Origin of the sequence: Pollutibacter soli (assembly GCA_029269725.1) — a bacterium.
Classification (GTDB): Bacteria; Bacteroidota; Bacteroidia; order Chitinophagales; family Chitinophagaceae; genus Pollutibacter; species Pollutibacter soli.
Genome location: JARJHS010000001.1, coordinates 1 through 57,671, shown reverse-complemented (window position 1 = coordinate 57,671; position 57,671 = coordinate 1). Strand labels below are relative to the sequence as shown.

Below are 57,671 nucleotides of genomic sequence, written 5' to 3'. Positions count from 1 at the left end.
AAAATTTCACCAGGTATCCGATACTTGCAAGTATCGGATACCTGGGCGATTTATTTTGGAAAACTTCCCGAAAGTGAATTTTAAGAGCAAAAGCTATCCGTAGTCTTTATCAATTATTGTCATTACTTCAAAAATGCTTCTCGTTCTATCGTATTCAGCTTTTTTCTTTGGATCTTTTGACAATAGAAACTCGATAGTATTGGGATGCCAACAAATAGTAAATGCTTCGCCTCCCTCTTTGGCAATACGATAGCAGTCTTCTGCTTTACGGAAAATATCAGTAAAAGAATCGCGCGGATCAAGTTCAACCACTGCACAATGAAAAGAAAGATACACGTGTTCTCCTAAAATCTGAACAGTCTTCTTTGAAAGTTCCTGGAACTGATATACCAGTCTGTTTGTAAAACCAAGAGCATCAGCCTGGTCACCTTCAATAATAAACACAAACTCATCTCCACCTGGATAGACACGATAAAAATTCTCAGATTGAATTTTATCACCGATGGAATATTTATACATATCCTCATTTCTCCGCATTCGCTTATAAATGGTTTGTGCAATCGCACGCAGTAAATCATTTGTTTTATTAAATCCAAATCTGCTATTCACTTTTCTGAAATCCTTCAGATCAATAAAGATGAACTGCATTTTTTTTGCGGACCTGTTGGCTGAGAAAAAATCATTGATATCTTTTTCCAGGCTCCGGCTATTGGGAATACCGGTGATCACATTGGTGAGGCGCTCATTTTCAGAAATCTTTAACGCGTCTCTTAAATTGTCGCGGTCTTTTTTAAGATGAAGAAAACAAAACCCCAGTTGAGCAATACACCATCAGGAGCAAACAATGTATAAAATTCAGCCCATTTTGCAAAAATGCCGATAACAGCAGTTGAAACTACTATCAGCCCGATGATCAGGCCAAATTTAAGCTCTATGCCAATTGGTTTTGGACCTGGCATGTTCAACCGATTTTTCTTCCGCAAATTGCAGATAAAATAAATCCCCCTTCATCGGGTACAACAAATCTGTTGAGATTGACATCCGAAGAAAATACGCGAGCTTATTGAAAAAGCAATGTTTCAAACATTCAAGGCCATGAACCTATTCTTCTTCGATACTTGCTTTCAAAAACTGCCTGTTCAAACGCGCGATATTCATCACTGAAATTTCTTTCGGGCATTCAGCTTCACATGCATAAGTATTTGTACATCCGCCGAAACCTTCTTTGTCCATCTGCGTTATCATCTGAAGCGCGCGTTGTTTCTCTTCCGGTTTTCCCTGTGGCAAAAGCGCGAGGTGGGAAACCTTTGCAGATACAAACAACATGGCGGAAGAATTTTTACAAGCCGCAACGCATGCACCGCAACCGATACAGGCCGCAGCAGCGAATGCTTTGTCTGCATCATCTTTGTCAATCGGAATGGCATTACCGTCTACAGCATTACCTGTATTCACGGAAATAAACCCACCAGCCTGGATGATCCTGTCAAAGGCAGATCTATCCACCATGAGATCCTTGATCACCGGAAAAGCATTTGCACGGAACGGCTCCACAACAATTGTGTCACCATTCTTGAACGCACGCATATGCAGCTGGCAGGTGGTAGTACCACCCCATGGACCATGTGCGCGACCATCGATAACCATTGAACATGCACCGCAAATGCCTTCGCGGCAATCATGATCAAAAGTCACCGGTTCTTTTCCTTCTGAAATGAGTCGTTCATTGAGCACGTCAAACATTTCAAGAAAAGACATCTCTGAAGAAACATCGTTGACGTTGTAGGTCTCGAAATTCCCTGGGGTCTGACTGTTTTTCTGGCGCCACACTTTGAGTGTGAGGTTCATGTGATAATGCTCCATATTCGCTTATGCCGGTTTTTTCTTTTTTAGATAATCGAGATAATCGCGGTGCCGGATTCTTCGTTTGCCCTCCACCGGTAAATTGTACCAGTACACCCAGGCTTCCACTTCTTTCCCATCTTCCAGCTTCACCTGCTCTTTCTCTCTTAAATATTCTGATGTTTTTGCCTTCTTTGGATTGTAACCCTCATACTCGTCCAGCAACGCCATCACTTTTCTAGGGTTATTGATTTTAATCACTTCGCCCTTAATCACGCTCCTACCTGTTTCTGTTTTCTGTTTTCCCAGGACAACGCGTGTGTTGTCTCTACCATCTGTTTCCGTTTTCTGTTTCTCTTTTTCTTTTACTGCTCCCGGGTAGTCCCCTATATCATATAACTTTCCCGTGATCTGCGACTTCCCCACAAACTCCATCTCTTCTTCAATCTTCTTTTTAAAAGGAACTGATACTCCCTGTCGAAGGGTTCCATATACGAAAAGATAGTATGGATTAGCTTTTTTTGACACTGTTGAACGACTTATACAAGAGTTTTTCCAGGTTCCTGAATTCGTACACCTGCAGGTAGTTCATACACACTTCCGAACTCCTGATCCTGGTGAGATAATAGGAAAATAAATCCTGTATCTCCATTACACTCAGCTGCTTCATTTTTTCCAGCGTAGCGATGAACTCAAAGAAATTCAGAAAATCACTCAGCTTCTCTTCTTTTTCGTGACTGCCATCATGCTTCAATTCGCTGGAAAGCGTATCAAAATCAATCCATCGCCTCACGGATTTGTACTGATCATTTTCATAGAACTTTTCGTACAAACTCTTCAGCCACTCTGCACGCCTGATTTTTCGGTTAGCGTTGAACGTTTGCCAGGTCAGCCAAACTCCCAGGGCTGTTACCGCCCAGAATGTGATTTGTATGATCTGAAACGTTTCCATAGTGCGTTTTCCGTTTTGCGTTGAACGTTCAACGTTGGCTGTTCTCTCCCGCCTCCAAACTCCTGCCTCGTCCCTATTTATAACTCCTCTGGCTCGGTTTCACCACCTCATAATTCAAGGGTTCCATATGCAGCTTCCAGTCGCTGTCGCCCAGCAGTTCCCATGCAGCCACATACATGTACCTGTCATCATGCCTCAGTGCTTCGCCATCCGGTGTCTGCGATTCTTCACGGAAATGACCTCCGCAGCTTTCATTTCTTTCCAAAGCATCAAGACACATCAATTCGCCCAGTTCAATAAAGTCAGCCACACGACCTGCTTTATCCAGTTCAGTGTTCATTTCTTTAATTGAACCCGGAATTTTTACGTCGCTCCAGAATTCTTTTTTCAGCGCGCGAATTTCCTGTATCGCCTGGCGCAAGCCTTCCGCATTGCGAGCCATTCCGCATTTATCCCACATGATCTTTCCGAGACGCTTATGAAAACTCTCAACAGTCTGTTTTCCTTTGACATTCATCAACCTGTTGATCCTGTCTTCCACCTCCTTTTCTGCCTGCACAAAAGCAGGATCAGTTGTCGGAATGGGTTTGGTACTGATCTCATCAGCCAGATAATTTCCAAGCGTGTACGGAATTACAAAATACCCGTCAGCAAGACCTTGCATGAGCGCAGATGCCCCCAGGCGGTTTGCACCATGATCACTGAAGTTTGCTTCTCCCAGCGCGTACAACCCTTTTACTGATGTCATCAATTCATAATCTACCCATAGCCCTCCCATGGTGTAATGCACCGCCGGATAGATACGCATCGGCACTTCATACGGATTCTCTCCCGTGATCTTGCCATACATATCAAAAAGGTTCCCGTATTTTTCTTTAACGACATCCTTACCGAGGTTAGTAATATCTTCTGCGGATGCGTTGCTGAGATTTCTTTTATTGACTTCGGCCTTGCCATACCGTTGGATAGCTGCGGCATAATCAAGATATACCGCCTGTTTCGAAGTACCTACGCCATAACCCGCATCACATCGTTCTTTTGCTGCTCTCGATGCCACATCCCGCGGAACGAGATTACCAAAAGCGGGATATCTTCTTTCGAGATAATAATCCCTTTCTTCTTCAGGTATCTGTGCCGGCGGACGATTATCATTTTGCTTTTTCGGAACCCAGATACGACCATCATTCCTCAAAGATTCTGACATCAGCGTAAGCTTACTCTGATGATCACCACTTACCGGGATACAGGTAGGATGTATCTGCGTGAAACAAGGGTTCCCAAAATAGGCACCTTTTTTATGCGCTTTCCAGGCTGCAGTTACATTAGAGCCCATGGCATTGGTAGAAAGATAAAATACGTTGCCGTACCCGCCGGTACATAGCAATACCGCGTGACCGAAATGGCGTTCGAGTTCGCCGGTCACCAGATTGCGGGCGATGATACCACGCGCCTTGCCTTCAACCATTACGATTTCCAGCATCTCGTGCCGGGAATACATTTCAACCATCCCGAGTGCCACCTGGCGCTCCAGGGCCTGGTAGGCGCCTATCAGTAATTGCTGCCCTGTTTGCCCGGCAGCATAAAAAGTTCTTTGTACCTGTGTTCCACCGAATGAACGGTTGGATAGTAATCCGCCATATTCGCGGGCAAAAGGAACACCCTGTGCTACACACTGATCGATGATATTTGCACTGACTTCAGCGAGACGATATACATTTCCTTCACGCGCGCGGTAATCCCCTCCTTTTAAGGTATCATAAAATAAACGGAATACAGAGTCACCGTCATTCTGATAGTTTTTTGCAGCATTGATCCCCCCCTGTGCAGCGATCGAGTGTGCACGCCTCGGCGAATCCTGGAAGCAAAAAGCTTTCACCTTATATCCCAGCTCTCCAAGACTTGCTGCAGCAGAAGCGCCGGCAAGACCGGTGCCAACGATAATAACCTCCAGTTTTCGTTTATTCGCGGGGTTTACCAAACGCACATGTGCCTTATAGTCTTCCCATTTATTTTCAAGCGGACCCGCAGGAATTTTTGCGTCAAGCATATTGCAAATTGTATAATGGTTCGCGAACCTTTTTTAGAATAAGAATGTCAGACCTCCGGAAGGAATTTCCCATCCGAAATACATAAATAACGGCATCAGTGCAAAGATCAGTGGTACAATCACTGAGAACCAGGCACCTACCTGTCTGATTACCGGGAAATATTTTTTATCGTTCCATCCCATGGTCTGGAATGCGCTCTGGAAACCATGCAGCAAGTGCCAGGCCAGTGAGAAACAACCTAACAGATAAAGAGCGATTACCCATTCCTGTGAGAAAACGGCTTTCATTCTTGCGTACAGGTTGTGGTATAAGTTTCCATCGTAAGTTACTTCTTCCAATCCACCAAAGCGGGAAGGGACCCAGAACTGGGCGATATGTACAATCAGGAATAACAGAATCAATGTACCCAGCAGGGCCATGGAGCGGGAATACCATGTACTCGTGGCATTTCCTGCTTTTACAGCATATTTGTTTGCACGCTTTCCGCGATTGGAAATTTCAAACATATAGCCTTGTACAACATGTAAAATGATACCGGCAAAAAGCCCGATCTCAGCTATCCGAATAATGATGTTGGAGCCCATAAAATGAGCGGCCCGGTTAAAATTCTCTTCACCATTGGTAAAGAGTACATTGGCATTAACGTAAGCATGAACAACGAGAAAGGTGATCAGAAAAAGACCGGTAAGCGCCATTATGATCTTCTTACCGATTGAAGAGGCAAATACCTGTTTCCACTTCATAGCTGGGTTGCGTTTTGGAACTAATATGCAAAATTAAATCACAATGGCCGAAAATAGTAGTTTTTTTTAGACGGTAGACGGCAGAAAGCAGACAGTTGACGAACGTTGTTTCCAATAAAAACTGCGAAAAGACGCAATGCGATTAGTTTTATGGAGTCAACAGAAGTCGATATACCGGAGTTTTAAAATCTGTTCTGAATTTATTGAAGATGGATTCTCAGAATATTCTAATGCTATTTAGCACGCTATCATCTTGTCGCCAATATTATCACAGATGATGTTGATGATTTTTTCTGAGAGAGGATAGCGATTTCAGCAGGTCTGCAAAAAAATCCGCTGGTTGGATTAATTAAACCTATATTTAACCAGGCAATTACACTTCAACTTTCAGACTGACCAGTAAAATTTTTACTCCTGGTGCCGGTAACATTTTCTTCTTCTCTGTTCTAATCGCTGCGGGTTTTTGTCTGATTCTCATCACTTCAATTTTTATAACATGAATTTGTATGTATCAAATCTGGGTTACCAGACAAGCGAATCTGAATTAAGGAAATTATTTGAACCCTTCGGACCTGTGACATCCGTAAAAATTATAATGGATAGAGATACCGGGTCCAGCCGCGGCTTTGGATTTGTTGATATGGAGTCGAAAGCAGACGCTGAAACTGCAATTAAAAGTATCGATGGTCAGGAATTAAGTGGCAGGCAAATTTCTGTAGCGGAAGCCAGGGAAAAGCCAAAATCTAATTTCAAAAGTCGTTTCTGAAAAATTGCACATTACATAAATCCGGAAGTCAGCGATACCCGTCGGCTTCCGGTTTTTTTATGGATGCATGTATTATATACGATAACACAACGCATTGATGTTCATTCCAGCTCCAACAGATGCGAATAAAACCGCATCGCCTTCATGTAATTTGTGTTCCGGTATTTCACCACGGCTTACCAGGTCATAAAGGGTAGGAATTGTGGCAACCGAACTATTGCCCAGCCAATGAATACTCATGGGCATAACATTATATGCCGGTTCCCTGATGCCATATAATTCGTAAAATCTTCTCAGAATTTCTTCATCCATTTTTTCATTTGCCTGGTGGAGGAAAATCTTCCTGATTTCGGAGATATCGACTCTGCTTATTTCAAGGCACTTTTTCATTGCCTGCGGGACATGCCGGATGGCAAATTCATAGACCTTGCGCCCTTTCATCTTCAGGAAAAGCTTTTCCGCACCATTCTCCGGACCATAAGATTTTCCCATGCTGATTGAATCAAATATTTCGCCTGAATGCGACTGAGAACAAAATCCGAGAACACCGCTTCCACTTAAATTTTCTTTATATTCAAGAATACAGGCACCTGCTCCGTCAGCAAATATCATACTGTCACGATCAGTTCGATCAATTACACGTGAAAGGGACTCTGCACCGATCAATAAAATACGCTTTGCCATTCCGGAAGATAAAAATGAATGCGCCTGTATAAACCCCTGCAGCCAACCAGGGCAACCAAATATAATGTCGTAGGCTACGCAATCGGGATTACGAATTCCGAGAAGATGTTTTACTCTTGATGCTAAGGAAGGTACGATCCTGGATTGATTTGATTCAGGAGATATGTCGCCGAAATTATGCGCCAATATAATCTGATCCAAAGATTCCGGATCACAGCTGGCATTTTCAATTGCTTTCCTGGCAGCTTCTGCTGCCATGTCGGATGTACAAATATCGGCTGTAAGATACCTGCGCTCACGAATGCCGGTAACTTTATGAAATTTGGTGATAGTGACGGCAGTGGTATTTAAAATTGGAGAACCGTTCGCTTCGTAAAAAACATCTTTCAGGAAATCTGTATTGAATTGTACGGTTTCAGGAATAAAAGCGCCGGTGCCCGTAATAACGGTATTGAGCATATTCTTAGTTCTTCCTTTTTCGGCAAGGTTCATGGCGAATGCGGAAAAACGCTATGTGCTTTAGAAGAGTGTCAACAATCTACGATTTAATTTCAAGTCTGAAAAGTTAAAAGCCGTAACAAATACTTTCATCTCAGCTTTGCAAACGCCGAAGCATTTTATTATCGATAGCAGAAAAAAGATGCATGGGTTGCATTGTTCTCCATTGTTGCACAGAAAGAAATTCGACATACCGGTCAATATGCGCCCGGTGAAAATCATACTGACTTTGTTCCGGCATATCGATCATCACGATCCAGCCCCCTTCATCTTTGATATCATCAATCCATTCTTCATAATAACTCGAATCCGAGCTATGAAAATTCATCACGTTCTCGCAGATCAGGATATATTTATAAATTCCCTCGGAAATGAGTTTATCAATGATCTCACGCTTGAGTGTCATGATATCATTTTCAATAGCATCGTTCCACTCTCCTATCAGCTCGATGATCGCAAATCCCTGTTCGTAGTCGACAAAAAGTAATTTCAGGTAAAGTGTGCGTGATCCAAATTCATCCCACTGAGGATGGATAAAATAATTATAAACGGTCTGAGTAAATTCAAATTCACTATACTCGCGACCATAGAACGGCGATCGCTCGTCTTCTTCCGACATATATAAATGCCGCCAGTTGTAATATGGTTCGATGTCGTGCATTTGCTAGTTCATAGTTCATTGTTCATTGTAGTTGTCAGAAACAGCCAGTTGTTCGTTGTTCGTTGTTCGTTGTTCGTTGTTCGTTGTTCGTTCAAACAGCCGGTTCAAAGTTCAAAGGAAGTTACTGTTCTGTTTTTCCAGTTTTCAGTTTTCGAAATTTACCTATATCCCGATTCTGAATTATGTATTCTGTATTCTTCCTATTGCCTTCTCACTATTGCCCCAAAATTACCTCTTTCTTCTTCAAACGCCTGCCTCGATGGCTCTCTTAACACTTCCATGCAGAAGCAATAATTCTTTTGCCTTTGCATAATCTGCATTGGTCAGTTTTTCCATTACCATCCGCACACCCCGGTCAATTAATTTCTCATTACTCAGCAACATATGTACCATCTTATTGTCCTGCACACGACCCAGCATGATCATTACTGAAGTGGAAATCATATTCAGCACGAGCTTCTGCGCGGTGCCACTTTTCATTCTTGTGCTGCCGGTAATGAACTCGGGACCAACAACTACTTCCACCGGAAATTCAGCAACCGCTGATACCGGCGCATTCGGATTGCAGGTGATGGATCCTGTGATGATGTCGCGTTTCCTGCATTGTTCAAGTGCTCCGATTACATAGGGTGTGGTTCCGCTCGCAGCGATTCCGATAACAACATCCTTTGAGCTGATACCATGAGCTTCGAGATCCTTCCAACCATCTTCTATACTGTCCTCTGCAAATTCAACAGCTTTGAACATTGCATTTTCACCACCGGCAATTATACCCAAAACCAATCCATGAGGCACGCCAAATGTTGGTGGACATTCACTCGCGTCAACAACTGCAAGTCTTCCGCTGGTACCCGCGCCGATATAAAAAAGTCTTCCGCCAGCAAGCACTTTATCCCCAACTGCACTCACCAGTTTTTCAATCTGCGGAATAGCTCTCTCCACCGCCAGCGGTACCTCCTTATCTTCCTTATTAATATTCGTCAGCAATTCATATACACTCATCTTTTCCAGGTGATGATATTTTGAATCCTGCTCCGTCACCTTTATAAACGCTGAGTCTCCGTTTAATGCCATGTTATTATTAGTTTGGTCTAACGTTCAACGCTCAACGCTCAACGTTTAACGTTGAACGTTGAACGTTGAACATCATTCTCTTCCATATTTAATATGATAATCTACCAACCCATCCATCGGGTTGCGTGAAATCTTTCCCAGTTTGAATTCATAATTACTGCACAATGTCTCCACCACATCAGCAAAACCAAAAGCGATGCTTCCTACAAAATGAATCGGTGAAGTCCAGCTCTCCCTGTACTTACAGATGTGATGAAAGAAGAAGTCATTAATTCCATCTTCTATAATATTCTCGATCATATAATGTCCGCGGTTTTCTGCGAGAAACATTGCATAGGAAGCCAGGTAGCGGTTGGCCAGCGGTTGTTTATATACATGATCAAGAATTTCTGATTGTGTCGTCACATATTTCGCATCGAAAAGAGCGCGCAGTTCATCATCAAAAGTGTTATACAGATAATATTGCAATACTTTTTTCCCGAGATAGGCGCCACTACCCTCGTCTCCGAGCACATACCCGAGGCCCGGACTATTTTTCACAATCTTATTGCCATTATAATAACAGGAATTCGACCCGGTGCCGAGGATACATGCAACTCCTTTTCCTTTTCCGCAAACCGAAATAGCCGCACCAGCCAGGTCATGATTTACGCGGATATAAGCAGCGGGAAAAACAGCTTTTAAAGCCGACTTCACCATTGCCGCATTTGTTTTACTTAAACAACCTGTACCATAGTAAAAAACTTCATCCACCTTATCTTTTTCGATCGACGGTAACACCTCTTCACTGATCAGTCGTATGATCTGATCCTTATTGAGAAAATAGGGACTGATCCCATGAGATAATATGGTCTTTCTGGATTTTCCTTTGACCAGGCACCATTCTGCTTTAGTAGAACCGCTATCCGCTATCAATTTTACCACCGGCATAAAATATTCAACTTAATTCAGCAATTTCGTGTTTATCATTAGAGTACAAGGTAAGCAATGAAGAATAAAAAATTACAGATCCTACTACCCCTGCTGTTTGCGTTTGCTGTTATTGTCGGAATATTCCTGGGTTATCGGTTGCATTCCAATATGCCGATTGCGGGGAATATGTTTCGCAATGTGAGCCGTGGTTCACTGAGTGAAGTTCTTGATCTTATCCGCGCGCGCTATGTTGATAATGTGAGTGTTGATTCGCTTGGAAATACGGCCATCGAGGAAATGCTGACCAAACTGGATCCTCATTCCATCTATATTCCGGCAGAAGATTTACGTGGTGTCAATGAAGATCTGGCCGGAAGGTTTGAAGGCATCGGTGTTGAGTTTAATATTTTTAAGGATACGGTACATGTCCTTACGGTTCTGAAAGGTGGGCCCAGTGACCAGGCCGGACTTTCTCCGGGCGATAGAATAATTACGGTAGGTGATTCAGTGGTTGCCGGAAATAATATTACCTCCGACAGAATCCGTGGCTTGTTACGTGGACCTCGTGGCACAAAGGTTTCGGTTAACATTCTCCGTGGTGCCCGGAAAATGCCATTTACTATCACCCGTGGTTTCATACCCTTGTATTCCCTCGATGCAGCATACATGCTGAACAATACAACAGGCTATATCCGTTTGAACAAATTTGCTGAAAGCACTTATGAGGAATTCATGGCATCCCTGGAGAAGCTCCAGAAAGAAGGGATGAAAGAACTCGTGCTTGATCTAAGAGATAATGGTGGTGGTATCATGGATGAAGCTGTAGAAATTGCCGATGAATTTTTACCCGGAGATAAACTGATTGTTTATACCGAAGGAAAACATAGTCCGAGAAGAGAGTATAAAGGAAGAAGGCCCGGTTTATTTGAAGAAGGCAAGCTGGTGCTGTTGATGAATGAAGGATCAGCTTCTGCAAGTGAAGTACTCGCGGGTGCGCTGCAGGATTGGGATCGTGCAACCATTGTGGGTCGCCGCAGTTTTGGGAAAGGTTTGGTACAGGAACAATATGGTTTGAAAGATGGCGCAGCTTTGCGATTGACTGTTGCCCGTTATTATACTCCATTGGGAAGAAGTATCCAGAAACCTTATGAAGACGGAATTGACAAGTATCATGATGAAATCCTCGAACGCTACCAGCATGGCGCATTTGTAAATGCCGACAGTAATGTATATGCGAATGGGAAAGCTTTTAAAACAGCAGCAGGCAAATCAGTATATGGCGGTGGTGGAATTTCACCGGATGTTTTTGTTGCATTTGATACATTGAACATTGATACTACCGTTAGTTTGTTCTACCGGAAAAATTCAATTGGAAATTTTGCGTATTGGTATTATATCGCGAACAAAACGCAATTCACGAAGTATGCCACTCCTGTTCAGTTCAATAAGGAATATGAAGTGAGTGATGATGCGATCAATCAGTTGATTGATTTTGCAAGGAAAGACAGTCTGGTCATTCCAAACCTGAATGAAAAGGAAACAGTGATGCTGAAAAAACGATTCAAGAGCATGCTGGCACGTCAGCAATGGCGTAATGAAGGATATTATGTGGTGAATAATGAAGGCGATCCGGCGATAAGGAAAGCGGAGGCAATATTAGGCAATAATAAATAGGCATCAGGCACCAGGAACAGCCTGATGATGAGCGTGTAGAATACAGAATACGGGAGTCAGGAGCCAGCAAAGGATGCCAAGCAGACATCACAACTTAAAACTTCTTTGTATTCCCGTTGCGTGCCTTCTTCTAGGCCTTTGTGGTTGGACCTTTATCAGGCAGGAGTACGCAGGCAGAAGGCTGCAGGAAAAAGCAGTAACAGGATTACGTTGTGTTTTTGAGGTAACAACGAAGTAGCCGAATGTTTCACCTGCAACCAGTGACTTAAAACCCGACAACCTAAAACTTATAACTGCTAGCTTAAATGCAGTTTGGTTTTCCGTTCACAAACATAAATCTGCGAACTGCAGGTATTCTTATTGGAGAAAGCATTGATATTCGATCTCAGACCGGAGAGGATCGCGCGGGGGATCTGGTATTTTGATTTTTTGTACTTCTCGCTCAGCATACTCACATAAAAACTGTCGAACCACATCGGCAAAGTATCCACCACTTTAAAGTCATGCGCATCCATTAATGTTTCAATCGACTTCGGTGAGAAATGGTACAGATGCCGCGGTACATCCCAGGCAGCCCAGAACTCTTTATAGATTTCTGCATCACGACTCTTATAATTCGGAACAGCAATAAAAATTTTCCCGCTCGGATTGGAAATACGTGTGAGATGTTTTACTGTTTCGTGCAAATCGTACACGTGCTCGAGGACGTGCCAGAGCGTGATCGCATCGAAATATTTATCCTTCTGTAATGCAAGATCAGTTTCGGGAGTGATCACCAGGTTGTACAATTGTTTCGCTTTCTTTCTTGCGCCTTCGTCAGGTTCAAGACCTGTTACCGTCCAGCCGTAGGTGCGCATTTCATTTAAAAACGCGCCGGTGCCACAACCATAATCAAGTAAGGTTCCGGCTTGCTTATGTACAAAATCGGTAATGATTTTTCTTTTGGTCTCCAGCGTGAGTTTACGCACTCGATGGTACATCCTGTTGATAAATCCTTCGTGTGTATCCGAGTGTGAGATATAATCCTGCGAAGCATAATATCTTCCGATATATGCAGGATCCGGAACAGTTTGTGTAAAGATCAATTCGCAGGCGGCACATTTACAGATCGGGAAAATTTCACCTGTTACAGAATAGTCGGTTATATTTCCTTCAGTAGAAATTTCGGTAGAAGAGCAAACAGGGCAGCGCTCATATCGGATCATGATCAATGACTAGGGAAGATTTGAATATGTGGAATGACTGTCTTCCGGGCGAATCTGTTGTTTGCGACCGGTGGCGAATCCTCCATCCGAAGTGAACAAACGTATTGCAATCAGTATTACAGCAATCGCAGTAATGATGGCGGCATAGATCCACCAGCTTTCCCGATCTCTTATTTCTTTTGTTTCATGCGCCAGCAGGTGTTGCATTTCCTCTTTGCTCAGCTGCCGATCACCCACCATCACCTGGTGATTCTCTTCTCTGCGGATCACTCTTCTCGCGCCGACATGCGGAATGAATTCATAAGACAGGCGATGAGGTTCAAAAACGATATCACCGCTCAATCCCGATTTGAATAACCCGATTCCCTCCCACTCTACTTCTTCTCCGTTCTTCAAAGAATTTTTCAGATCAAAGGCGAAATCATTCACCATCTTGATCGCTTCCCATTCGGGAATATTCTTCTTCCTGGAAACATAATCGAACAGATCCTTATTGGGAGAATCCTGGTTGGTATTGTAGCTGATGCTGAATGTTGGCGGAATGATTTTCTTATTGGCGAAATCCGTTTGTGCAGAAATCCGGAACATATCAAACGTCCCGATCCCTGGCAAACTCAACGAGGAGTTCTGGATAAAAAAATGATGCAGGAGGTCAGCCAGCTCTTTTGCCTTCATAATCTACCGATGTGAATCAAAGATATAGGATTCAGCAGCGGAAAATTACATAAAAATTATACACGGGATGTGGATAGTGATGCCCTGTGGGTGATAAGTTTTAGGTTATAGGTTGTAAGTAAACTTATCAATTTTAAGATACGATTCGCATTTGCACTGAGTAACAGAAATGATTCTTTAAAAACAAATCTGTTTTTCAGATCAAATATGTATTGTACACTCAAAAGCTAACTTATCACCTAGAACTTAGAACCTAAAACGTAAAAGTGACGCCACCCAGCATATTAAACCCATACACATCATACTGACTCCAGCGCTGGTATTTTGAGTTGGTGATATTATTGAACTGTGCCCAGAGCATGAGGTTTTTCATCACCCTGAATTCAAGACCAGCATTGAGATCAAAAGCCCCGGGGAGCCTGTCTGCTGAATTATCCTGTTTCTGGTATACCGCGCCTTCCCACATAAACAGATCTGTTTTGAACCAGAGATCTTTTATGATTTTCCAGCGCACGTGCGTGTAAAATTCCGTTGGGATTATACCCCATGGTCTTGGTTGATAAACCTGTTTTCCAAAATTGTAGAGGGTCAAACCAGCGAGTACCGAAACGTTCTCTCCAAGCGTATATCCTAACTCTGCCTGGAACTTGAATGCCCGAAGTTTTTCTTCAAATAAAATGTCGAACGACTTGCCACTCACTTTATCATTGACGAACAAGGGGAGATTTCTGAACTCAACGCCACCAACTTTCAGGTTATAGGAAAGTTTACTAAACAGTACACCTTTGAATCCTCCAAATACTTCGGTGATCCTTGTATTGCGCAATGAATCCGGGGCATTGAGGTAAGGATTCAGACTTGCAAAACGTTTGTAGTTCCCCTTATCAAAGTAACTGATCCATCCAGCCTGTATGATCCATTTTTCATCTGCAACAGGAAATTCAGCCATGAAATCCGGTAGCAGAGTAAACTTGCCCTGGTCCCATGCAGGAGCTGCACCCGCCTGTAAACGCAAATTTGGTTTGCTGTAAATAAATGATACAGGAACGCTGAATAAATTGTTTGTGATCGATTTCAATTGTGCAGGCTGGTATCTTGTGATATCTGCCCTCAATCCCAACATGATGGCCATGTTATCACCTACCGATTTATTTAAAGGAGCATCAAGTATCGCATTGAATTCGTTGTTGTCTTTATTATCGCGGAAGCCATTTATTTTTAACACCGGTGCAAAACTTAATCCGAATTCCGTCGGAGAAAGATTTCTCAGACCCGCTTCACCGGAAGTTGTCGTGAAACGTTGCCTCAGGTCTTCCTTCGCAAAGGAATGCGCGCTTTGATCAAATCCATATTGGTAATACTGATCCTGGTTAAATCCTGCTTTCGCATGAAACTCCAGGTTGTTTCCTACATGCGAAAAGAAATGCCCGGAGAAACCGGTGCGTGAATAATCCTGGTAATCGATTTTTCCGCGGGATGAAATATGATCAGCAAAAACATTAAACCTGGTATCCTGCGTTCCTAAACTCAGGCCTGCTTTCACATAAGGTGTTGTAAGATTACCAAAACCAACCTTCACATAATTACTGTTCACCCATGAACTGTTGCTGTCGATTTCCATCGCCAGCGGTTTCAATGCAATAGGTTGCAGGCCCGGCATTACCGGTTGTACCGGGATCTGGTATTGCAATCTCGGTCGGCTGGTATCAGCAGGCGGCGTTGATGAATTGAAATTCAACTTTGCAGCATTGCGCAATACCGGTTTGAATGACGAGGTGATATCGATCGTTTGTTTTTTACCATCCTGTGCGCTTACGCCAATTACAGATGCAAGCGAGGCGATAATCAAAACCGATTTTCTGAAATATTTTATTCTGATGGACATGTGCCGATGGGAATTAATTGGTTTTAACATTGCTTGATTTACGCTCATCTTCTGTAACCAGCTCCAGTTTCACATTCGCCTCTTCTTTCAGTTCCGTAATCTTGCTGTTTTCGACTACACTCTGCAGCGTAGCTTTTGCATTGAAATAATCTTTCTGCTTCCAGTACACCTCGCCCAGTAAAATATATGCTTTGGTTATCCAGAAGTCGTAAGACCCGGATTTATTGATTGTTTCGAGCGCTGCTTTTTCTGCATTCTTCAGATCATTCAACAGCAGATAAGAAGATGCAATTTCATACCTGGCTTCAGCTGCATATGAACCTGAATTTGCTGCGGTAACGGTTCGGAATTGCTGAATTGCCTCACTGAATTTCTGATCGTTCTGTAAAGCTTTCGCCTGTACCATTCCCGCCAGCACTTTATCATCTGCGCTGATGGATTTTTCTTTCATCAGTTCACGCGCATTTTCCGATGCATCTGACCATTTTTTCTGCTGGTACTGACTCCTCAATAATCCGCGCATCGCATCCAGCCTGATCTCACGATCACTGCTAACCGATTTAGTCAGTGCGAAATACTTTTCTGACTGCGGGTAATTCTGTAATTCGAAATAATTTATGCGCGCTGCCTGGTAGGCAGCTTTCTCAACGTGCCTGGATGTGCCCCGGTCAGCAACTTTCTGATATCCTTCAACCGCATTTTTCCAGTCTTTCTTTGTATTGTATATTTCACTTCTGTAAAACCAGGCATCATTGGCAAATTCTCCTTCCGGAAACTGCTGGAGATACTGATTGAAACCATTCAGTGCTGCAGCCTGGTCGTTTCCTGCATACTTCGCTTCTGCCGCTGCAAAAGAAAGTGAATCTTCCTGGTTACGCGTAATCGAACGGCCGGTAGAACGAAGGAAAGCTACATAGTCACCGGTTTTTCCTTCTTCAACATAAATTGCTTTTGCACTTTCCAATGCAGATTCCGTTTCCGGTGCATCAGGATATTGAGAGACGAGCTTTTTATAGCTTTCAAGTGCCTCTTTATTATTATCCAGATTATAATATGCGATACCCAAACGAAGCAATGCTTTTGGTTTTACGTTTTCCGGATTTCCTGAAGCTTTGATCACCTGGTTGAGATAAGGAATCGCGTCTTTGTATTTTTCTTCAGACAAATATGTGTTAGCAATTTCCATCTGCACAGCAGGCGTTAATTCAGATGCGGGATATCTACGTTCAAAAGTCTTCAGCAGATTAACTTTTTCAGAAGGGCTTTTTATTCCGGCGATCATTGCGTTCTGATAGACTGCATAATCGGCAGCCGGCCAGGAGTAATCAATTGCCTGCGTATACATCGATCCTGCTCTGGAAAAATTCTTTGTCATGAAATGGCAATCTGCTGCGCGAAGCCATGCATCCTGTTCCATCGGAGAAGAATTCAACTTAACGGAACGCGCTACCTGCTCGAAAAATCCAAGCGCAACACCATAATTCTCTTTGCGGAGATAGCCATACCCCAGATCATATTTTGCGTGTGTCGGATTCGCTTCACCCATCGACACCATTTCACCAGACAAATAACTATGTAAAGATTTTATTGATTCGTCGGTTTTTCCCAGCCTGTACCCGATCTCACCTTTCCAGAACAAAGCGGGTGAAGCCAGACTTCCTGCATTGGGATCTTTGATTACTTTATCCAGCAGCGTTTCAGCACCACGGAGATTCTGATCTTCCATCAGCTCCATTGCACGGCCGTACGCTACTTTGTGATACAATTTTTTCGCTGCTTCAGATGGCTCTTTTAAAGATTCAAGAAGCGTCATTGCTTCGCGGTAATTATTCGTCCCGGCAAGCAATCCCACCATCAGCTCTCTTGCCTCTTTCGCATACACTGAATTGGGATACTTCGTCAAAAATGATTTGAATTCAGTGATCGCGATATCCTGGAAACCGAGCTCGTAGGAAAGCTTTGCATAGTTAAAGGATGAAATTTCTTTCTGCTGCGGATTAGCGCTGTTAGATGCACAGAATGAAAACGCGTTTCTTGCATTTGACTTCTGCCCCAACTTCAGATAGGTATCCCCCAATAGGTACATTGCACTCTGACTCAGCGAATCCTTTCCTTCTGTCAGTTGTTTGAATCCATCTACGGCTTTCGCATACTGCTTCGCTTCATAATAACTATAACTGAGTTCGTATGTCGTTTCACGATTAAGCTTTGCACCGCTTTTCTTTACTGACTCCAGGTAGGGTAATGCCTTTGTATAATCTTTTTTCTCAAAGTACACATGGCCCAACATCAATTGCATTTCTGATTCATAAAGTGATGAGGTCTGACGTACATTTGCTTCGGCATATCGCATAGCCTCATCCTTCTTTCCCTGGAAATATAGAATATTCATAATATAGAAAGGAACCACCTTTCCATACTGCGGATGTTTTTCAACTTTCCGGAAAGCATCCATTGCTTCTCCGAAATTTTTATCATAGTAAGAAATGAAACCATAGTAATAATTGGCATCTTCCTTACCGGGATAATCATCCAGCCTGCGAATACTGTTAAATAATGGTTTTGCTTTATCGAATTGCTTGTTCGTAAAATAAGCATAAGCCTGGTGGAATTTCATGTCAGCAATCTGATCATTTGTCAGCTGACTGATATCCGTCATCTCATAGAAAACCTGCGCATTCTTTAAATCCTCGTGACGGAAATAGTATTCAGCGAGGTGAAAAGCCATTTTCTGATTCAGTGCATCGTTGCGGTCCATTGCAATGAATGAACGTGCAGCCTCGGCTGCTGTGGCTTCGTTTTGTTTAAGTCCGCAGGCGATCGTATAAAAATCAATCTCTGCAGAAACTGCTCTTTCAGTAGCGTGATTGATGTTTCGCAGATCCTGCCGGAGTTCTTTAAAAATCGGGTATGCGAGACTGTATTGCTCTTTCTGAAAGTATTCTTTTGCTTCCCAGAATTTCTGTTGCGGATCGTCGTAGATCTTTGTTTCCTGGGCATTCGCTGTAAGCGAAAAGGAAAGGAGAATGATTGAAAATGTTCTTTTCATGATAAGACCATGTTGCAGGAGTAACGACATCGTACAGATCGTATTTTAATAAAAATGATAGTATTGTGTTAAAACCAACGTCGAAAGTACTTTATGACTATGGCACCCAGCAAAAACTATACTAACAGTGCTGTGGATAAATTGACGGCAAAGTAAATGGATGGATTAATGGAGGCGGATAATGTTTTGTTAAAGAGTTGTTAGTTGTTAGTTGTTAGTTGTTAGTTGTTAGTTGTTAGTTGTTAGTTGTTAGTTGTTAGTTGTTAGTTGTTAGGAGGCAGCGGTAAGCAGGCAGCAGATAAATTCAAATCACCAAACTGATATCGGCGTTGACACTAATCAAATGATTTTATTAAAGGCAGCAGCAACACGCAGTAAATACTATACAGTTAACCTGGCAAGGCTCTGACAGTTTTCGGTTTTCAGTTTTCAGTTTTCTTCCTGTATCCTGTATTCCGTATTCCGTATTCTCTTCTAAAACGTTGATCGCGGTGATCTGCTGCCTGTTGCCCGCTGCCTTATACGATCACTGAATTATCTTGCACGGGCTGTTAATACTTACTACTTACTACTTACTACTTACTACTTACTTCTTACTACCTTTGCCTGCCAAAACAAAACATTACTACTATGAAAAAATTAATGAATATCGGATACAAGGATTGGGCTTTTAATTTATCCATGTTCATTTTGCGTATTGGTCTTGGTGCACTGATGATACCACATGGATATGATAAGCTGGTTCATTTCGCACAATACAAGAAAAACTTTATCAACTTTCTCGGAATGGGTTCTTCCATTTCATTAGGACTTGTTGTATTCTCTGAATTCTTCTGCGCTGCATTTCTCATTATGGGCTTATTCACTCGTTTTGCGGTGATTCCATTAATTATCTCCACTTCTGTTGCAGTTATCCAGGCACATGGCGGTGCTATCTTTGGCGATGGCGAACATGGAAGTTTATTTATCGTGGGATTTATTGTGATCCTTCTTTGCGGTCCCGGGAAGGCGAGCCTGGATGGAATTGCCGGGAAGTAGGTGGCAGATTTTTCGACCTGATAATTTTCGGACTAATCCTATGTGCCTATTGTTAACTATGTGGTTCAACAATGACTCCTTTCTTTTTGAACCACATAGCAATCATAGTAAACAAAGGCACATAGAAATGCTGACTTATTTGAAATTATTCCGGGTAATTATCAATCCAGACCAGACTTACTCAACTGATCCAACAACTGAAATATACTTGCAGTAACAGTTGCAAAACTCTTATCGTAATTATTGACAATCAGTGAAAAACAATATTCTTTTCCAGTTTTACTTTTAATAAATCCTGTGTACGACCTTGTTCCCTCTATATAACCACTTTTCATTTTGAGTCCGTTGATCACCGGCAAAGCATCATAAAAACTACTAAACCAGGGTCTCGATCCTGCATAAAGTAAAACTTTAACAAGGGCGTCTGTTGTTATTCTGTTCCCGGGAGATAACCCACTTCCATCCTCGATTTGCATCGCCGATTTGTCAATTCCCTTCTTCTCCCAGAATTCCTGCACAAATGAAATCAGATCACCTGAAGCATCACTTGAATTGTTCTTTGTATTGATCAGATGAAGAAACGATTCTCCATAAAGATTTATACTCTTTTGAAGAAATGGTTTGGTGAGTTCAGCCAGCGTTGGCGATCGATGAGTGTAAAATGATGTAACTGCAGTTAATGGTAAGTTTTCTTTTTTATTATTGCCGGTACCGACACAGGTTGATAACCGCATGATCATCTGACGTGCAGGATCGGGCATCGCGGCATCGATATCAAAACTATCAATACAACAGGGAACGGTTCCGCGATAAATCATGCTGTCCGTTCCAGGCTTGAAATACACATAAGCATTATCTCCGCTACCCTTTTTTCCCGTTGTGATTTCACTGCGGACGGGAAAATTATTCTGCGGCCGTTTTTCAACGATAACCACCGGATCTCCTACTTTCTTTCCCGGCTTCATGAAAATGCGATAACTGTTTTCATGCCAGTTGAAAACGGAAAAACCCGCACCATAATAATTACCGATATCATCCCATATCCATCCTCCTGGGATTTCAACATCCGTTGTCTGCCGGGGATCCGTCTGCCAGACTCCTCTCACCGATTCAATACCGCGATTGTTTAGCTGCAGCTGAAGTTCACCGCAGATATTATCGGGATGCGTCTCTTTAAACCTCTCCGAACCCAGGCTTGGGTCACCGGAGCCGGTGATGATAATATTTCCATCCAGGATGCCATCTGATACCGTACCCGTATAACCGAACTTTGTCTGGTACCGGAAATCTTCTCCAAAAAGATCCAATGCCGTTGCTGCTGTTAAGATTTTAAGACAGCTGGCAGGTGCAAGTCCTGATTGACTGTTTTTCTCATACACAATCTTACCCCCTGAAGTTTCTGCAATAGATATGGAAACGATTGCATGTTTAAACTGCCTGCTTTTTTCAAATGCAGACACGAGCGTATTAACCCGGCTTCGCATATCCTGCGCCCGGATACTATATATACTAATTAAACTACAGATAACAAAAGTCAGTTTTAGCATAAGCTTTGTAGATTGCACTAAAATAACCCAATATCAAAATTCTGGACATGACCACCAGAAATATAAATGCCACAATTATCACCATTGGAGATGAGCTCCTGATTGGTCAGACCATTGATACAAACAGTGCATGGATTGCCCAGGAGTTAAATAAAATCGGGATATGGGTACATCGTCGGTTAGCCGTCGGCGATGTATGGAAAGATATATGGCAATCGCTGGAAGAAGAAAGCAGGCTTTCTGATGTAATTTTAATAACCGGCGGTCTCGGTCCTACTGCTGATGATATCACCAAACCACTGCTGTGTCAGTACTTTGATGGGAAGCTGGTAGTAAATGCAGAAGCGCTGCAGAATGTAAAACACATTTTTGAAGTTTATCTTAAAAAACCACTGCTGGAACGCAATCTGAAACAGGCAGAAGTTCCCGACACCTGTACTGTGATCCAGAATAAACGAGGCACGGCACCTGGCATGTGGTTCGAAAAAAACAACCGGATCTTTATGAGTATGCCGGGCGTGCCACACGAGATGAAGGGAATGATGATCCATTCGGTTCTTCCAAAACTTGCGGAAAAGTTTCAGCTTCCGCCCATTGTCCATCGTACATTATTGACTGCTGGTATCGGCGAATCATTTCTTGCGGAACGCATTAAGGAATTTGAATCTACATTACCATCAAATATCAAGTTGGCCTATCTACCCAATTATGGAATGGTCAAGCTTCGCCTTACTGCACATGGCAATGACCCGAAAACTGCAGCCAAACTCGAAGCCGAATTCGATATGCTGAAACAGCAGATCGCTGATGTACTCGTTGCGGATAGGGATACGACGATGCAGGAAGTGGTGGGCGATCTTCTTAAACAAAAAAAGCAGACACTCTCCATAGCGGAAAGCTGCACAGGCGGTTATATCGCTCACACATTAACACAATTCCCCGGTAGCAGCCAGTTTTTTTTAGGTGGCGTCGTTAGCTATTCCAATAACCTTAAAGAGAAATTCATCGATGTTCGTCCGCAAACGCTGGCAGGTTATGGAGCAGTCAGTCGCGAAACTGTTATAGAAATGGCCGAAGGCGTACTCCGCCACACCGGCAGCGACTTTTCCATTGCTACTTCCGGAATTATGGGGCCTGATGGTGGAACTCCGGAAAAAGCTGTAGGTACCGTCTGGATTGCTGTTGCCTCCAGAAAAACTTCTGAAGCGCACAGTTATTATTTCCGGTTTGACCGTCAACGCAATATCGAAATGACGGCCATGTATGGCCTGAATATACTCCGGAAATTTATCCTCGACCAGTAGCCCTGAAAGCACATATCTTCGAAATCTTTTACCTTTACCGCCGATTAAAACGGGAGGAAAGGTTTCTCCTGTATTGTTCATATGTAAAAATGCAGAACGCTATGGCCATGGTTGACCTGGTTATGCCAAAAATGGGTGAGAGTATTATGGAAGCGACGGTGTTGAAATGGCACAAAAAGCCCGGCGATTTTGTAAAACAGGATGAATCCGTTTTGGAAATTGCTACTGATAAAGTGGATAGCGAAGTACCCTCAACAGCGGAAGGTGTTATACAGGAATTGCTTTATAATGAAAATGATGTAGTTCCTGTTGGTGCGGTCATAGCGCGGATTAAAGTTGGTGTTGGTGAAGAAAGAGAAGCAGAAGCAGAGAGAGTACAGGTTCCTGCGCAATCAGCTCATATTGAATTTCATCCGACAAGGAAAGCAGTTGTTGCGGAAGATGATGTAAGTGCCGAAGAAATTCCTTACGTTCCATCCCATATTCCCCATACAGTAAAATCAGAAGGTGCAAGATTTTACTCTCCGTTGGTTTTAAATATTGCAGCCAACGAAAAAATTCCAATGACGGAACTGGAACATATTTCAGGTACAGGAAATGAGGGTCGGGTTACCAAAAGAGATATACTGGAATATGTAGCCCATCGCAGAAATGGCGCGCCGCCAGTTGCGGTTCCTAAAGCTGAACCCAGGCCGGAACCACAACCACAGTACATCGAAAAACCAGCTGCTGCTGCGCCAAAACCCGTTGAAAGAAAAGAAACACCGGCACCCCAACCGATCCAGCCTATCGCAACAATTTCCGGCGGAAATGTGGAGATCATTGAAATGGATCGTATGCGTCGTTTGATTTCTGAACATATGGTTCGAAGTAAAGCGACCAGTGCACATGTGACCAGTTTCTCTGAAGCAGACGTTACCAATCTTGTACTATGGAGAGAAAAAAATAAGAAAGAGTTTGAAAAAAGAGAAGGTGAGAAAATCACATTTACTCCTCTTTTTATTGAAGCAATTGTTCACTGCCTGAAGAAATTCCCCTGGTTAAATTCCAGTGTTGAAGGCGACAAGATCATCATTAAAAAAGATATACATATCGGAATGGCAACAGCATTGCCTTCCGGGAACCTGATTGTTCCTGTTATTAAAAATGCTGATCAGCTGAGCCTGATGGGCCTGACGAAACAGGTTAATGGATTGGCCAACAGTGCACGTACTAACAAACTTCGCCCGGATGATACTTCCGGAGGAACATTTACATTCACTAACGTAGGAACTTTTGGAAGTTTGATGGGAACTCCGGTGATTAACCAACCCCAGGTAGCTATACTCGCCACCGGTGCGATTAAAAAACGTCCGGTTGTTGTTGAAACAGAAATGGGTGACAGCATCGCCATCCGTCACATGATGTATGTATCGATGTCATATGATCACAGGATCATCGATGGATCGATGGGTGCTAGTTTTGTCACCGCGGTGGTAAAAGAACTGGAGAGTTTTGATATCAACAGAACATTTTAGATTTTAATAATAAACAGAACTACGATGCATTTAGAACCGGTGGACAGGGTTGACTCCATCTCCGAGAAAGATTTTACTCAGAATTATTACCTCCCGAAAAAGCCTGTGGTTATCCGTAACCTGTCGAACGGATGGCCTGCAATGAACAAATGGAACTGGAACTACTTTAAGGAATTGGTGGGCGACCAGGAAGTTGGAATTTACAATAACATAAAAAGCAACAGTACTACTCCTATAAACACAGCCGACGAGTACACAACTTTTGGTAAGTATATTGATATGATCAGCAGTGGCCCTGCTGAATGGCGCATTTTTCTCTTCAATATTTTTGACCACGCACCAAAGCTGACGGAAGATTTTACATGGCCCGAACACCTGATGAAGGGTTTTGTAAAGAAGTTCCCGATGTTGTTTGTTGGAGGTGCGGGAAGTATCACACATATGCATTTTGATATCGACATGAGTCATATCATGCATACGCAGTTTGCGGGTCGCAAACGCGTATTGCTTTTTCCTTATTCGGAGCAGCATAAACTCTATCGCAAGCCATGGGAAGTACTCAGCCTCGTGGATTTCAGTTATTATCACGATCCGTCAAAAAGTAAAATTGATCACTCCAGTTATCCTGCGGTTAGTAAAGCGAAAGGATATGAGGTTGTGCTGGAACATGGTGAAACACTTTTCATGCCTGCCAGTTATTTCCATCACATGGAATATATTGAAGCTGGTTTTGCGATGAGCCTGCGTGCATTACAGGCTTCCCTCCCCGGTAAATTACATGGTGCATGGAATCTCTTCGGAATGCGCAATGTAGATACGCTGCTGAAAAAGACTGCGCCGGAATGGTGGTTTAATTATAAGAAAGAGAAGATTTTCCATCACGCAGAGAAATATATTTGAATAAATAAGTCCTGGATTTGAAAAAATTTCCCGCAGATCAGCGCTGATTTACGCGGATCGATCATTTTATTTGTAACCTCCCCCCTCAAGTCTGTGCCCTTCTGTAAAATCCGCAGGCAAAAATTTCCCGCAGATCAGCGCTGATTTACGCAGATCGATCATTTTATTTGTAACCTTCCCCCTCAAGTCTGTGCCCTTCTGTAAAATCCGCAGGCAAAAATTTCCCGCAGATCAGACGTGATTTATGCAGATGTTTCTGCAATCATCCAGTCCGGTTACTTTATAAATTGAACTTCACTCCGCGCACTCCGAGGGCTGTTTCTCTGCGTAGTCCGCGTGATGGCTGTTTCATCGCCGCAGGCGATCCATGGGCACGCCGAAGGCGTTTTGATGCAATACATTATCATCTCCAATCATGCATCACTTCAGCTCATCATTCTTAACCGGAATTCCATATTTTAGTAATTCCTGATCTCAACTGCAGTTATTGCCACCGGCTACCGGAATACCGCTCACTATTAAAAACAAAAAATACATGCGCCTGCTTTGGTTAACGCTTATTTTTTTTATTGGATCAGAAATTTCCGCTCAACCCCTGTCCTACTATCTTCCAAAGGAATTCAGTTACGATTCATCAATACCGGTACCATCCAAAATTATCGGTCACGAAGTTGGTGAATGGCATGTAACGCATGACCGTCTCGTGCAGTACATGCGTGCGATCGACCAGGCATCAGATCGTGCGATACTCATCGAAACAGGAAAAACCTATGAAGGACGTCCTCAATTGTTATTAATCTTCACATCTCCGGAGAATCACAAGAACCTGGAAAAAATCCGGCAGGAACATGTCAAACTTTCTGACCCTTCTCAATCAGCAACGCTGAATACTTCAGACATGCCAGCAGTACTCTGGATCGGTTGCAGCATTCATGGCAATGAACCCAGCGGCGCAAATGCATCGATGCTCGGAGCTTATCATCTCGCAGCAGCAAAAGGACCACAGATGGATAGTCTTCTCCGCAACACTGTTATACTGCTGGATCCCTCATTTAATCCGGATGGCCTTAACCGCTTTGCCAGCTGGGTAAATACAAACAAAAGTTTCACATCTGTTACAGATCCGAATGCGAGAGAGTTTAACGAAATGTGGCCCGGCGGAAGAACAAATCATTACTGGTTTGATCTCAACCGCGACTGGATGCCGGCACAACACAACGAAAGTCAGAACAGGCTGGTGTATTATCATCAATGGAAGCCCAACGTACTGACTGATCATCACGAAATGGGTACAAACGCAAGTTTCTTTTTTCAACCCGGGGTTCCATCACGTGTAAATCCGAATACACCAGTAAAGAACCAGGAACTCACCGGAAAGATCGCGAATTACCATGCCCGTTATCTTGATAAAATCGGATCGCTATATTTTACAAAAGAAGGTTATGATGATTTTTATTACGGCAAAGGTTCAACATATCCGGATATCAATGGTTCAATCGGGATTCTTTTTGAACAGGCAAGTTCCCGTGGACACGCGCAGGAAAGCATTAATGGTTTGCTGACTTTCCCTTTCACTATTCGCAACCAGTTTACTACGATGTTATCTACGCTGGAAGCCGTTCGTAACATGCGGAAAGACCTGCTGGATTATCAGCGGGAGTTCTATGTTAACGCGAAAAAAGAAGCTCAGGCATCCGGTGTTAAAGCATATGTTTTTGGCGATTCTTATGATGCTTCCCGAAACCAGGAGCTTATTAAAATTTTACTGCGTCACCAGATTGAAGTCTACCCTTTAAAAAATGCGATTTCAGCAAATGGAATCGGGTTTAATCCGGGAAGCGCCTATGCTATTCCGTTAGATCAACCCCAGTACAAACTGATCAAGGGAATTTTCGAAAAGTCCCTGATGTTTAAGGACAGCCTGTTTTATGATATTTCTGCCTGGGCATTGCCATCAGCATTTAACCTGCCTTTCGCAGAACTGAGCAGCTGGAACTCCTCCAATGCGGGAGAAAAAATAAGCGCGGTCAGTACTCAGAAAAATTCTCTTGCACAGAGTGATTATGCTTATGCAATCGAATGGGATGATTATTATGCACCGGCATTGTTATACCAGGTACAACAAAAAGGAATCAAAACAAAAGTGGCTACTGTTCCATTTGAGTCATCCACCACAGACGGATCGCGGAAGTTTACCTATGGCACCATCCTTATCCCATTGCAATCGCAAACCATTTCACCTGCAGAGCTATATTCGGCACTAAGTGAACTTCAGAGTTCTTCACCTTCGAAAATGTATGCACTTCGTTCCGGGTTGTCTGAATCCGGTGTTGATTTAGGAAGCAGCAGTTTTTCTCTCATTAAAAAACCATCGGTAATGCTTTTTTCAGGACCAGGGACATCGGCAAATGACGTTGGCGAAGTATGGCATTTGCTCGATCAACGATATAAAATTCCTGCGAGCCTGGTGGATGTATCCTCTTTCGGACAACTGGATGTATCGAGGTATTCGGTGATTATTATGTCTTCCGGTGGATATCCTTCACTCAATAAAGAATCCCAGGATAAACTTCGTGATTGGGTAAGCAATGGAGGCACATTGATCGGAATTGAAGATGCAGTGAATTATTTATCCAATCATGGGTTTACAAAAGTTGGATACAAAAAGGACAGTACAAAAATGGATACGGTTAGCGTTCTGCCGTATGCGTCACGCACAGATGCCCGCAGAGCTGAGGAAATTCCGGGAACTATATTCGATGCGGAGCTGGAACTCACTCACCCTATCTGTTATGGATACCACAATCAGAAAATCAGCATTTTCAAGAGCAATGCGATTTTCATGGATAAAAACAACTCACCTTACAATACACCGGTGAAATTCACTGCAAAGCCTTTGCAAAGCGGATACCTGCATAAAAAGTATTCTGCAATGGCTGGTAATGCTGCGGTAATAAATATTGATGCTATTGGAAAGGGCCGGGTGATTTCGATGAGTGATAATCCCAATTTCAGGGCATTCTGGTTCGGCACAAATAGATTGATGATGAATGCCATTTTCTTTGGAGAGGTAATTAGTGCAAGGTGAGGTAGCAGGCGGAATAAAACGTTCCTATTTGTTGGTGTTCCGCTTCATTTTCTTTTATACTTAATAAATTACGGAACATCGGGAAATAGGCATCAGGCCCGGTTTTCAGTTTTTCAGTGGTGAATTTTGCCTAAATTTTGGCACTTCGCCGGGGAAATTATTTTTGGATATCAATCAGAAAAGCAAGCATCAACAAAATTCCTGAATTATACTAAAACGTCTTCGTACGTGGGATTTTTTTTACACAAAGTTTTGTGTAGAATCAAACATTTTCTTCAAAGAAAATTGATAAATCTGCCACGCAACGAAAACTCCTGCCAGAGATGCAAAAATGTCCAACCAGTCAAATACTCTGCCGGTTTGATACACATCCCTGATTTCATTTAAAACCATTAGCAAAAAAGAAATAACACAAGCGATAGTAAAATGCTTCAGTTGTTTACGTTGACGCAAACGATTGCTAACGTAAATAAATGGTATCACCATCGACAGGCCCAGGTTCGGCAGGAATCCCAGAACAAATAATACGGCCTGATTTCCTGCGAAATAAACGCGTAAGAATTTTGACAGGTATAATAATATCCCGATTAGTATCGTGATACTCGCGATACCCTTTGCTTTTTTTAGTATGATTTCGTTCATCGATTTGCTAACAGCTTGACGTCGCGAATAAATTTTGCAGTTCGTATAACCAATATTTTTTTCTGTGGTGCGCAAGGTGATTATAAATCTCCGTGGCAAATTGTTGTTGGTACTTCGTAAAATCGATTAATTCCAAATTATCGCGGGTATTCCGGGTAAACACAAACGTAACGTTTTTCATTTGTTGGTGTTTCGTCGGGCATTGTAAACCTCTTTTTTAAATTCAGTTAAACAGGCGAGCACCAACAAACTTCGAAATTCGATCGCAATATTGGCGTTATATTCACTATGCATGTTTCCTGCTTCTATTTTCTGTTACCTGTTATTTACAGAGACAAGGCATGCCTTGTCTCTGCAAATAACTTTCAAATGGATGTTCCCTGTTGCCTATCGCCTCCTCATTATTGCCTGCTCATGCGTTCTCCAGCGCTGCTATATCAAACTTATTCATCTTCATAAACGCCTCTACCACCCTCGGCGCTTTCTGCGGATCGGACATTAACTTTCCAAGTACAGCAGGAACTATCTGCCAGGACATGCCGAATTTGTCATCCAGCCATCCGCATTGATCATACCTTCCGCCATCACCCAGTTTTTCCCAGTAATAATCAATTTCCTCCTGCGTGTTGCACTCCACCACGAAAGAAGTCGCCGGTGAAAATTTGTACTTAGGACCTCCGTTTAGCGCCATGAACTTTTTCCCCATTAACTCAAAAGTAACGACCATCGGATTTTCGGCCGTAATTTTTGAATCCTTAAAAACCGAACAATAATATTCCGCTGCGGCTTTGGCTTTACCATCGAACCAAAGACAAGGATAGATTTGATTTGACATAGCAATTATTTTATTTGATCTCAAAACTATAGCGAGGAGAAAGTTTAAAATAGAACAATCCCGACAAAATTGAAACGTCATGATCCAAATTTCAAATACTCGCCTGGTGTGATGTTGGTAAACTCTTTAAATGCCCTTATATAATGGCTCTGATCTGCATACCCATATTGGTATGCCAGATCGGATAACTTCAGGTGACGCCTGTTATTGAGTGAAGTGAAAGATGCATTAAACTGGCAGATGCGCCTGTACATTCCCGGAGCGACGCCAATATTTTTCTCGAATAAGCGCTGAAAGGTTCGTTCAGTAATATGTAACTCTTTCTGTACGGTAACCAACGACTCTTTTGAATAATCATGCATGATCCTGTTTGCGGCATACTTTATCCGCTCACAATCATTCTTTGCGTGATTGATCAGGTAAAAAATAAACTCGTCGAGCATTTCAATCATTGTACCGGCATCCCCGGAATCAACCAGTCTGTTCTCGAGATCCCTGCTTCTCTTTGGAAAAAGAAGATGCAGATCCAATGGATGGTCGGTAAGTTCATGTGCCTGTACACCAAATAGTGAAATGAGACTATAAGGTTTAAAAAAGTATGCTATCAGAATAAATTCTTTCTTTAAACTGATGTTGTCCGGGACAATTGTTTGTCCAAAAAGATGAAGATGATTCGCACTGCCATTCCTAAGCTTTCCTTTAGCAGAGGTAAACAGAATCGTAGGAACGCCGTTGGCATACAATGGTAAAACAAAGGGGGTAGCAACCTGGTTTTCCTGGATCACCAGTATTCTATCGACATAAGCCGATATTTTTTCAGATGGAAGAAGATGCCTTGCTATCATTTTGTCCAGGTCTTTAAAAGATAGACACTTTAATGAAGTTATTATTTTTCGCCGGAGTGCTCCCGGCGGATTTTACCAGATTCTACCTTTTCCCGGAATTCCAGTTTCAGTTTTCAACCTGCTTGCCGACAGGATTTCATTTTTCCTGTATTCCATTTCTGTATTCTGCATTCTGTATTCTGGTCGCGCCAAAATACCTGCCATATTATTGCGTTATCCCTTAGGTTGTTGCCATACCGGGATTTTTTTGTAAATTATCGTATAATCTCATCGGTTATGAAAACGCTGTCCCAAACCTGGTTTGCAGAAGGATATATTGATTTTGAACTTAAAAAATATACCCTGCTCTCGTATCTGCAGGAGATTCATCGGCATTTCGATGAGACCAAACTTTATCCCCAGCTCGCAGATCTGATCTTTCATTACAACAACATGCGCGCATTTCGTCAGAACAAGGAATTCCTCAAACAGCAGTTCCCTAAGAAATTTACGCAAATGGATATGCAGAAACTTGAAATGCTGTATGAACAGATTACAGACGATGATGAAATGATGAGAGAGCTGGAAGAGATCATGCATTTCGCATTGGAGAAAATGAGTAACTCTATCCAGGACGGGACACAGATTTATGAATTCATCGAAGACAAACTCAGAATTTTTCCTGTCGGCCTTATTCCCCTGGAGAATGTCGAAGGCTATTTTTTATTGAATGATGGACATGCAAGAGACACGCGAGTATTTCATTATCGCATGAGTATGTTTGAAAAGCATGATGAAAAATACCGCACGATCCGTACAAGCTTTATCGCCCAGTGGGAAAGAAATTTTGTGAACACGCTGGAGAGTATCAAATCTGAACTGATTCGCAACCGAACTGAATTGCCCAATCCGGCGGTATATGGAATTGAAACGGACCTGACCATTCCCCTGGAAGAAACTTTGTTGCCTATTGCTAAACGATGCCTGGTAAAATACATCGGCAGCGCTGCTTAAAACTGCAAAAACTTTTTTGCACCCGCCTTTGAAACGAAAGCTCAAAAACGTTTTCTTTATGCGGCGCAATCATATCAATGCCAGACGTTCAGGAACTTTCTGAAAAGCAACACACCGATATGATGGCACATATTTAATCCAGACTGATTTGAAATCAGCGAATCCCGGACTGCGCGTACGTTTTTATTTTCCCCAATCAAACTGACAAAAAAACTTACATGGAATTGAATTTTCAGAACAAAGTGGTGCTGGTTACCGGCGCCGCCGGTGGTATAGGCAGTTGTTTAATTGAAGAGTTTACAAGAACGGGTGCCCGGATTTATGGAACAGACATCATCGCTGGGCCGTCCGAAAATTATTTCCAGGGTGATATAACTGATGTAACATTTCTCAGATCGATGGTGGAAAGAATCATTAACATGGAAGGTGGGATCGATGTATTGGTAAATAGTGCAGGAATCTGTTTAAGAACGCCATTGAAGGATATTACGCGAAAAGAATGGGAACTTCTGATGGACATTAACCTCACTTCTGTTTTTCTTCTTACACAATTGGTGGTGGAAAATATGAAGACACAAGGATCCGGGACTATAGTCAGTCTGGCCTCCGTTGCCGGAAAGGTCGGTGGAATTATTGCGGGTACCCATTACGCGGTGAGTAAAGCAGGAATTGAATGCTTTACAAAATCAGCAGCAAAAATTTATGCGCCTTATGGTATAACCGTAAACGCCGTCGCTCCGGGTATCATTGATACCAGTATGCAGGACGATGTGCCGGCGGATCAGATGAGCAGCGTACTCAGAAGCATACCAATGCAGCGGGCCGGAACTGCAAAAGAGGTAGCCGCCACCGTTATGTTCCTCGCCTCCGGACTTGCATCATATATCACTGGCCAGACGATTTGTGTTAATGGAGGAAATTATATGTAAGACCATGCAAACCGAGGCGGGGTACACAAACGATGTTCCTCCGGGATCTGGATGACATCTCGTGTCGCCAGGTCAAAAAGTACAGGGATTCTATGTAGAGTCAATGCATGCATTGTCTTTACAGAAATTCCATCGGTAACACTATATGGACACAACGTTAGATATGTAGCCCTCACGATGCATCTGATACTCGCAGGAATTATCTTTCAACTGTTACGCTATCATCCGCTCTGCCGGCTTGCTGGCTGCTCATTATCTTTTTACTTCTAAACGCTACAAGTAACTCCTCCGCAATTGTCCGTCGCCCTTTTTAATCCAGTCCCCAATCCTTGCCTTTCAACGTCGCCGGCACTCCATCTGTCAACCACCGGGCAGGCTTTTCATTTCTCAGCAACCAATCAAAAAACTGTTGCTCACGGATTGAAATGTCCTTCCTGTTTCTTCTTTCCACAAGATTATGTGCTTCACCATTATAATTCAATAACCAAACTTTCTTGTTGAGCCTTCGCATTGCTGTAAACATCTCAATGCCCTGGTACCATGGAACTGCACCATCTGCATCGTTCGACATAATTACCAATGGTGTTTTTACTTTCTGTAAAGCAAACAACGGTGAGTTTTCGATATACAGCTGCGGTTTTTCCCACAACGTGGCTCCAATTCTGCTCTGCGTTTTTTCATACTGGAACTGTCTGTTCAATCCGGATTCCCAACGAATACCACCATAGGCGCTGGTCATATTTGCCACGGGTGCTCCTGCCCATGCGGCAGCAAAAAGATGGGTCCGTGTAATGATCCATGCCACCTGGTACCCGCCCCAGCTTTGTCCCTGGATACCCATACGTGTACTATCCACCAGGCCTGCCCGAACAAGTGCCCTCGCGCCGCTGACTACATAATCATAACCGGATTTTCCGGGATGACCATCTGCATAATAAATATCCGGCGCCAGAACAATATAACCTCGACTTACAAAAAATGAAATATTCAAACGACTGGGCGTAGGCGCAGGAGGAATATAATTGTTCAGACCATCTGATAATGTCTCATAGAAATACACCAGCAGTGGATATTTTTTCCCTTCAACATAATTTTCAGGTTTGTACACGATTCCTGTTGCTTCCTTTCCATTATATGCTTTCCAGTAAAAAAGTTTCGAAGTTCCCCAGGTATAGTTTGCCTGCTGAGGATTAAGATCGCTCAGCTTGATTTCTTTTGTAAAATCACCGGTTGAGTACAGATCCGGGCTTTGTACATATGACTCTCTTGTATAACAGTAATAGTCCGCGTCTTTAGCTTTCAGAGGACTTCCAAATACAAAAGGAACGGATTGAGTAATATAAGGATCGGCCTTACCATCAAGGATATACCTGGCCCAGCCCATGTTTTTATTTTTCTCATTCTGAATTCGGAAAAGCATTGATTGGCCCGGAACCAAAAATCTTTCTTCAGGATCCAGCGGTATATACCTGTACACCGTTTTTGTTTTTCTGCCTTCACTTTTTGTGATACTCACCGGCTTTTCTTTCGCTACCGGATCGAGTTTCCACACATCAAACCTGTCATATATAAACACTGCAGCATCCTGCTCAAGCCAGCGGAACATTCCATACGGGCCAGGATCCGCAGGTACATCATTTAACTCGTCATATACTTTTACCGGAAGCTTTTGTGAAATATTAAATGTTTTACCATTTGCCCAACTGAAATAGTGTCGCGCTTTGCTATCATACCAAATAATATACTTTCCTTTTGGTGAAATCTGTGCTGTTCCATATAAGCTTTTACGAACCAAAACCCGATCTCCGTTTTCCGGATTCACAGCGTAGACATCTTTTTTTGTGGTTCCTTCCCACTGGCTCGCAATTCGGTTACCCTTATCGGTAATACCAACAAACTGATCGCCATCGCCTTCGTCCGAAACGATCACCTGTGCCAGATCTTCATCAGCCAATTGTATCATGCGGTTCTGGGGAACATCAAGCATAGCCAGGTATGATCTCTTCAATTCCTGATCAAGGTTCTTTAATTGCTGCGGTTGCAAATAGTCATCATTGTAATGCCAGACATCCACCTTCGCAAGATCCATTTCCACAAGAGTGGTGTCTTTCGGTCTCTGCACCGGTGCTGTTCCGAAAAACAAACGATGACCAGACTTCGAAAAATATATTCTTCCGTTCTCACTCACCGTCCAGTTCAATTCCATGCCGGGTGTATTTCTATCCACCACGATCCTCGCCGTATCGTCACCATTCTGCCAGAAATACAATTTGTAAAATTTCTGTAAAGCCTTCTCACTGCTATCGCGCTCCGCAGTAAATGCAACCTGGTATCCCTTTTCATCGATTGTCAACCCTTTGAAGTCATTTCCGGCCTTACAGATCGTATCGATATGATTTTCGACACTCCTCCAGATCAGCACTGCAGCCTTCGAATTCTTTTGCTTTTTATTCGCCGATGTTTCGATTACCAGGATATTTCCCTGTTCACTCCAGAGGTAGTCATCAACATTTCTTATCTCCTGTTCCTGGTTATTTGCGAGGTTGCGAATAATCAGCGTTGTGCCTTCTTCCTTGGCCGGCTCATCAGCAAAGAAATCAGCATGATCAAAAGTCAATTCATCTTCGTCACCTTTTTTCTTTTTCTTTTTCCGGCCTTCTTCCATCGGAATTATTGTTCCTTTTGAAGTATCCATGATCAATCGCAGTGTATCTTTTGCGGCAACAGTACTGTCTTTAGGAGATTTTTCTTTGTGATAAGCGATCCACCCGGAACCCTTTTCCGGGGTTTTATAGGATTTGATTTTATCTGTTTTGAAAATGCTGAGGTTGCTCAGATCAACTATCGCGAGTGAATCTTTTGGCATCTCTTCCGGCTTTTTCTTTTTTATCTTTGCCTGCCGGGTATCTGCAAAGGCCGGTTTAATTTTGAAGAATGCATACCGGTTATCGTTGGAAAAAGCAGCGTCATATCCCCGAGCATATACCTGCTTTCCGCTGCCATCGGTATGCTGAAGTATAAGATTATTATCTCCTTCCTGCACTGCGACCACATAGAGAACCCATCTTCCGTCGTTGCTGATCTTTCTTTCAGCGATGGATTGCCAACCATCATAAACGGTGTGATCAAGCGGTTTCTTCTGAGCCTGTGTCAGCAAAAAACAAAACATCATAGGTAAAAGGAAAAGAAACTTATTTTTCATGGAGGGAAAAGTTTGACTTTTTTAAAGATAATAAATCAGGCTTGGGATCGATTCTTTTAATGACCATCTTATTTATTCAGGTGAAAAAATACGTTGTCCCCTTCGTCTTTTTTAGTTTATAAATCGAAAAAACGTTCTCAAGTAAACGCGCTCTTATTCAAAGCCTGGTGTTTTGATTTCTTCCAGACCCGCCAGCTCTGAATGATAACACTGATTAATATGATGGCAAAACCAATATAGAAACCTTCGCCCAGATATTTATTCTCATGGTACACAACAAAGGCCATAAGAATCCCATATACAGGTTCCAGATTGTAAGTGAGGTTGACAGTAAACGGCGAAATCTTTTTTAATGCAGCCATGGAAAGATTTACCGCGAGTACTGTACACAATAATGCCAGGAAAAGCAGCCACCAGAAGTCTGACCAGGTAGGAATAATGTGATCAGGTGGAAATGCCTTCAGATAAAATGGAAGCAAGGCAGATAGAACGAGCCAACCCGCTGCGAGCTCATAAGTTGTCAAAGTGACTGAATCAATCCTGGCCAATAATTTCTTGTTGGCAATAGTAAAAACAGCAGCAAGAACTGACGAAATAATTCCGAGGATAATTCCTGTGCGAAACTGATCATCAAACTGAAATATGAAATAAATGCCGATGATCACCAGTATTCCCAACGCAAGTTCTGAAAAATCGATTCGTTTACCTGTCATTACCGGATTTAAGACAGCTGTGAAAAACCCGATCGCAGAAAAACAGACAAGACCTATTGAAACATTGGCATATTTGATACTTGCGTAGAAGAATACCCAATGCAATGCGATTGTAGCGCCTACCATTAAAATCTGCAGAAGATCTTTTTTATTTAAATAATCTTTGCTGCCAAAAAACATCCGAAGTATAAAAAGAGCTGCTGCACTCAGCAGTACACGATACCAAACCAGTAACCCCTCATTGAGCGTAATCAACCGACCAAGAATACCGGTAAACCCGGCGAGGAAAACAGCGATGTGTAACTGAAAAAAAGCTTTTCTCATGTATTAAAAAACATGCAGCAGTTCAATGAAATAAAAAATGATGCTGCATTACATGAGCATCATTATTAAAAAATCTGTACTTAAATTTTAATGTACTACCTGTTCCTGGATTAGCGGAGCAATTTCTTCATACCTGTTTTTCACACGGTGCCGATAATTCTTGAACATGCTCTGCCATTGTATCGATAATACACCGAATATACCTTCTTTGACAATACCTTTATTCATTTTCGAAACTCCCAGTTTACGATCAGTAAATGTGATAGGTACTTCTTTTATCCGGAAGCCAAGTTTCCAGGCGGCAAATTTCATTTCTATCTGGAATGCATATCCAACGAATGTCACTTCATCAAGGTTGATCGTTGCAAGTACTTCTCTCCTGTAACACATAAAACCCGCTGTAGGATCTTTGACGGGAATCCAGGTGATCAATCTTGTATAAAAAGCACCACCTTTGGAAAGCATGTTGCGGTTCCATGGCCAGTTGTCAACCTTTCCACCGCGTACATACCTGGAGCCAACCGCCACGTCTGCTTTCCCCCATTTGCATGCCTCATATAATTTTTCAAGGTCATAAGGACTGTGTGAGAAGTCTGCATCCATTTCAAAAATGAAGCGATACCCGTTGGCTAAGGCCCATTTAAACCCATGAATATACGCAGTACCTAAACCCATTTTGCCCTTTCTTTCTTCAAGAAAAAGCTGACCAGGATACTCACGTTGCAGCTGACGCACGATATTGCCTGTCCCATCCGGGGAACTGTCATCCACCACCAGGATATGATAACCCTGGTTAAGGCCAAAGACAACCTCCGTGATATCACGGATATTGTCCTTTTCGTTATAGGTTGGTATTACAACCAGCTTTTCCAATGCGATAATAATTTAGTTGTGACAAGCAAATACAAAAATACAAATTCTCATCTGGGGGGTAGGGATAAACAGCGAATGAGATCACAAGGTTAGGCTTTCTTTAACAAAGAGCGATTCAGGATCTCGGTTAATTTCTGTTTCGTATGCATTGCAAAATCACCCTTCATCATCCAGTCGTAATACTGGGGTTCAGCTTTTAATACTTCAGCAACCGGTTTGCCTTTGTGTTTTCCGAAATTAAAGGTTTCGACCCCTTTTTCCATAATTATTCTCCTCGCGAAATCCACAATTTGTTCGTCTCCTATTGCCTTTATCACTGAATCCAATGTATTACCCAATTGATTATATCTTTCCAACTGAGCCTCAAATACATGCCATGTCGCTAACGCATCTGCCTCAGCACCATGCGCGCCTTCGAGAGTTTTGTTGCAATAAAACTTATATGCGGCGGACAGCGTCCTCGGTTCCATCTGATGAAAAACTTTCTGCACATCAAGCAGTTTACGCCCGCTGACATCGAAATCAAGGCCGGAACGTAAAAACTCTTCCATCAGCATCGGCCAGTCAAAACGGTTGGAATTGTATCCACCCAGGTCGCAATTCTCGAGAAACTGTCTTGTTTCATTTGCCACCTGCCTGAAAGTTGGTGCATCCTTCACCATCTCATCCGTAATTCCATGGATCTCCGATGAAGAGGCAGGGATTGGAATCTGTGGATTGATCAATCGCCGCTTGACCTGTTGGGCTCCATCAGGCAATATTTTTACGATCGCCATTTCGACGATACGGTCCGTTGTAAGGTTAATGCCTGTAGTTTCCAGGTCCAGGAAAGCAATTGGCCGGCTAAGGTTCAGATTCATGCTGAAAGTTGTGGATGAAAAAGGATAAAATTCGTAAAATAAAGTTTACTGACAGCATTTCTTTGGCGAACGGTTGATCAGAACCCCCGAATTTTTTGGATGATAACTTCCTGAAACCGCAGAAGTTAAACTACGGAAGTGAGCCATAGTCCAATATTTCAGGGCACAATACTTGCAAATTCCGAAATATTGAAGTTATTTTACACCACTTCACTTTTTCTCCGATACCTATTATAACATTGTGGTCCCCTCCTCTGATTGGCCAAAAAGCGGTTTTATCCACCGTTACCCATGTGCCCTAAATTCACATTTAAATACCACAAAGATGAAACGTTTATTTATCATGCTCGCTTTGATTATTACAGCTACTGTAACCATCACTTCATGCACCGCGTCCAGAGCAAGTTCTAAAACCGGATGTAAGACAACACAAAACATGATCGGATACCGCTAGGCATATCCGTTAGTCAATATCTTTTTTAATGAGTTACTCTGAAAGGAGTAACTTTTTTCGTTGAACGTTAAACGTTGAACTTTTAACGACTCACGGCTTCTTCGCATAAAAATTCAGATTCACCGGAGCATTAAACAATTTCTCACTGAGGGTATAAAAGCCAGACTGATCGCCGGCGAAACAAATCGATTCTCCCTGCGGTTCAGACTGGTGCTGTAAGTTTTTGAAAGATCCGGAAAGTACCTCACCGATTGATTTACCATTAGCGACAGTATAGTAATAAATCAATCCGTAAGTACGCACCAGTATCTCTTTGCCGTCTTCAGAAATATTTGCAGCTGTAACTAAATTGTAAGGAAGATCTGTAATAAAAGTCAGCGTCTGCGACTCATTAACTTTATATGGATAGCTAAGTTTATACAGTTTCGATTTGGCGTCTCTCTTTGTGATCACATACAGATCTTTTGTTGATGGATCAAGAATTATTGCCTCGGCATCGTGACTTCCATCAGGATATACAAACCTGATTTTGTCAATCGCATCGACTTTTACATCGGCAGATTGCGGTTCTTTCATTCTGAATATAGCATACTCATTATACACGCTGGCATTGTCTCCTGTTTCAGCAACGTACACATAATTCACTCCTGCTTCAGGACCAGGTCCTGTTGCAATATCTTCCCAATCGCGGTTTACAATACCAGTCAGTACAACTTTTTTCAGAAGAGTACCATTCGGATCAAGCAATCCTAATTCGTTCGGTCTGTCGCTGTCTTCTATCGCCCAGAGTTTACCTGCATTGTTATAACCTGGCGCGATACCGGAAACTTCATCAATGACTCCTGCTGTGATCGGTTTTTGTACCGGAACAGTTTCGTATCCGGTAGTGTCAGCAGGTGTTGGCTTTTCTTCATTTTTACTGCAACTGTTCAGCAAATGAATCAATAGCAGCAGACCAGTGATTGTCATATATCTTGAAAGCATAATTCCTAAAACTCTAAAAGCCTGGTGTATATTTTGCAGTTACTAAATAATCTTAACTTTAAAATATTCATTAACCCAATAAATTCACTGCAAATGGCTTCAAAACGTACAACGCTGCGCAGTTCCAAGGGCACTAAGTTATATGCCGTGCGGAATGCCGATGGAACTTTTAAAGACATTCAGACTTACAAACGTGCGCATGCTGCCGACATCAAAAGAGCTGCGAAACCAGAAGTAGCAAAAAAGGCTGCAGCAAAGAAAGCAAAAAAAGCAGCTAAAAAAGCTGTTAAGAAAGCTGCTCCGAAAAAGGTGGCAAAAAAAACGGTAAAAAAAGCGGTAAAAAAAGCAGTTAAAAAGGTGGCGAAAAAAGCTCCTAAGAAAGCTGTTAAGAAAAGATAATTTGATCTGATTATAAGATGAACCCCGGCAGGTCCGGGGTTTTTTATTAACATCCTAACGGTAAATATTTTTCAGATCCTTCTCAAAGAAAGTGAATTCATCCTGGTAAAATTTCAAAAAATCTGCTTCACTGGCTTGTCCCGGGAAGGGCGCATAATAATGCGTCGGACTATTAACATCATTTCTCCATACCAGCACGTATGAAAGACGGAGATTATTGTTCTTCACTGTTTTCAAAAGAACTTCCGTCCACCAATCGGTACGCGGTATCGATTCCAGCCCGGTTTCAGTAAATGCGGCGAGCTTACCTTTTTTTGCCGCATAGTCCGAAACAATTTTTAGCTTCTTCAATCCTGCTTCAGGATTATACTTTCCATTGCGACCGAAATCGCCGTAATTATCCATGCCCAGCATATCTACCCATTCATCGCCGGGATAGCGTTCAAGAAATATTTCTTCGGTGTTGAAAAGATTGTCCGGTGAAAAAGCATAGATGAAATTGTGAACGTTCAGACTATCGCGAAGAAATGCAATGGTAAAACGCCAAAGTTGTTTGAACTCTTCTGCTGTAGAATGGGCACGCCCCCACCAGAACCAGTTGCCGTCAAATTCATGATAGGGTCGGAAAATCATCGGCACTGTTTTTCCATCGCTTCCTTTCGCACCATTAGCAAAATCAGCTACATGGCGAAGTATGCTTTTGTACTCGCTATGATGTGATCCGCCCGGGATGATCAGCTTTACTGCAGGCTTTGACACACTGTCTTTCCAGTAAAACCCTCCACCGGAAACAGGGTTTGAAAAATGCCAGGCCACTGTAGTCACGCCACCACGGTCATATGTAGCCGAAACATTACGCTGAAGCTGCATGATCGTTTTTTGAATATCAGCTTCTGCCCTGCCTGAAAGTCCCATCAGGTCGATGCCTATCACTGCGGGATGAGATCCTGTAACAGATTTAACATCCGACCGATCTGCATCTCCCGACCAACCATGGCCATACTCGGTCGCATGCTGGTGCCCGAATAAAATATGATCAGCAGACAGTATGTGCAGGTTTTTTGCGAGATTTTTTGTTTCTGCGGTCGCCTTTTTATCAATTAGGGCAGCAGGCTTCTGTGCAAACCCTGTTGCAGCAAGAAAAGAATAAACAATAATAATAAGTGAGACCGATGATTTTTTATTCATGCCAAAACAGCGAAAAGAATACTGAATACAGGATACGGGAACGTCAGCCTTACTGCCATGATCTTGCGCCTGACTTGTGCCGTCTAATTGAGAAACAGATTAATAAAACAGAAAAAGCTGCGCACTGCGCCATATCTGTTGCCTGCTGTCTATCCCAGGATTCCATCAATCGTCACCAACTCCTCCGTCGAAAAACCGGTATTGTTCAAACAATCCAGGTTATCATCCAGTTGCTTTACACTACTTGCCCCGATCAATACTGTCGTAATCCTGATGTCTTTTAAAATCCACGCCAATGCCATTTGTGCGAGCGATTGATTTCGTTTTACAGCAATATCATTCAGCTTTTTTATTTGTTCGAGTCGGTCATTCGTAATTTCATTTTTCTGCAGAAAACCATGAGACTTCGCTGCACGGCTATCTTCGGGTATCCCTTTCAGGTAGCGATTGGTCAGCATACCCTGAGCGAGAGGAGAAAAAGGTATACATCCAACACCATTCTTTTCGAGCACGTCAAGCAGACCATTTTCCACCCATCTTTCAAACATCGAATATTTGGGTTGATGAATAAGACATGGCGTACCGAGCTGTTTCAGTATTTGGACAGCATTTTCTGATTCCGCTGCGGAATAGTTAGAGAGGCCTGCGTACAATGCCCTTCCACTTCTCACTGCTGTATCTAAAGCCTGCATCGTTTCCTCCAACGGAGTCTCGGGATCCGGCCGGTGAGAATAAAAAATATCTACATATTTCAATCCCATCCGCTTTAAGCTCTGATCCAGACTTGAAAGCAGATATTTCCTCGAACCCCACTCTCCATAAGGACCGGGCCACATATGATAACCCGCCTTGGTTGAAATGACCAGTTCATCCCGAAGATTGCCCGGAAAGTCTTTGCGGAGTATTTCTCCAAAATTGGCTTCAGCAGAACCTGGTTCCGGCCCGTAGTTATTTGCCAGATCGAAATGAGTGATGCCACGATCAAAGGCGCGACGAATAATCTGCCGGCCATTTTCAAACACATCAACCGAACCGAAATTATGCCAGAGGCCCAAAGAAACAGCCGGTAGTTTTAATCCTGATTTTCCACACCGGTTGTATTTCATAGAACTATACCGGTTATGTGAAGGAGTGTACATGTTGAAGGTTAAAGGTGAAAAGTTAAAAGTAAGAACTTTTCAGAAAGTCGCACTTCTTCATTCGACCTGCCTTCCCGGGGTCTAACGTCAAACGTTAAACGTCGAACGTTCAACTCAGTTCTGACTGGTCGAATCTTTCGGTTTCTTCTTGACCAGGTTTTTCAGTAATCCTTTCCCCGCTTCTTCCACGCGCTTTTTGGAGTCAGCAACATTGTTTTTCCCGGTGGTATCGCCGGCACCTAAAAGTTGCTTTGCCAGTTCATCTTTTGCATTATTGATGATCTCATTTTTAACTGCATTCAATGTATCTGTGGCCGCTTTCTTTGAACTGTCAACTGCCGCCTTTACAAAATCCTGTGTTTGCTTTTTCAGATCTGCTGCAAGTGATGCAGTGGTTTCTTTCAGATCAACCTTTATTTGCGGATTGATGATCGTTCCACCGAGACCTACATGGAATGGAACAGTTTCTGCCACTTTCACGTTTAATCCGCGTGATGCTGCCTGGCTCGCAAGACTATTCGCCATCGCCATTCCTTTATCCCCCACCATCGAAGTGGGAACATTCAGGTTTACCATATAATCAATCGATTGGTCCAGACCATGCATGCCACCCACCTCCATCTCAATACCTGCAACTTTAATAGTAAATGGCTTGATCAGTACTTTTCCATTACTAACAGCAAAATATGTTTTCACATCACGCATCGCAAAATTTTCGAGCTGTTTTATATTCAATGCGCTCGCCATTTTCTCCACCGGGGCGAACTTGCTCAGAAAACCTTCCAATATCAGGAGGTTTCCACTGCCAGTGAGCGAACCAAGATCGGGCATCATATTTTTTTCAAGACTACCGTTTAAAGTCAGTTTGGTAGAAAGTTTACCTGAAATGAATTTAGCGATGGGCATCAATGCCTGCACAGTGTTGAAAGATGCAAATGTTTTCTGCACGTCAAGGTTCTTTAAATCATAGCTCAGACCAATCACTGGTTTAAGTGGATTGTCTTTGGTACTGTACAAACCACTCAAAGCTATATTACCATCCAGACCTTCCATAGACACATTCTTCAATTCAACAGCCTGGTCATGAATCAACATAGACGCTGTTAAATTTTTATATTCTACTTTATCGTACAGCAGTTTCGCAGCGTTGGCATCAACAGCAAAACGAATATTCGATGGAACAGCGAATGGAACTTCATTTGTTGTGGTTGCAGATGTACTGGGAGTTTGCGGAGTCGTTGCCGTAGTGCCCATCCATTTATTAAGATCGATAGTACCCGCTGTTAATTGCAATTTTCCGGCAAGAGGTTCATCTTTCAATGCATAGCCGATCAGGTTATCAAAACTTCCTTTGGCAGTGAAATCTGTTTTTTCAAAACTTCCTTTTACTTCATTGATTGTAACTGTCGCAGGATTGAATGTAATCAATGATCGCTCGATCAGCGCGCCATCTTTATATTCAGCAGTTTGGTATTTTACTCCGTTTGCAGCGATCGTACCTGCGAGCTTTACTTTGTCGTATTGCTCTTTATCTATAAATGATTTCTTCCCATCGAAACTTACATCTGCCGAAAGATTTCCGGAAAGACTTGTACCTGGTTCAAAACTATAAAACTGTTTTACATTGGCAAGATCAAATCCACCTTTCGCCGTGCCGCTGAAAACAGGATCTGAAGCAGGATGATGAAGTAATAATGTAAGATCTGCTTTGTCATTGCCAACTTCCACGTGAGCCGCTGGGATTTTTATCACGGTATTATCAGCGATTCCGTCAGGATTTTCGATGATAATTTTTGCGCTTGTGTTTTTAATAGGCTGCGGAAAACTATCGGAGGAATAGAACAGATCCGCAATATCGATAAACCCTTTTGCACTGAATTCGCCCGGCTTTTGCTGACTGATTACGGCAACATCCCCTTTCGCTGCAATATCGGCATTTAACTTGCCTTGAAGTTTGGTATCGGCTCCCAGTTTCACATACCTGCTCACCTGCGAAAGATCCAGGCCGCCTTTTGCTGTTGCATCGATGTACTGACGCGTCATCGGGTATTTTAGGAGCAGTTTGAAATCAAAAGGAGCATTGTCCATTTCAAGATGCCCTTTTGACAAATTCAACACGGTGTTATCAGTAACACCATCAGGGTTATCAACGGTAAGGTCAAGATTGATATTTTTTACACTGCCGGGAAGGTCAGGATATTGAAAAGATCCGTTGTTTACATTCAATACCACATGATAGGCAGGAATCTTAGCCGGGCTGTAGTCGCCTTTTACAAATCCATCAAATTTTGCCGTACCACCTGTTTTGATGTTCTTGAAATCATTTTTATATATCGCAGGTACAAGACTTAGTATCGATTTAAAATCTGCCGCCGGCGCATCAAATTTTATATCCATATTGTAAGTGCTGTCATTGACGATTTTGAAAACGCCATCGCTGTTTATTTTCAGATCATTTAATGAAAGTGAAGTTTTATTAAAACTATAAGTACTGGTGCCGGTATTGATTTCAAAATCACCATCCAGGTTCACAGCTATTCCATTGAGATAAGGAATGCCTCCGTAATTAAATCTGACTGCATCTGTTTTTGTTTTTGTAGAAAGCGTAAACAGTGAAGCTCCCAGATCACCACTGCCTTCATGGTTCAATCCATCAATACGGGCATACATAGCCGAAGGTTCATCATTGTATTCGATAAATCCATTGTTGATGGCATAGTGATGCAGATCAAGATTGAATTTTGCGGAAGCCGTATCTGTAGGTTCCTTCGTTGTTGTCGTATCAGCTTTTACAATATCCCAATTGGCCCTGCCTTGTTTATCGACCAAAGCATGTATTCTTGGTTCATCCAGGGAAATACTATGCACCTTAATATTCTCCGGATTAAACAGCGACCAGATGTTAACTGCAACATCTATATTTTTTGCAGCGATTAATGTGTCTTTTGAGAAAGAAGCATTACCTGTGATGCGAAGATCTTCAAGTCTTACTGAAAGCCTCGGAAAGGAACGAAAGAACGAAATATCCAGATCTTTAAAATCAGCATTTGCATTCAGTCTGGAATTCATTTCCTTTTTTGCAATGGCAAGGATTTTTCCCTTAAAGACCATCGGCAACACGAAAAGACTGACGAGAATCAAACAGAACACAACCAGGAGAATCCGAAATACTTTTTTCATCGCAGGATATTTAGATCAGTAAATCACCAGCCTTCCTTGGCCCGGAGCTGAATATTCAGCAAAAATAGAACCACCAGGGCCAGAAACAGACTTTCTTAAAACGCTTTTTAAAAATCTCTGTTGTGCGTACAACCACAGTCTAATAACAGGACAACCCGTGTGCTGCCCATTTCAATCACGTAATCATCTGAATATCATTAAAATACGAATTATAGAATTACGCTCAGGCGGAAGGTCGGGAAAAACAAAAATTTAATTCAGCTGGAAAACCTTGTGCAGTGATAAGGTAAAAGTCTTGCCTGTTTCGGGGTTGAGCATGGAGATATTATTAACTGAAAAGGTCTTGCCTTCGGGAAGCGCTGCAATGATTTCCTTGAGTTCATTGGAAAAAACGGAGTCGGTCTCTTTGTAAATGGTGTTATTTACTACTACCTCGTAAGTCAGCAGTTTATATCCTTCAAAAATATTTTCGTTTTTACTGTTTTTTGCTGACACTTTCAGCGTAGGCGATTCAAGAAATTTATCTCTCGGTATTTCTGTCAGCATACCTGTACCACCACTGATGGATATTTCAGGTATGGGTAATCGCTCTGTGTTTAAAACCAGGGAATCAATCCCTTCTGTAGTTTCTATTTCAATCTTCATCGCTCCTCCACCCATATTTCCGACAGAAGGTTTTATGATGAGTTTATCACCGTTACGCAGAACCGAACCTGAACTGCAACGGATATTCCTTATTTCCTCAAGCCTGCCCGTTAACGTTAGTTCGTTGGTAACGCCGACGTATACTATATCAGAACCTTTTTTCCATGAATTTTCGAAAGAAATACTTCCGGATTGAGCACTGGCACCGATAACCAGGAAGATAGCAGCAGTGAAGAGTATCCGTTTCATAATCAGTTTTTGTCAGGTAGTAAATGGATTAGTTGTTTTCGGTTATCCAAGATCTGCAGAAAAATTTCAAAAAAGAACTAACCTATTGTTAATTCACATTTCGATATTTTTCTGATCTATATTGATAAGACGAAACACAGCAATGGCTGTGACAATCAGATAGCAAAAAATCGAAGTAGTTTTTTGAGGAAACGGTACCCCGCCATATACAAAAGCTGGGCCAATTACACACATGCAGCTTAGTCGATGGCGATTTATATTTTGCGGGCGCAGAAGGCCGGACTGCCGGCATCTTTTAAACCAGCTATTTATTTATGGAGATTTTTTATTTTTATAGTGATGGAGAATAAAAAACTCAGGTCGATTATGCTGCAGCTGACACTGCTGTTTGTATCAGTAATTGGTACAGGAATTTTTAATCAGTTGCGGGCGCAGTCTTCAGATATCAGTGGTACCTGGATACTCAAGGTAAAAACTGACCAGGGAAATGGTAAGCCACGCTTCGTTTTAAAACAGGAAAATGATACCCTGATTACTGGCAGCTACAAAGGAGATTTTGGTGAAGCTCCGGTGATCGGAGTAGTTCATGGCAAAGCTTTCGCCTTCAAATACACAATCAGGGCTGTAACCGTAAATTACATCGGTACTTATGAAAACAACAGGATGGAGGGGAAATCTGTTTACGGAACACTTGGTGAAGGACATTTCACCGGAAAACGTAAAAAGAAATAATTACTCAGGAATAGGATAATAATCTTTGTTTGAGTTGTTGTTTATCTATCATACCTGAATGACGCCATATCACAGACCCATTTTTAAAGATCATAAACGTGGGTACAGCCTGTACCTGGAACTGATTGGATATTGCCTGGTTCCGGTCGATATCCAGTTTTAAGACTCTGGCTTTTCCCTGCACTTCAGTTCCGATAGCAGCTATCACCGGGTTCATTGCTTTACACGGACCGCACCATTCCGCATGAAAATCCACTAATACAGGTTTGTCACCAGAGATGATATCTTTGAACGTTTCCATTATGAAATGCTTTTCAGTTTTTCAAACAATTGTTTCTGCTCCTCGTTTAGCTGCTCGGGAATTTTAACTTTCAATTCCACATACAGATCTCCGAAATTACTTGTGCCATACACAGGCATTCCTTTACCTTTTGCACGCAGTTGCTTCCCGGGCTGTGTTCCCGGAGCGACATTAAGTTTGATCTTTCCGGTCAGTGTGTCAACTATCGTTTCACCACCAAGAATTGCCGTATATAAATCTATACTTTGCTCCCTGTACAAGTCATCTCCGCGACGGGTAAACACATAGTTTGGCTTTACCTTGATTCTTACAAACAGATCTCCATGGGAATTGCTGTCACTTCCTCTACCACCCTTTCCTTTGATACGAAGCCGTTGACCATCGTAAGCTCCCGGTTTGGATGTTATTCTCAATTTTTCGTCCTCGAGTTGTATCAATCGTGTCGCACCGGTAGCCGCTTCTTCAAGTGATATTTCCATTTCTGTTTCGAGATCATGGCCTTTCAATCGTGAATTTCCTCTACCTTTCTTTTTGGAACCAGCGCCACCGCGTGCACCTCCAAAGAATGCTTCGAAAAAGTCAGAGAAGCCAGATCCGCTATTGCCGCCACCGCCCGCTCCGGCAAAAAAATCATTCAGATCGCCTTCGTAGTGGTACGAACCTCCACCGCCTCCGAATCCATTAAACCCTTCAAACGGATTTCCGCCTGGCTGACTTCCCGCATGCTGGTATTTGTTCCAGTTTTCTCCAAGAAGATCATATTGTTTTCTCTTCTCAGGATCACTCAATACTTCATTCGCTTCATTGACCTGCTTAAACATAGCCTCCGCCTCTTTATCACCCTGGGTCTTGTCAGGATGGTATTTTATAGCCAGTTTCCGGAATGCCTTCTTGATTTCGTCCTGCGAAGCCTTTTTATCTACTCCTAAAACTTTATAATAGTCTTTGTACTCCATTTGATTTATGGCCCGCCTATCCAGATTATCGATCCCGGATGCCCATCACGCTCAGGTTCCGGCAGGTAACAGGTAAAAATATCAATACCAATACCAAAATCAGTCAATCGGAAGTATTTGCAGTTTTAATCATTTTCAGCTGACCATGCGGGTAGTATTGAAATAACCTGGGTGACAAAGAGTCATTTAAATGTTTATGGGCGAAGTCGAAAAAAAGCCGAATATCTAATGAAAGAAAGTTAAAGGGCCGACTTATGACTGCCGAATGAAAGAAAGGCCGAAAGCGGAGTTGCGGGAACGAATTGACAAATGGAGGGAAATATTCAAAGAAAAGAACAGGGAAAAGTTTGAAGGCTGCGGAGATCTTTTGTTCGTTCAGCTGTCAGTGTCAACCTCAAACCAAACCACTACTTCGTCTGCCGGCCGTAAAAAACCGCCTTTCTGTTGAGCCAACTATCGGATTCGAACCGACGACCCTTTCATTACGAATGAAATTTTTCAGTGAATCTGGCAAATTGCAAAAAGTAAGTAATCAGGCTGTAACCCACTCTGGTACTGAATTTTATGATATTTTGCGAATGTTCATTTACTTTTCATATCGCGGATATTTACTAATTTAGTATGCAAATAGTATGTCAAATGAACGTTACTACAAAACTAATCCACGATACCAGATACAAAAAAAAGGATTCAGATACCTACCCTGTTCGGCTCAGAGTGACCAATTATAAAACTCAATTGTACTATCCGACAGGAATTTCCATGACTGTAAAAGAATGGGAGGATTACGGGGAAAAGTTGGGAGCCAGGCAGCGTGACAAGTTCAAGGATATACGGCTGAAGTTGAATGAAATTGAAAAGCGGGCAAAGGATATTATCAATGGCATGAGCACCTTTGAAGCTGGACAGTTTAAAGAGAAGCTGATCGACAGACCAAAGAAGAAAATGAAAGTTGATGTTCTTACAATAAAGGCAGCTATTGACGATTACCGGAAATACCTGCTCCGGGAGAAAAAGCAAAATAGCTATATCCGTTATGGTGCATTAATGGGAAGTCTGGATAAATTCCTTTCACCGGCAAAGGTGGTGTATGATAACAGTAACAAAACCTTCAAGTACACAGCTGCCTTTTCCATCGCCAATATTGACATTAAATTCATTCGCGACTATGAGGAATGGCTGATCGGAAATAAAGCAAGTAAAGGAACAATCCATGCCTATATGGCCAATATTCGGGTTTTATTAAACGATGCAATACATCAGGGGTTATATCCTGCAGAAAAGGTTCCGTTTGGAAATAAGGGAAGAAAAGGCCGCCATACGTTCCAGATTGAGACGGTAAGACGAACGGGATGGAATTTATCAGAGGACGAACTGAAAAAACTGGATAAATACAACGGCGAAAACACAGAGGCTCGGGATTACTGGCTTTTCTCATACTTGACAGGGGGAATGAACATAGCTGATATGATCCGGCTGAAGTGGACGGATATTGAGAACGATGAGGTTATTGTATTTAAAAGAAAAAAGAGCGAAGGCAGGACAAGCAAAGTAATTGAGACCCGCATACCTGTCACGGATGATATTTCCCGGATCATTGAAACATACGGAAGCCGTGATAATATTTATGTATTTGGTAAGGTCACAGGAAACGAAAGCGACAAGGAGTTTGTAGACAAAACGCAAAACTTCACCAAGTGGATTAATAAGAGGATGCACATAGTGGGAATGGAAACGATCGGCAAAGAAATTACAACTATGTATGCCCGCTACACAGCCGCCGACGTTTTGAAAAAAAGAGGTGTACCATTTTCCGCAAGACAACAAGCACTCTCCCACTCACAACGTGGAGTAACTGAAGAATATACCTCACCTTACAATGATGCGGAAATGAAAATGTATTTAGCAAACCTGACAGCATTCCGTGAAGAAAAGAAGCCAGCACCTATTCTGCGAATCGCATAATAATTCACATATTATGTTAATAAAACAAACGTTGATTGTTGCAAATCGTTGCGTAAATTTGTATAAGTAAATTAGTTTTCAGTAGCATCTTGGATATTTATTAAATCAAAATTTAAAAGGCACACTATCTATTATGAACAGAAGTGATTAAACACGTTAACGCAAAAAGCGTTGCAAAGCAAACCGGACTTTCCATTGCCCACATATACCGGTTAAAAAAACAAGGGCGCATTCCATTCCTTCAGGCCTATCCCTCAGGCCGCGTTACATTCGATCCAGAAGAAATTTCTCGTTGGCAGAAAGCCAATAGCAACCGACAGGAGGCGGCTACAAATGTCTAACATAACATTTGAGACGTTGCCCACTGCTTTTCGAGAGTTGCAGAATGAAGTTGCTGCACTTAAAGCAGAACTACAGGCATTAAAAGCACCACCACAAAAAGAATCGGCACTTTTATTAAAGCCCGCCGCTGAATACCTCGGTATTGCAGAACAAACGCTTTACAACGGAGCCAGCAGCCGAAAGATACCTTCCCATAAGATCGGCCGCCGTTTGTACTTTTTTAAATCCGAGTTGGATAGTTTTATACGCTCTAACGGAAAACGATACACGAAGGGGGGCGTGAGCAAATGAGTAATTTAATTTATTTGCCGGTTCGCGCCTATCACTTCAAAAACTCGAGGTATGTACTGCCTGCAGGATGCCCAATATGTAGGGCGGCGCGTGAAGCGTTTAAGGTTAACGACGTAAGCGAGTGCGTGAAATGGTTAACCGTTGATGGTACAGAATATGAACATCTTCCATTTACATCTAAACATTACCGCTATTGGCGCAAAAGAGCTGAAGAATCTGCTTTCGATACGTCATTACTTTTTTCACTTCCCTTGAGGAAAATAAAAACGGCTGACGATGAGTAACACACAGACAGCCGTAGTAAGAGAAGTTCAAGACAAAGTTACAATAGGTGATGCAATTGAACTAATGCACTTAGGATACAACGTCATCCCTATTGCCGGGAAAGAACCTACTGGTTTTAAAAAGGGCGGTGTGAACAAGGCGAAAACTTTACCACTTCATGCTGGTAATATTAATTTCTATCTCCGAGACAATACAGACGGCGTCGCAATTTTAATTGAATCGAAGCTTAAATTGAATTGTCTTGACTTTGATTGTAAGTATGACCTTACAGGAAAGCTGTTTTCTACGTTTATGAATATTCTGGAGCACACCCTTCCGGATATCATAAAAGGCCTACTTATTATCAAAACTCCAAACAAAGGCTACCATTTATTCTTCAAATGTGATGTTACAAGCGCTAAGAAGAAGCTCGCAGAACGGCCCGCAACAACTCAGGAACGAGCAAAAGGCGATACAGTAAAACCTCTGATCGAACTGCTTGGCACCGGAGACTATACCCCCGTGCCACCATCGAAGGGCTATGACTTTTATAGTGGTGATCTTGAATCAATAATTGAGATAACTCCCGAAGAAAGGCAAATTATTCTCGGCATTTGTAAAACATTCAACCAAGTGGAAGTACCTGAAGTTGTCGGATTATCCAAAAGGCAACAGAGCCGGGAGGATGCACCTTGGGTAATTTTCAACAGGCAGCACAATTGGGAATGGATGTTGGAACAACTTACAACCAGAGGATGGACAATCGTAAATGAGGATGGTGATAGAATTATATTGCGACGCCCAGGAGCTTCATCCAAAAGTTCTGGGACGCTATTCAAAGAATCTAATACACTTTACCTCTTCACCACGTCTACAGAGTTTCCCTATGAGGAACCCATTTCAGCATTTAAACTGAAGGCATATCTTGAACATGATGGAGATAAATTTGCCGCAGCTAAATACTTGGCTGAAACAGGCTTCGGAGTTTTCAATTCAGAACAGTCAGAATTTTATACAATATCTGAATCTAGCAAGGTTGAAATTAATCTCGGTGCGATAGCTGAATGGACAACAAGAACTGGATTTAGAAAATTCAGGCGATCAGAGTCGGATGATGACTTTATAATCGTTCAGATTGTGGGGAACGTCGTGCATATTTTCCCTATCGACAAACTAAAAAAATTATTCTGCGATTTTGTAAAAAACGACGTAACAGAGAAAGTATATAACCACTTTCTTCGAAACCTCAGTACTATATTTTCAAAGGTTGGTATCATCACTTTATTGGAAGACCTGGATATTACGCAAATGCTTAGATGCACTTCCCAGACTTCATTTGTTTTCTACAAAAACGGAGCTTTAAAAATCACAGATAAACAGGAGTTAATACCTTATGATAATCTGGATGGTCTTATATGGGCGGATCAAATTAAGAATAGAGAATTCCATGCAGGTGAAAGTAATGGAGATGCCGCAGAGTTTATCAAACTTATTGCGGGGAAAAACCTCAACTCATTCCGGAGTGCAATTGGATATTTGTGCCACCCGTACAAAGATCCGGCGAGTCCTCGGATACCTATCTTTACCGATGCATCCTTTGATCAGAATGACAGCGAGCCTCAGGGCGGAACGGGTAAAGGGCTGCTAATTAAATTTTGCGATAAGATCGTAAAGATTATCTGTGTCGATGGGAAAAACTTCAGCACGAAAAAGAGTTTTGCTTTTCAACAGTTTTCAGAGGGCACTCAAATAATTGCAATTGAGGACGCGGAAAAGAACTTTGATCTGGAGCCGCTTTTTTCACCGACAACCGATGGGCTGACTGTGGAAAAGAAAAACAAAACTTCATTTACTATTCCATATTCAGAGTCGCCCAAATTTTTGATTACAACAAACTACGCAATTAGGGGCAGCGGAAGCAGCCACTTACGGCGAAGATTTGACCTTGAATTGATGGATACGTTTAGCAGCTCATTCACGCCGATGGACCACTTTCATCATAGATTCTTTGATGACTGGGATAATGCAGAGTGGTGCCGGTTTGACAACTATATGGTGGAGTGTATCCAGCTATACTTGTCTGAAGGGCTTATTGAACCCGAAAATATCAATCTCCACAAGAAGAAGCTTATACAGGATACTAACCGGAATTTTATTGAATGGATGGACTATATGACCGTAAAGAATAAAATCCCTGTCAAAATAATTAAGGAAGACTTTAAGAAGCAGTTTACAGAAATGTATCCTGACTTTGAAAAACTGAAGGTGGAAACGTTTTCCAAATGGGTCATCCGGTGGTGTAAAGAAATGGGAATTAGCCTGGATACTACGAATGGTTTTAATGGTAAGATGGCGTACCATTTCAAGGATGAAATTTTACGAGCCTATGAAAAATGGAAGGTCGTAAACGAGCCTGACAACCTCGTAAACGATGAGATTGAACACTGGCAACCGATGGAAAATGTACAGTCATTTTAAAATGAAAGCGTTTTTACGAACTTCCACGAGCTCTCCTTTTTTTCAACCTCGTATCGGAAATCCAAGCCGGATGCCGATTTCGAAAGGATTACGAGCTTACGAACTAACTTTTCTATTTAGGAGAAATATAAAAAAGAAAGAATAATAACATGAAAACCTAGACAAAAAAATCCAAATGAATAATCAGGAAATGAACCTCGTAACCTCGTACGATTATGCTTGTATAGACAAGCGGATTATTCAGTGTGACAACTGCGACAACGCCACGCGAACACACGTGAAACAATTCCCGCTTTCATGCTTAATGAAAGGAACTACCTGACAACCAAATGGTTAACATTGACTTACAAACACGATCAACAATTTGACATACTATTTTAAATACCAAACTTCATATACATGGCAAATCCAGCATGGGTGAAAGGGATGAAAAGCCCTAACCCTAAAGGGCAACCGAGCTTTAAAAATCCTGCTACAACCAACAGAGGCCGCATTGAGCGGTTACTGAAAGGATTCTACACCCATAAACGCATGGAGCGAATATTATCCGAACTGTCTGCATGGGAGCAAGCACGTTTTTACTTGGAGGCACAGGCATATGTTACCCCGAAGTTGCAGGCAACAGCAATGAAGGTCGAAGGTTCAATAGAGCACTTCACCGACGATCAGCTGGCAGCGACGCAACAAATGATCATTGATGCGGCAACCACTAAAGCACTGGAAAATCTTAAACAATCAGAAACAATTAAAATTGAGTTATGAGTAGAATTGAGAAGTATCTTAACACAGCGCAAACACTTCAGGAAGTAATGAACTGCACTTTACCAGAGGCGATGCAAATCGTAATACAGGCCGATATAGCAGGCATACTGGACGATCGTCTCCATTGGCTGCAGGAGGCCGTTAAATTGTCTGAGGATCGCTATAACGCAGCCATAAGGCACAATTAGAACCATTCAGCCCAACCAAACACTTCCTCGGAATTGTTGTATCTGGCATTCCCGGAAACGGATATCCGTATTTCTTGGCATAACGGCTGCAACGGTTCGGGGGGTGGTGGGTTGCATTCACTACACTTGCATTTCTTTGTGTGTGGTCTGAGTTCTGGCAATGGTTCTTGTTCATCATTTTTCTGAACAGGATCAGCCTGAATAAACGTGGTGGTGGGTACAGATACCTGCACTTCCTCTGTTAGTTCATCACAACATTGATCAAATGCAAGTACAATGGTCGGCTTACCGGGAGCAGCCAGTATCAGGCTGTCATTGGGTACGGTATCTTCATTACTGCTTAGTGATTCAGAATATCTTTCTTCCACAAATACGACATAGTTCTTACCTCCCATTGCGTCATGGAATGCCTGAATCTTTTCACGTGGCAGGGCAATCCGTTTGCCGTTTATGTTGGTGTAATATAGTCCTGTGGCATTGTCAATCATCCAAAATACCGGCGGTAATGTATCCAGCGGTTTTGCTTTTCCTGACAACAGGCTTTCAATCTGGTTAACTAATTGTTCACGCATAGCACAACGTTTTGCAACTACAAATTTCGTATTTTTGTATGGTAAAACAGAGGCATAGCCACCACACAACGCTATCAACTCGGAGCTCGCTACATCACTCCTCCCCGGAGCCGATAATGCACCAAAGAAGCCACCACTTGTTTTAAGTCTTGCGCCGGAGCAAATCTGAATTATTTAACAAGTAATTTATTTATCCAAATGTCAAAAGAAACATTTGCATTGATCGATGAGATCAATGACAAAATAGACAACAGGCTTAAGCCGCTAGAAGATCGTGTGCATGAACTTCAGGCAAAGGGAGGCCGCATATTAGGCGGTAACGGAGAAGGTTACACGTTGCAGGCAAAAGTAACTGAAGCACTTATTAAGAATGCTTCACAGATTAAGGCACTTCTAAAAGGTCAGGAGCATGTTATGCAACTAAAGGTTGCCGGAAACATGACCATAGGATCAAACCTAACAGGGGATAGTATCCGAAGTTATGCAGGCACGCCACAGCGACCAACTAACAAATTTCATTTACGTAATCTGATTACCACGGTACAGACTGCGACGGGTAACATAGCCTACCCTAGAACCCCCACAACAATTTCAGAGGGATCTTTCTCCCGTGTTGCTGAAAACACAGAGAAAAGCCAAATGGATTACGACGTGCTTATGATCAATCAGACCCTGCAGTATTTGGCTGCCTGGGTAAAGGTATCACGCGTAATGCTTGAAGATTTGCCTTTCCTTGCTGCATATATTTCTCAGTCTTTGATTGAGGATTATCTAACTGCTGAAGATCAGAGTTTTTTCACTTCGCTAACATCTGTAGCAGATACGGGAAGTACATCGGCAACGGAAACAATTGATAAGATTCTGGATTACGTTGCACAGGTGGAGGCCAGCGGTTATACTGCCAGCGCGGTTATATTAAGGCCATCAGCATGGGTTAAGATTTTGAAAACTGCACCGAGCAATTACAGCACGCCGGCAGGTGTAAAGGTTTCTGACAGCGGTCAGGTAATGGTAGCAGGTTTGCCGGTGTTTAAATCGAATCTGGTTGCTTCTGGTAAGGTCTGGGTAGGTGACTTTGGTAAAGCTGCCATTGCACAAGCTGAAGCATTCAATATCAGAACGGCTGAAACCGGTGACGATTTCATTAAGAACAACGTAACCGTGCGTGCTGAAAGCCGTGCGGATATCATGATATACTCACCTAAGGCTTTTGTCAGAGGTGATGAATAATATTTCTTTCGTTGTTTAGATTTTAGCGTGAACTATAAGCCCCGACCTTGTCTAAGGTTGGGGCTTCATTAAAAATATTTTGTGGTTTCTTTGTTCTGGTCGCCCCGGTAGAAATGCCGGGGTTCTTTATTCATTTTGGTAATTATTAGATTTGTTTCAAACAAATTTATGACCATCAAACAACGTATAGAATCAATTTCAGCTGTATTTAATTGGAGTAAAAAAGCATTTGAAGAAACTCAGCAAATTTTAGAAAGTACTGCCGATTCTAGATTCACTTTAGCCGAAAGAACGTTTTTTATACATTATCTCCTTGGCTTTACTTACATCCTAATAATGGAATTATGTAAGTTGACAGATGCACCTAGTAAAAAATATCCCACGAGTAACGCAGCATCAATTGGCGGCTTACTTAATGATCTTGAAAAAGCAGATCCTCCTTATCTTGAATTCCAATCTTGGAAAGACACCTTCGATCTTGTTCAAAGTTTGAATATCTATCATGTTTTAAGAGATAAACGAGATAAAGAATTTGCGCATTTAGATGGAACACCGAATTCTGATCCGTTTGTTAAAAGACTATTTACACTTTCCGAGTACAATGAATTGCAAAAAATGATTGCACTACTTGAAGGTTTAGTAAGAGAATTTGAAGAAACGACCGGGGAGTATACCTATCCTGATTATCATAGTGTCTCAGGAATTAATACTGCAGAATTTATCGAACAATTTAAAAAGTTAAAGAAAATACCGCTTGGCGAGCAATAGTATGCAAATGGTATGTCAAACATCAAATAACAACCTACGATTATATCTATTTATTTGTTTTGCAGAGCCAACTATCGGATTCGAACCGACGACCCTTTCATTACGAATGAAATGCTCTACCAGCTGAGCTAAGTTGGCGTGAGATAAAGTTAGGAAACTAAGAAATTTGAAACAGAGACTATGCGGTTGACTATTAAGAATTGAAAAAAGAGGCTGTCTCAAAAGTAAAATGAGGCAGCTTTTTTTATTTTCAGTTTTGGATATAGGTTTATACACAATTGAGCTGTATAAAAAGGAGGTTAGGAA

General features: G+C 42.3%; 50 protein-coding genes and 2 tRNA genes (1 of these 52 running past the window's edge). 20 read left to right on the top strand and 32 right to left on the bottom strand.

What is annotated here, in order from left to right; all coding sequences use genetic code 11:
* Positions 1-77 carry the 3' portion of a hypothetical protein gene (locus P2W82_RS00260; protein WP_336513814.1) on the top strand. 52 nt of this gene lie to the left of the window's left edge, so only the last 77 of its 129 coding nucleotides appear in the window; the start codon falls outside the window, past its left edge; its stop codon occupies positions 75-77.
* A gap of 16 nt (positions 78-93) precedes the next feature.
* Here the strand turns inward: P2W82_RS00260 and P2W82_RS00255 are convergent, their stop codons facing one another.
* The 7 genes from P2W82_RS00255 to P2W82_RS00225 form a co-directional block, all read right to left on the bottom strand.
* The gene (locus P2W82_RS00255) at positions 94-729 is read right to left on the bottom strand and encodes a GGDEF domain-containing protein (protein WP_336513813.1); all 636 of its coding nucleotides are present in this window, start codon (positions 727-729) and stop codon (positions 94-96) included.
* A 41-nt stretch (positions 730-770) separates the two neighbouring features.
* Positions 771-959 (bottom strand): hypothetical protein, encoded by a 189-nt coding sequence (locus tag P2W82_RS00250; RefSeq protein WP_336513812.1) that lies wholly within the window; start codon positions 957-959, stop codon positions 771-773.
* Positions 960-1,101: 142 nt separating this feature from the next.
* Complete coding sequence (locus tag P2W82_RS00245) at positions 1,102-1,863, bottom strand: succinate dehydrogenase/fumarate reductase iron-sulfur subunit (protein ID WP_336513811.1); 762 nt, start codon at positions 1,861-1,863, stop codon at positions 1,102-1,104.
* Between the two features lie 6 nt (positions 1,864-1,869).
* Positions 1,870-2,370, bottom strand: coding sequence for a gamma-glutamylcyclotransferase family protein (locus P2W82_RS00240; RefSeq protein ID WP_336513810.1), 501 nt, complete (start codon positions 2,368-2,370; stop codon positions 1,870-1,872).
* Complete coding sequence (locus tag P2W82_RS00235; protein ID WP_336513809.1) at positions 2,354-2,794, bottom strand: hypothetical protein; 441 nt, start codon at positions 2,792-2,794, stop codon at positions 2,354-2,356. The genes P2W82_RS00240 and P2W82_RS00235 overlap by 17 nt, the downstream gene beginning before the upstream one ends.
* Positions 2,795-2,867: 73 nt before the next feature.
* The gene (locus P2W82_RS00230) at positions 2,868-4,841 is read right to left on the bottom strand and encodes a fumarate reductase/succinate dehydrogenase flavoprotein subunit (RefSeq protein WP_336513808.1); all 1,974 of its coding nucleotides are present in this window, start codon (positions 4,839-4,841) and stop codon (positions 2,868-2,870) included.
* Between the two features lie 33 nt (positions 4,842-4,874).
* Complete coding sequence (locus tag P2W82_RS00225) at positions 4,875-5,585, bottom strand: succinate dehydrogenase cytochrome b subunit (protein ID WP_336513807.1); 711 nt, start codon at positions 5,583-5,585, stop codon at positions 4,875-4,877.
* Positions 5,586-6,081: 496 nt separating this feature from the next.
* Here P2W82_RS00225 and P2W82_RS00220 point away from each other — a divergent pair, with 496 nt between their 5' ends.
* On the top strand, positions 6,082-6,351 hold the full coding sequence (locus tag P2W82_RS00220; protein WP_336513806.1) for an RNA recognition motif domain-containing protein: 270 nt from the start codon (positions 6,082-6,084) through the stop codon (positions 6,349-6,351).
* A gap of 72 nt (positions 6,352-6,423) precedes the next feature.
* On the opposite strand, the gene P2W82_RS00215 is transcribed toward P2W82_RS00220, so the two are convergent.
* The 4 genes from P2W82_RS00215 to P2W82_RS00200 all read right to left on the bottom strand — a co-directional run bounded on the left by P2W82_RS00215 (position 6,424) and on the right by P2W82_RS00200 (position 10,198).
* Positions 6,424-7,494 carry a 3-oxoacyl-ACP synthase III family protein gene (locus P2W82_RS00215; RefSeq protein WP_336513805.1) on the bottom strand — a complete coding sequence of 357 codons (1,071 nt, stop codon included), beginning with the start codon at positions 7,492-7,494 and terminating at the stop codon, positions 6,424-6,426.
* A 133-nt stretch (positions 7,495-7,627) separates the two neighbouring features.
* The gene (locus P2W82_RS00210; protein ID WP_336513804.1) at positions 7,628-8,194 is read right to left on the bottom strand and encodes a hypothetical protein; all 567 of its coding nucleotides are present in this window, start codon (positions 8,192-8,194) and stop codon (positions 7,628-7,630) included.
* A gap of 243 nt (positions 8,195-8,437) precedes the next feature.
* Positions 8,438-9,268, bottom strand: coding sequence for an N-acetylmuramic acid 6-phosphate etherase (murQ, locus tag P2W82_RS00205; RefSeq protein WP_336513803.1), 831 nt, complete (start codon positions 9,266-9,268; stop codon positions 8,438-8,440).
* Positions 9,269-9,340: 72 nt separating this feature from the next.
* Positions 9,341-10,198 (bottom strand): N-acetylglucosamine kinase, encoded by an 858-nt coding sequence (locus tag P2W82_RS00200; RefSeq protein ID WP_336513802.1) that lies wholly within the window; start codon positions 10,196-10,198, stop codon positions 9,341-9,343.
* 57 nt (positions 10,199-10,255) lie between these two features.
* On the opposite strand from P2W82_RS00200, the gene P2W82_RS00195 reads away from it, so the two are divergent.
* Positions 10,256-11,854 carry a S41 family peptidase gene (locus P2W82_RS00195; RefSeq protein WP_336513801.1) on the top strand — a complete coding sequence of 533 codons (1,599 nt, stop codon included), beginning with the start codon at positions 10,256-10,258 and terminating at the stop codon, positions 11,852-11,854.
* Between the two features lie 296 nt (positions 11,855-12,150).
* Here P2W82_RS00195 and P2W82_RS00190 read toward each other — a convergent pair whose 3' ends face one another.
* The 4 genes from P2W82_RS00190 to P2W82_RS00175 all read right to left on the bottom strand — a co-directional run bounded on the left by P2W82_RS00190 (position 12,151) and on the right by P2W82_RS00175 (position 18,668).
* Complete coding sequence (locus P2W82_RS00190) at positions 12,151-13,059, bottom strand: class I SAM-dependent methyltransferase (protein WP_336513800.1); 909 nt, start codon at positions 13,057-13,059, stop codon at positions 12,151-12,153.
* A 9-nt stretch (positions 13,060-13,068) separates the two neighbouring features.
* Positions 13,069-13,734 carry a hypothetical protein gene (locus P2W82_RS00185; protein ID WP_336513799.1) on the bottom strand — a complete coding sequence of 222 codons (666 nt, stop codon included), beginning with the start codon at positions 13,732-13,734 and terminating at the stop codon, positions 13,069-13,071.
* Positions 13,735-13,987: 253 nt separating this feature from the next.
* Positions 13,988-15,619 carry a TonB-dependent receptor gene (locus tag P2W82_RS00180; RefSeq protein WP_336513798.1) on the bottom strand — a complete coding sequence of 544 codons (1,632 nt, stop codon included), beginning with the start codon at positions 15,617-15,619 and terminating at the stop codon, positions 13,988-13,990.
* Between the two features lie 13 nt (positions 15,620-15,632).
* Positions 15,633-18,668, bottom strand: a complete 3,036-nt coding sequence (locus P2W82_RS00175) for a tetratricopeptide repeat protein (protein ID WP_336513797.1) — start codon at positions 18,666-18,668, stop codon at positions 15,633-15,635.
* A 630-nt stretch (positions 18,669-19,298) separates the two neighbouring features.
* Between P2W82_RS00175 and P2W82_RS00170 the strand changes: the two genes are divergently transcribed.
* Entirely contained in the window at positions 19,299-19,706 is a 408-nt protein-coding gene (locus P2W82_RS00170; protein ID WP_336513796.1) for a DoxX family protein, read from the top strand.
* 161 nt (positions 19,707-19,867) lie between these two features.
* On the opposite strand, the gene dacB is transcribed toward P2W82_RS00170, so the two are convergent.
* Positions 19,868-21,253: a D-alanyl-D-alanine carboxypeptidase/D-alanyl-D-alanine endopeptidase gene (dacB, locus tag P2W82_RS00165; RefSeq protein WP_336513795.1), complete on the bottom strand. Its 1,386-nt coding sequence runs from the start codon at positions 21,251-21,253 to the stop codon at positions 19,868-19,870.
* Positions 21,254-21,300: 47 nt separating this feature from the next.
* Between dacB and P2W82_RS00160 the strand changes: the two genes are divergently transcribed.
* The 4 genes from P2W82_RS00160 to P2W82_RS00145 all read left to right on the top strand — a co-directional run bounded on the left by P2W82_RS00160 (position 21,301) and on the right by P2W82_RS00145 (position 28,062).
* Positions 21,301-22,557: a competence/damage-inducible protein A gene (locus P2W82_RS00160; protein WP_336513794.1), complete on the top strand. Its 1,257-nt coding sequence runs from the start codon at positions 21,301-21,303 to the stop codon at positions 22,555-22,557.
* Between the two features lie 101 nt (positions 22,558-22,658).
* A complete protein-coding gene (locus P2W82_RS00155; protein ID WP_419555692.1) occupies positions 22,659-24,074 on the top strand; it encodes a dihydrolipoamide acetyltransferase family protein in 1,416 nt (471 codons plus the stop codon).
* A gap of 24 nt (positions 24,075-24,098) precedes the next feature.
* Positions 24,099-24,974, top strand: coding sequence for a cupin-like domain-containing protein (locus tag P2W82_RS00150; RefSeq protein ID WP_336513792.1), 876 nt, complete (start codon positions 24,099-24,101; stop codon positions 24,972-24,974).
* Between the two features lie 487 nt (positions 24,975-25,461).
* Positions 25,462-28,062 (top strand): M14 family metallopeptidase, encoded by a 2,601-nt coding sequence (locus tag P2W82_RS00145; RefSeq protein WP_336513791.1) that lies wholly within the window; start codon positions 25,462-25,464, stop codon positions 28,060-28,062.
* A 1,054-nt stretch (positions 28,063-29,116) separates the two neighbouring features.
* On the opposite strand, the gene P2W82_RS00140 is transcribed toward P2W82_RS00145, so the two are convergent.
* Together P2W82_RS00140 and P2W82_RS00135 are read right to left on the bottom strand one after the other, a co-directional pair.
* On the bottom strand, positions 29,117-29,539 hold the full coding sequence (locus tag P2W82_RS00140; protein ID WP_336513790.1) for a VOC family protein: 423 nt from the start codon (positions 29,537-29,539) through the stop codon (positions 29,117-29,119).
* 77 nt (positions 29,540-29,616) lie between these two features.
* Positions 29,617-30,384: a helix-turn-helix domain-containing protein gene (locus P2W82_RS00135; RefSeq protein WP_336513789.1), complete on the bottom strand. Its 768-nt coding sequence runs from the start codon at positions 30,382-30,384 to the stop codon at positions 29,617-29,619.
* Between the two features lie 276 nt (positions 30,385-30,660).
* Between P2W82_RS00135 and P2W82_RS00130 the strand changes: the two genes are divergently transcribed.
* The gene (locus P2W82_RS00130) at positions 30,661-31,377 is read left to right on the top strand and encodes a hypothetical protein (RefSeq protein ID WP_336513788.1); all 717 of its coding nucleotides are present in this window, start codon (positions 30,661-30,663) and stop codon (positions 31,375-31,377) included.
* 218 nt (positions 31,378-31,595) lie between these two features.
* Positions 31,596-32,306, top strand: coding sequence for an SDR family NAD(P)-dependent oxidoreductase (locus P2W82_RS00125; RefSeq protein WP_336513787.1), 711 nt, complete (start codon positions 31,596-31,598; stop codon positions 32,304-32,306).
* Positions 32,307-32,616: 310 nt separating this feature from the next.
* Here P2W82_RS00125 and P2W82_RS00120 read toward each other — a convergent pair whose 3' ends face one another.
* The 4 genes from P2W82_RS00120 to P2W82_RS00105 form a co-directional block, all read right to left on the bottom strand.
* Positions 32,617-35,508, bottom strand: a complete 2,892-nt coding sequence (locus P2W82_RS00120; protein WP_336513786.1) for an alpha/beta hydrolase family protein — start codon at positions 35,506-35,508, stop codon at positions 32,617-32,619.
* 137 nt (positions 35,509-35,645) lie between these two features.
* Positions 35,646-36,545, bottom strand: coding sequence for a DMT family transporter (locus tag P2W82_RS00115; protein WP_336513785.1), 900 nt, complete (start codon positions 36,543-36,545; stop codon positions 35,646-35,648).
* A gap of 87 nt (positions 36,546-36,632) precedes the next feature.
* On the bottom strand, positions 36,633-37,418 hold the full coding sequence (locus tag P2W82_RS00110) for a polyprenol monophosphomannose synthase (RefSeq protein WP_336513784.1): 786 nt from the start codon (positions 37,416-37,418) through the stop codon (positions 36,633-36,635).
* Positions 37,419-37,507: 89 nt separating this feature from the next.
* Positions 37,508-38,278 carry a 3'-5' exonuclease gene (locus P2W82_RS00105; RefSeq protein WP_336513783.1) on the bottom strand — a complete coding sequence of 257 codons (771 nt, stop codon included), beginning with the start codon at positions 38,276-38,278 and terminating at the stop codon, positions 37,508-37,510.
* Between the two features lie 325 nt (positions 38,279-38,603).
* On the opposite strand from P2W82_RS00105, the gene P2W82_RS00100 reads away from it, so the two are divergent.
* Positions 38,604-38,732 carry a hypothetical protein gene (locus P2W82_RS00100; RefSeq protein WP_336513782.1) on the top strand — a complete coding sequence of 43 codons (129 nt, stop codon included), beginning with the start codon at positions 38,604-38,606 and terminating at the stop codon, positions 38,730-38,732.
* A 90-nt stretch (positions 38,733-38,822) separates the two neighbouring features.
* Here the strand turns inward: P2W82_RS00100 and P2W82_RS00095 are convergent, their stop codons facing one another.
* Positions 38,823-39,716: a hypothetical protein gene (locus tag P2W82_RS00095; protein ID WP_336513781.1), complete on the bottom strand. Its 894-nt coding sequence runs from the start codon at positions 39,714-39,716 to the stop codon at positions 38,823-38,825.
* 93 nt (positions 39,717-39,809) lie between these two features.
* Between P2W82_RS00095 and P2W82_RS00090 the strand changes: the two genes are divergently transcribed.
* Positions 39,810-40,115, top strand: a complete 306-nt coding sequence (locus tag P2W82_RS00090; protein ID WP_336513780.1) for a hypothetical protein — start codon at positions 39,810-39,812, stop codon at positions 40,113-40,115.
* Between the two features lie 54 nt (positions 40,116-40,169).
* Here the strand turns inward: P2W82_RS00090 and P2W82_RS00085 are convergent, their stop codons facing one another.
* From P2W82_RS00085 to P2W82_RS00070, 4 genes are all read right to left on the bottom strand, one after another.
* Positions 40,170-41,303 carry a glycoside hydrolase family 26 protein gene (locus P2W82_RS00085; protein WP_336513779.1) on the bottom strand — a complete coding sequence of 378 codons (1,134 nt, stop codon included), beginning with the start codon at positions 41,301-41,303 and terminating at the stop codon, positions 40,170-40,172.
* Positions 41,304-41,452: 149 nt separating this feature from the next.
* Positions 41,453-42,442, bottom strand: coding sequence for an L-glyceraldehyde 3-phosphate reductase (gene mgrA, locus P2W82_RS00080; protein ID WP_336513778.1), 990 nt, complete (start codon positions 42,440-42,442; stop codon positions 41,453-41,455).
* 114 nt (positions 42,443-42,556) lie between these two features.
* Entirely contained in the window at positions 42,557-45,622 is a 3,066-nt protein-coding gene (locus tag P2W82_RS00075) for an AsmA family protein (protein ID WP_336513777.1), read from the bottom strand.
* 252 nt (positions 45,623-45,874) lie between these two features.
* The gene (locus P2W82_RS00070; protein ID WP_336513776.1) at positions 45,875-46,516 is read right to left on the bottom strand and encodes a hypothetical protein; all 642 of its coding nucleotides are present in this window, start codon (positions 46,514-46,516) and stop codon (positions 45,875-45,877) included.
* Between the two features lie 246 nt (positions 46,517-46,762).
* On the opposite strand from P2W82_RS00070, the gene P2W82_RS00065 reads away from it, so the two are divergent.
* Positions 46,763-47,248, top strand: coding sequence for a hypothetical protein (locus P2W82_RS00065; protein ID WP_336513775.1), 486 nt, complete (start codon positions 46,763-46,765; stop codon positions 47,246-47,248).
* 4 nt (positions 47,249-47,252) lie between these two features.
* Here P2W82_RS00065 and trxA read toward each other — a convergent pair whose 3' ends face one another.
* The 3 genes from trxA to P2W82_RS00050 form a co-directional block, all read right to left on the bottom strand.
* Complete coding sequence (gene trxA, locus P2W82_RS00060; protein ID WP_336513774.1) at positions 47,253-47,549, bottom strand: thioredoxin; 297 nt, start codon at positions 47,547-47,549, stop codon at positions 47,253-47,255.
* Positions 47,549-48,505, bottom strand: coding sequence for a J domain-containing protein (locus P2W82_RS00055; protein ID WP_336513773.1), 957 nt, complete (start codon positions 48,503-48,505; stop codon positions 47,549-47,551). Before P2W82_RS00055 ends, trxA begins: the two co-directional genes overlap by 1 nt.
* 447 nt (positions 48,506-48,952) lie before the next feature.
* A tRNA-Thr gene (locus tag P2W82_RS00050) sits at positions 48,953-49,017 on the bottom strand.
* 127 nt (positions 49,018-49,144) lie between these two features.
* Here P2W82_RS00050 and P2W82_RS00045 point away from each other — a divergent pair.
* The 5 genes from P2W82_RS00045 to P2W82_RS00025 all read left to right on the top strand — a co-directional run bounded on the left by P2W82_RS00045 (position 49,145) and on the right by P2W82_RS00025 (position 54,795).
* Positions 49,145-50,470: a tyrosine-type recombinase/integrase gene (locus P2W82_RS00045; protein ID WP_336513772.1), complete on the top strand. Its 1,326-nt coding sequence runs from the start codon at positions 49,145-49,147 to the stop codon at positions 50,468-50,470.
* Between the two features lie 357 nt (positions 50,471-50,827).
* A complete protein-coding gene (locus P2W82_RS00040) occupies positions 50,828-51,103 on the top strand; it encodes a helix-turn-helix domain-containing protein (protein WP_336513771.1) in 276 nt (91 codons plus the stop codon).
* 276 nt (positions 51,104-51,379) lie between these two features.
* Entirely contained in the window at positions 51,380-53,845 is a 2,466-nt protein-coding gene (locus P2W82_RS00035; protein WP_336513770.1) for a bifunctional DNA primase/polymerase, read from the top strand.
* A 399-nt stretch (positions 53,846-54,244) separates the two neighbouring features.
* Positions 54,245-54,607: a hypothetical protein gene (locus tag P2W82_RS00030; RefSeq protein WP_336513769.1), complete on the top strand. Its 363-nt coding sequence runs from the start codon at positions 54,245-54,247 to the stop codon at positions 54,605-54,607.
* Positions 54,604-54,795, top strand: coding sequence for a hypothetical protein (locus P2W82_RS00025; protein WP_336513768.1), 192 nt, complete (start codon positions 54,604-54,606; stop codon positions 54,793-54,795). The genes P2W82_RS00030 and P2W82_RS00025 overlap by 4 nt, the downstream gene beginning before the upstream one ends.
* Here P2W82_RS00025 and P2W82_RS00020 read toward each other — a convergent pair.
* The gene (locus P2W82_RS00020) at positions 54,792-55,367 is read right to left on the bottom strand and encodes a hypothetical protein (RefSeq protein ID WP_336513767.1); all 576 of its coding nucleotides are present in this window, start codon (positions 55,365-55,367) and stop codon (positions 54,792-54,794) included. The two genes, P2W82_RS00025 and P2W82_RS00020, sit on opposite strands and share 4 nt — an antisense overlap.
* A gap of 219 nt (positions 55,368-55,586) precedes the next feature.
* Between P2W82_RS00020 and P2W82_RS00015 the strand changes: the two genes are divergently transcribed.
* Complete coding sequence (locus P2W82_RS00015) at positions 55,587-56,597, top strand: phage major capsid protein (RefSeq protein WP_336513766.1); 1,011 nt, start codon at positions 55,587-55,589, stop codon at positions 56,595-56,597.
* Positions 56,598-56,765: 168 nt separating this feature from the next.
* Positions 56,766-57,365, top strand: a complete 600-nt coding sequence (locus P2W82_RS00010; RefSeq protein WP_336513765.1) for an AbiU2 domain-containing protein — start codon at positions 56,766-56,768, stop codon at positions 57,363-57,365.
* A 65-nt stretch (positions 57,366-57,430) separates the two neighbouring features.
* Here P2W82_RS00010 and P2W82_RS00005 read toward each other — a convergent pair.
* A tRNA-Thr gene (locus P2W82_RS00005) sits at positions 57,431-57,503 on the bottom strand.
* Positions 57,504-57,671 lie beyond the last annotated feature (168 nt).

Bases quoted from the DNA above. Each gene is read 5' to 3' on its own strand.
- P2W82_RS00250 (WP_336513812.1), bottom strand. From the start codon at position 959: ATGCCAGGTCCAAAACCAATTGGCATAGAGCTTAAATTTGGCCTGATC.
- P2W82_RS00245 (WP_336513811.1), bottom strand. From the start codon at position 1,863: ATGGAGCATTATCACATGAACCTCACACTCAAAGTGTGGCGCCAGAAA.
- P2W82_RS00235 (WP_336513809.1), bottom strand. From the start codon at position 2,794: ATGGAAACGTTTCAGATCATACAAATCACATTCTGGGCGGTAACAGCC.
- P2W82_RS00230 (WP_336513808.1), bottom strand. From the start codon at position 4,841: ATGCTTGACGCAAAAATTCCTGCGGGTCCGCTTGAAAATAAATGGGAA.
- P2W82_RS00225 (WP_336513807.1), bottom strand. From the start codon at position 5,585: ATGAAGTGGAAACAGGTATTTGCCTCTTCAATCGGTAAGAAGATCATA.
- P2W82_RS00220 (WP_336513806.1), top strand. From the start codon at position 6,082: ATGAATTTGTATGTATCAAATCTGGGTTACCAGACAAGCGAATCTGAA.
- P2W82_RS00215 (WP_336513805.1), bottom strand. From the start codon at position 7,494: ATGCTCAATACCGTTATTACGGGCACCGGCGCTTTTATTCCTGAAACC.
- P2W82_RS00210 (WP_336513804.1), bottom strand. From the start codon at position 8,194: ATGCACGACATCGAACCATATTACAACTGGCGGCATTTATATATGTCG.
- murQ (WP_336513803.1), bottom strand. From the start codon at position 9,268: ATGGCATTAAACGGAGACTCAGCGTTTATAAAGGTGACGGAGCAGGAT.
- P2W82_RS00200 (WP_336513802.1), bottom strand. From the start codon at position 10,198: ATGCCGGTGGTAAAATTGATAGCGGATAGCGGTTCTACTAAAGCAGAA.
- P2W82_RS00195 (WP_336513801.1), top strand. From the start codon at position 10,256: ATGAAGAATAAAAAATTACAGATCCTACTACCCCTGCTGTTTGCGTTT.
- P2W82_RS00190 (WP_336513800.1), bottom strand. From the start codon at position 13,059: ATGATCCGATATGAGCGCTGCCCTGTTTGCTCTTCTACCGAAATTTCT.
- P2W82_RS00185 (WP_336513799.1), bottom strand. From the start codon at position 13,734: ATGAAGGCAAAAGAGCTGGCTGACCTCCTGCATCATTTTTTTATCCAG.
- P2W82_RS00180 (WP_336513798.1), bottom strand. From the start codon at position 15,619: ATGTCCATCAGAATAAAATATTTCAGAAAATCGGTTTTGATTATCGCC.
- P2W82_RS00175 (WP_336513797.1), bottom strand. From the start codon at position 18,668: ATGAAAAGAACATTTTCAATCATTCTCCTTTCCTTTTCGCTTACAGCG.
- P2W82_RS00170 (WP_336513796.1), top strand. From the start codon at position 19,299: ATGAAAAAATTAATGAATATCGGATACAAGGATTGGGCTTTTAATTTA.
- dacB (WP_336513795.1), bottom strand. From the start codon at position 21,253: ATGCTAAAACTGACTTTTGTTATCTGTAGTTTAATTAGTATATATAGT.
- P2W82_RS00160 (WP_336513794.1), top strand. From the start codon at position 21,301: ATGACCACCAGAAATATAAATGCCACAATTATCACCATTGGAGATGAG.
- P2W82_RS00155 (WP_419555692.1), top strand. From the start codon at position 22,659: ATGGCCATGGTTGACCTGGTTATGCCAAAAATGGGTGAGAGTATTATG.
- P2W82_RS00150 (WP_336513792.1), top strand. From the start codon at position 24,099: ATGCATTTAGAACCGGTGGACAGGGTTGACTCCATCTCCGAGAAAGAT.
- P2W82_RS00140 (WP_336513790.1), bottom strand. From the start codon at position 29,539: ATGTCAAATCAAATCTATCCTTGTCTTTGGTTCGATGGTAAAGCCAAA.
- P2W82_RS00135 (WP_336513789.1), bottom strand. From the start codon at position 30,384: ATGATAGCAAGGCATCTTCTTCCATCTGAAAAAATATCGGCTTATGTC.
- P2W82_RS00130 (WP_336513788.1), top strand. From the start codon at position 30,661: ATGAAAACGCTGTCCCAAACCTGGTTTGCAGAAGGATATATTGATTTT.
- P2W82_RS00125 (WP_336513787.1), top strand. From the start codon at position 31,596: ATGGAATTGAATTTTCAGAACAAAGTGGTGCTGGTTACCGGCGCCGCC.
- P2W82_RS00120 (WP_336513786.1), bottom strand. From the start codon at position 35,508: ATGAAAAATAAGTTTCTTTTCCTTTTACCTATGATGTTTTGTTTTTTG.
- P2W82_RS00115 (WP_336513785.1), bottom strand. From the start codon at position 36,545: ATGAGAAAAGCTTTTTTTCAGTTACACATCGCTGTTTTCCTCGCCGGG.
- P2W82_RS00105 (WP_336513783.1), bottom strand. From the start codon at position 38,278: ATGAATCTGAACCTTAGCCGGCCAATTGCTTTCCTGGACCTGGAAACT.
- P2W82_RS00100 (WP_336513782.1), top strand. From the start codon at position 38,604: ATGAAACGTTTATTTATCATGCTCGCTTTGATTATTACAGCTACTGTA.
- P2W82_RS00095 (WP_336513781.1), bottom strand. From the start codon at position 39,716: ATGCTTTCAAGATATATGACAATCACTGGTCTGCTGCTATTGATTCAT.
- P2W82_RS00090 (WP_336513780.1), top strand. From the start codon at position 39,810: ATGGCTTCAAAACGTACAACGCTGCGCAGTTCCAAGGGCACTAAGTTA.
- P2W82_RS00085 (WP_336513779.1), bottom strand. From the start codon at position 41,303: ATGAATAAAAAATCATCGGTCTCACTTATTATTATTGTTTATTCTTTT.
- mgrA (WP_336513778.1), bottom strand. From the start codon at position 42,442: ATGTACACTCCTTCACATAACCGGTATAGTTCTATGAAATACAACCGG.
- P2W82_RS00075 (WP_336513777.1), bottom strand. From the start codon at position 45,622: ATGAAAAAAGTATTTCGGATTCTCCTGGTTGTGTTCTGTTTGATTCTC.
- P2W82_RS00070 (WP_336513776.1), bottom strand. From the start codon at position 46,516: ATGAAACGGATACTCTTCACTGCTGCTATCTTCCTGGTTATCGGTGCC.
- P2W82_RS00065 (WP_336513775.1), top strand. From the start codon at position 46,763: ATGGCGATTTATATTTTGCGGGCGCAGAAGGCCGGACTGCCGGCATCT.
- trxA (WP_336513774.1), bottom strand. From the start codon at position 47,549: ATGGAAACGTTCAAAGATATCATCTCTGGTGACAAACCTGTATTAGTG.
- P2W82_RS00055 (WP_336513773.1), bottom strand. From the start codon at position 48,505: ATGGAGTACAAAGACTATTATAAAGTTTTAGGAGTAGATAAAAAGGCT.
- P2W82_RS00045 (WP_336513772.1), top strand. From the start codon at position 49,145: ATGAACGTTACTACAAAACTAATCCACGATACCAGATACAAAAAAAAG.
- P2W82_RS00035 (WP_336513770.1), top strand. From the start codon at position 51,380: ATGAGTAACACACAGACAGCCGTAGTAAGAGAAGTTCAAGACAAAGTT.
- P2W82_RS00030 (WP_336513769.1), top strand. From the start codon at position 54,245: ATGGCAAATCCAGCATGGGTGAAAGGGATGAAAAGCCCTAACCCTAAA.
- P2W82_RS00025 (WP_336513768.1), top strand. From the start codon at position 54,604: ATGAGTAGAATTGAGAAGTATCTTAACACAGCGCAAACACTTCAGGAA.
- P2W82_RS00020 (WP_336513767.1), bottom strand. From the start codon at position 55,367: ATGCGTGAACAATTAGTTAACCAGATTGAAAGCCTGTTGTCAGGAAAA.
- P2W82_RS00010 (WP_336513765.1), top strand. From the start codon at position 56,766: ATGACCATCAAACAACGTATAGAATCAATTTCAGCTGTATTTAATTGG.